Origin of the sequence: Rheinheimera hassiensis, assembly GCF_022436675.1 — a bacterium.
GTDB classification, from domain to species: Bacteria; Pseudomonadota; Gammaproteobacteria; order Enterobacterales; family Alteromonadaceae; genus Alishewanella; species Alishewanella hassiensis.
Map to the genome: position 1 here is coordinate 455071 of NZ_JAKUJZ010000002.1, position 57671 is coordinate 512741.

Here is a 57671-nt window from a genome sequence, read left to right on the forward strand (position 1 = left end):
GGCTCCCCAGACTGGACTCGAACCAGTGACCTACGGATTAACAGTCCGCCGCTCTAACCAACTGAGCTACTAGGGAACAGCATTCAACGGGGCGCAATACTAATGCCAGCTATACCCTCTGTCAACACTTTGCCACAGGGATTTTCGCCATCTTGTATCACTTGCATAATGTTTAAACAAAGCGCTGCTTTTAGCCGCAGTAATGGCGCAATACTTTAGTCATTAGCCGGCTGCTACCTGGCTACTGCCGTCCCAGTGTTGTCGGGAGCTGCCAGCACTTACCCACAGAAGCTGTGGATAAGTCTGTGAATTGTGCGGTGGTTTCGTCGGGGAAGGCTTGATTCTGTTGAGATACAAGCAGGTCAAGCAAGTTGCGATGAATTTTTTAATCTAATTAAAACAATGAGATAGATATTATTGTTGCAAACTGATGATCTGTCGGAAAATAAATAACTGGCATGAAATAAGCACGGCGGAATTGTGAACTATTTTACTATTTAGCAGATAATTCCAGCAAAATATGCCTGCGCTGGCAGCAAAAACAGGGAAATTAACATGGCTGTAGCGGCGGCTTTTCTCTACAATAGCGCTATGCCGGTTAACAGCAGTAATTATGACTACCTCTTCCCGTGTTAAACCTTCATTAATTCATGATGATATTAAGGCTACGCTGGTATCGATGACATTACCGATGCTGGTGGGAATGATCACCTTAATGACATTCAGCCTGGTCGATACGTTTTTTATCAGTATGCTCGGCACTGAGCAACTGGCGGCGATCAGTTTTACTTTCCCTATTTCTTTTGCCCTAATCAGCCTGGTAATTGGCCTTAGCATTGGCACTTCTGCCGTTATTGCCAAAGCATTGGGCGCCGGGCGGTTAACCGAAGCCCGCACCGATGGCCAGGTAGCTTTATGGTTATCCGGCATTTTGGTGGCGCTGTTGGCGATACCCGGTTATCTGTTTACCGATACTCTGTTTGGTTTGCTTGGCGCCAATGACACAATTTTGCTGTATATCCGCCAGTATATGGATGTCTGGTTTGCCGGCGCCGTGCTGCTGGCGTTGCCAATGGTAGGCAATGCTGTGTTGCGGGCCGCAGGCGATACCAAAACACCCAGCATTATTATGGCGTGCTCGGGGCTGGTTAATGCAGTGCTTGATCCGATGCTGATTTTTGGTTTTGGGCCAATACCGGCGCTTGGTATGCAGGGCGCGGCAATAGCCACGTTAATTTCCTGGGTATTTGGTTCGGTATTAATTATTTATTTGCTGGTTAAGCGCGACCTGATTAGCACCAACTGGATTCATGCCACCCAGTTAAATCAGGTGTGCCGCAAGATTTTGCGTATTGGCTTACCAGCCGCCGGTGCCAATATGTTAACGCCACTGGCAATGGCGGTGTTAACGGCAATATTAGCCAATTATGGCGCCTCGGCTGTGGCGGCATTTGGCGTTGGTGCCCGGATTGAAAGTATTGCCTGTCTGGTGGTGCTGGCACTGTCGATGACGTTACCGCCTTTTGTCAGCCAGAATTATGGTGCCGGTTTGTTAGGCCGGGTGCAGCAAGCTTATCGTTTGTGTGGCCGTTTTGTGCTGGTATGGCAGTTGGCTATTTACCTGTTGCTGGCTGTACTGGCGGTGCCTCTGGCCAGATTATTTAGCAGCGAACCTGAAGTAGTGCGTATTATCTGCCAGTTTCTCTGGATAGTGCCGCTGGCATACGGCCTGCAGGGCATTACCATTTTAACCAATTCCTCTTTTAATGCGTTACACCAGCCGGGCAGTGCACTGTTATTAAGTTTGATACGCTTATTTGTGTTTTATGTGCCGCTGGCCTGGCTTGGTGGCAAACTCTATGGTGTTACCGGCTTGTTTATTGGCTGCGTAGTCGCAAATATATTTACTGCCGCAGTGGCCTGGTACTGGTTTAACCGGGCTATACAGCGTTCACAGCAGGAGATCCCAACATGACACGTGCATTTGAACTGGTATCGCATTACCAACCAGCCGGAGACCAACCCGAAGCCATTAATAAACTGGTAGAAGGCTTAGAAGCCGGCCTGGCACATCAGACGCTGCTGGGGGTTACCGGCTCAGGTAAAACCTTTACCATGGCCAATGTTATCGCGCGGGTAGATCGGCCAACACTGATCATGGCGCATAATAAAACGCTGGCGGCGCAGCTTTATGGTGAGATGAAAGAGTTCTTCCCGAATAATGCCGTGGAGTACTTTGTGTCGTACTACGACTACTACCAGCCCGAAGCCTATGTGCCTTCAACCGATACCTTTATTGAAAAAGATGCCTCTATTAACGAGCACATCGAGCAAATGCGTTTATCGGCAACCAAAGCGCTGATGGAGCGGCGTGATGTTGTGATTATTGCTTCAGTTTCCGCTATATACGGCCTTGGCGATCCGGAATCCTATATGAAAATGCTGCTGCATTTAAAAGTAGGTGACATTGTCGATCAGCGCTTTATTTTACGCCGCCTGGCCGAGTTGCAATACAGCCGTAATGATATCGAGTTTCAGCGTGCTACGTATCGTGTACGCGGCGATGTGATTGATATTTTCCCGGCGGAGTCAGACGATATTGCCGTCAGGGTAGAGCTGTTTGACGAAGAGATTGAGCGCATTAGTATTTTTGACCCGTTAACCGGCTCGGTAGAAAAAGTGGTAACCCGCTATACCGTTTATCCGAAAACGCACTACGTTACGCCGCGCGAGAAAATACTGGCAGCGGTAGATGAAATTAAAGTTGAGTTAAAACAGCGACGCGATGAACTACTGGCCAATAATAAGCTGGTAGAAGAGCAGCGTTTAAGCCAGCGTACTTTATTTGATTTAGAGATGATGGTCGAACTGGGTTACTGCTCGGGCATCGAAAACTACTCGCGCTATTTATCCGGCCGCGCCAACGGCGAGCCGCCGCCAACCTTACTGGATTACTTTCCGGCCGATGGCCTGATGTTTATTGATGAGTCGCACGTTACAGTGTCGCAGATTGGCGCTATGTATAAAGGTGACCGCTCACGCAAAGAAAACCTGGTTAATTATGGCTTTCGTTTACCCTCTGCGCTGGATAACCGGCCGCTGAAGTTTGATGAATTTGAAGCCATAGCGCCGCAGCGGATTTATGTGTCGGCAACGCCGGCCGTGTATGAGCTGGAACAGTCGGCCGGTGAAGTGGTTGAGCAGGTAGTGCGTCCCACCGGTTTGGTTGATCCGCTGATCGAGATCCGTCCGGTGGCAACACAGGTAGATGATTTGCTGTCAGAAGCCTTTATCCGGGCCGATCGTAAAGAGCGGGTGCTGGTTACCACGCTAACGAAAAAAATGGCCGAGGATTTAACCGATTATCTGAATGAGCATGGCGTCAGAGTACGTTACCTGCACTCGGATATTGATACCGTAGAGCGGATGGAGATTATCCGCGATTTACGCTTAGGCGTATTCGATGTGCTGGTCGGTATTAACCTGCTACGCGAAGGCTTAGATATTCCGGAAGTATCGCTGGTGGCGATACTGGATGCTGATAAAGAAGGCTTTTTACGCTCAGAGCGCTCACTTATTCAAACTATCGGCCGTGCGGCGCGTAACCTCGAAGGCCGGGCCATACTATACGCCGATCGCATCACCGGCTCGATGCAACGGGCAATAGATGAAACAGACCGTCGCCGTGCCAAGCAGCAGCAATTTAACCTTGAGCATGGTATTTCACCTACTGCTATTAAGAAGAAAATTGCCGATGTCATGGACTTAGGCCAGGATGCCAGCCCGGCGCTACCGATGGTGGCAGAAAAAGTCAGAATGATTAAAGGCAAAACGTCGTATCAGGTAGAAGCTGAAATTAAGCAACTGGAGCAAAAAATGCTGCAGCATGCCCGTGATCTTGAATTTGAGCAGGCTGCCCAGCTTCGCGACAAGGTGCATATGTTAAAACAAGCACTGCTTGAAATTTAGCCAGCCCGGCGTTGCCGGGTATAATAATTACTGTTAGTCGCATGATTTTGATGTTAAATACAGCGTTTTGGTCATATTTGACTACGCTTTAACAGCACCTTTGTTTTATTACTGTTTCAGGATGATACCTATGCCGCACTTTCGGCCGCTTGTTTTTCTGTCAATATCTATTGTATTTCTGCTTAGCGCTTGTTCAAAACCTGAACCTGAATCAACCCCACAACTTATAAGGCCGGTAAAGTTACATCAGGTAAGTGCTGATGCTACCGGCGCAGTACGGCAATTTCCGGCGGTGGTTGAACCGACAGAGCGTGCCAGTTTAACTTTTCGTGTCAGTGGTAAACTGGTGCAGTTGATAGCCCGCCCCGGGCAAGCGGTGGATAAAGGCCAATTGCTGGCCAGGCTGGACGACACCGACTTTAAACTAAAACTGGATCAGGCCCGGGCTCGCTTTGAGTTATCACAAACCCAGTTTACCCGCTCTGAACAACTAATAAGCCAGAAACTGGTGTCACAAGCCGTATTTGATGAAGCCAAAGCCCAAATGCAGGTGGCGCAGGCAGATTTATCCACGGCAGAAACGGCCCTCAGTTATACCCGGCTGGAAGCACCTTTTGCCGGTAATATTTCCCGCTTACTGGTTGAGAACCACGAAAATGTTGCTGCGCAGCAGGCAATTATGGAGCTGCAGGTGCGTGATCAGGTAGATGTGGTGATCCAGGTGCCGGAAGATGTGATATCCAACGTGCGCAAAGATTTCGACTATCAGCCCGAGGTGGTGTTCGACTCACACCCGCTTTACCGCTACCGTGCCCGTATCCGTGAATGGGACACTCAGGCCGATCCGGCCACGAATAGCTTTAAAGTGGTGTTTAGCATGCCAACACCAACCGAATTTAACGTGCTGTCGGGTATGACGGCCAATGTTATTGCTGAGGTCAGTAAAATCAGCAATGTGTATATTGATGCTCTGTTTATTCCGGCTACGGCCATTTTTATGCCTGCCGACGATCCGCTGGCAACGCAGCAAAGCTATGTGTGGGTATACGATAATAACAGTGGTGTGGTTAGCAAGCGTGCCGTTACTGTCAGCAGTTTAACCAGTGCCGGTGCAGCGATTACGTCTGGCCTGGCTGCGGGTGAGCAGGTGGTGAGTGCTGGTGTGCAACAGTTAACTGAAGGCCAGCAAGTCAGGCCCTGGGTGCGTGAGCGGGGGCTGTAAGCATGGATCTGGCGCGCTATTTTATTCAGTACCGCACATCTTCCTGGCTGTTTGCTGCCATTTTATTGTTTGGCGGTATAGTGTCGTATCTGGGGCTCGGGCGGCTGGAAGACCCCCAGTTTACCTTAAAGCAGGCATTAATTATTACCCAGTACCCTGGTGCTTCACCGTTACAGGTAGAAGAAGAGGTTACCTATCCGCTGGAAAATGCCATTCAGCAGCTACCCTATGTAAATCATGTTACCTCGGTTTCTACCGCTGGCTTATCGCAGTTGATGGTAGAAATGAAAGACACCTACCGCGCCAAAGAGCTAAAACAAATCTGGGATGAGCTGCGCCATAAGGTCAATGATTTGCAGCCACAACTGCCACCGGGTGTGCAGGTGCCTCAGGTAAAAGATGATTTCGGTGATGTTTACGGTATTTTATATGCCATTACCGGTGACGGCTACGGCGATGATGAATTACGCGACTATGTTGACTTTTTGCGCCGCGAGTTGGTGCTGGTACCCAGTGTAGGCAAAGTAGCGGTAGGTGGTGTCCAGCAGGAGCAGGTTATTGTTGAAATTTCCCGCCCGCGCTTAACGGCGCTTGGCATAGCACCGCAGACCTTATCTGCCTTGTTGCAAAGCCAGAATATGGTGGCTAATGCAGGTTCAATTAAAGTCGGGCCGGATCGGCTGCGTATTTATCCTACCGGCGAGTTTCAGTCGGTGGCAGAGCTGGAAAGCCTGATTATCAGCAGCCCGGATTCAAGGGAGCTGATTTATTTAGGCGATGTGGCCCGTGTGTATCGTGAAAACGCTGAAGTACCCAGCCAGCTGATCCGTTTTGGCGGCCAGAATGCCCTGACGCTGGGCGTGTCGTTTTCGGGCGGGGTCAACGTAGTTGAGGCCGGAGAGCAAATTCAGCAACGCCTGACACAACTGGAATACAACAAGCCGGTAGGCATAGAGCTGCATACCATTTATAACCAGCCAGACGAAGTAGCTGGTTCGGTCAGCAGTTTTATTATTAATCTGGCAGAGGCTGTTGCCATTGTTATTGTGGTACTGCTGGTGTTTATGGGGCTGCGCAGCGGTATTTTAATTGGCCTGATTTTGCTGCTGACGGTGCTGGGCACCTTTATTTTTATGCGCCAGATGGATATTGAGTTGCAACGGGTTTCGCTGGGCGCTTTGGTTATTGCACTGGGTATGCTGGTTGATAATGCTATTGTTATTACCGAAGGTATTTTAATTGGTATGCAGCGGCGCTTAAAGCTGGCCGATGCCGCCAGTTTAATTGTGAAACAAACGCAGTGGCCGTTGCTGGGCGCCACCGTTATTGCCATTGCGGCCTTTGCGCCGATAGGGCTGTCCAGTGATGCCACCGGCGAATTTGCCGGCAGTTTGTTTTGGGTATTATTGGTGTCGTTATTATTAAGCTGGGTAACGGCAATTACCCTGACGCCGTTTTTCGCCAGTATGCTATTTAAAGACAAACTGCAGCAAAACAGCGAACCTGAAGAGCTGTATCAGGGATTTATTTTTACGCTGTACCGTAAGTTACTGCATATTGCTTTACGTTACCGGCTGGCAACCTATGCGTTGACGCTAAGCTTACTGGTGGTAGCGGTTATTGGTTTTGGCAAGGTAAAACAGGTGTTTTTTCCGCCGTCGAATACGCCTATTTTTCTGGTAGATTTATGGCAACCCGAAGGTACTGATATTCGCCATTCAGCACAAGATGCTGTGGCACTGATGAAGTATGTCAGCAGCCTTGAAGGCGTTAGCCATGTGACCAGCACCAGTGGCCGTGGTGCCGATCGCTTTATGCTGACCTATCAGCCGGAAAAGAGCTTTGCTGCCTACAGCCAGCTGATTGTCAGAGCAGAGGATCGTGAGCAGTTGCCGGCACTGATGCAACAAACCCGCAATTATATTACCGAGCAGTTACCCCGGCTACAGTACAAGTTACTGCGGCTTGAAGTGGGGCCCTCGACACCGGCGAAAATAGAAGCCCGCTTTAGCGGTGCTGATCCTGATGTGCTGCGCCAGTTGGCGGCACAAGCGCAAAGCATTCTGCTGGCAGATGGCCGCGCCGTTAGTGTGCGTGACAACTGGCGTGAGCGCACCAAAGTGATCCGGCCGCGCTTTAATGAAGCCATGGCGCGCCGTGCCGGCATCAGCAAGCAGGACATTGATGATGTGTTGCTAAGCAGTATGTCGGGTCGCACTGTCGGCATTTACCGTGATGGTACCCATTTGTTGCCGATAGTGGCCCGCTCTCCGCTGGCTGAGCGGGATAATCTCGACGCCTTGTACGACCTGCAGGTTTACAGCAATAAACTGCAGCGCTATGTGCCGATAACCCAAGTTGTTACCGGTTTTGAGCTGGTGTGGGAAGAAGCGAAAATTCAGCGCCGGGACCGTAAACGCACGGTCACGGTAATGGCCGATCATGACAACTTGTCTGACGATACTGCCTCAGCCTTGCTGGCGCGGGTAAAAGCCGACATTGAAGCGATTGACCTGCCAACCGGTTATTTCCTCAGTTGGGGCGGCGAATATGAAGCCCAGCAAAAAGCGCAAACAGCCTTGTTTAGCTCCTTGCCGCTAGGTTATCTGATGATGTTTATTATTACCGTACTGCTGTTTAATTCGTTGCGCAGTGCGCTGGTAATTTGGGCGTGTGTGCCACTGGCTATTATCGGCGTGAGTTTCGGTTTATTACTGCTGGGTGCACCTTTTGGTTTTATTGCGCTGCTGGGCTTTTTAAGTTTATCCGGCATGCTGATTAAAAACTGCATTGTGCTGCTAGAGCAGATAAAGCTGGAGCTGGAAGAAGGCAAAGCAGCGTTTAATGCGGTATTTGACAGCGCAGTAAGCCGGGTGCGGCCGGTATCTATGGCGGCTATTACCACTATTTTGGGCATGTTGCCGCTGTTGGGTGATGATTTTTTTGCCAGTCTGGCAGTAGTGATTATGTTTGGCCTGGGTTTTGCTACCATACTGACACTGCTATTTTTACCTGTGCTGTACTGCAGCGTATTTAAAATAAAAACGATACAGGAATAATATGAACAGGTTTTTACCCTTAGTACTTGCCGGCAGTGTGTTACTGCCAATTCAGTTACAGGCCACAGACTGGTTACCGCCGTTACCCGCCTGGAGTGGCGCAAGCGAAAGTTTAATAAAAGCCAAGAATGCCCCCTGGGTGACGCCCGCAGAACTTACCGGCCTGACAGACAGCCCTGACTATAACGCCACACTGGCTTACCTGCGTAAATTGGTTGACAGCTCAGAGCTGCTGGAGCTGGAGCAGTTTGGCGTAAGCGCGCAAGGGCGGCCCTTGTATCTGGTTAAAGCCAGTAAAGCATTGCATAAAATTGCACAAAACCCGGCCCGGCCTTTGCTGTTGATGCAAGCTGGTATTCATAGTGGTGAAATTGACGGCAAAGATGCCGGCTTAATGTTACTGCGCGACATTGCGCAGGGCGAGAAAGCCCATTTACTGGCTAATGCCGACCTGTTATTTATTCCGGTGTTGTCAGCTGATGGCCATGAGCGGCGCTCGCTATACAACCGGATGAACCAGCGTGGCCCGTTGCAGCAAGGCTGGCGCGCTACGGCACAAAACCTGAATTTAAACCGTGATTATGCCAAAGCTGATGCGCCGGAAATGCAGGCCTTGCTTGGGGTAATAAACCGCTTTCAGCCCGATTTATATATTGATGTTCATGTAACCGACGGTGAGGATTACCAGTACGACATTACCTATGGCTTTAACGAGCCTTTTGCTGCGGTAAGCCCGAACGGTGCGAGCTGGTTGGCCAGATTATATCGCCCGGCCGTTAACGCTGCGCTGGAGCAGGCCGGGCATATTCCCGGCCCGCTGGTGTTTGGTGTCGACAGTAAAGATTTCAGCAAAGGTATAAGCGGCTGGACTGCCAGCCCGCGCTATTCCAACGGCTATGGTGACGTACGGCATTTGCCCACCGTGCTGGTAGAAAACCACAGTTTAAAACCTTACCGTCAGCGGGTGTTGGGCACCTACGTATTGCTGGAGCAAAGCCTGAAACTGCTCAATGAACAAGGTAAGGCGCTTATTCTGGCCCGCCAGGCCGATTTACAGGCCAGGCCACGGAGCATGGCGCTAAGCTACACTGCCAGCGAGCAACCAGACTATGTCGATTTTAAAGGTATCAGCTATCAGCTAAAGCCATCTGCTATCAGCGGAGATAACTACGTTGCCTGGACAGGGCAGCCAAAACTGTATGAAAAACTGCCGGTTTACTGGGACAAAGTAGCCCAAAACGAAATAGTGATCCCCAAAGCCTATTGGCTACCACCGGAGCAGCATACGGTGATGCAGCGGCTAAAACTGCATGGTATTGAGGTGACGGTGCTGGATAAAGCGCAAAAAGTTACACTGCAACAGCTTAGTGTTACGGCGCACACCTTTGCTGCAAAGCCTTTTGAGGGCCGCTTTATGCTGCAGGACGCCAGTTTTAGCCGCAGCAATATCAGCCGCACGCTTGGTGCAGGTTGGGTAAAAGTAGACACCGACCAACAGTTAGGCCGCCTGGTGGTCGCTTTACTGGAGCCAACTGCACCGGATTCATTTTTTAGCTGGGGCTTTTTCCCCGGCATGTTTGAGCGCACCGAGTATTTTGAACCCTACGCTATAGAGCCATTGATTGAGCGGATGCTGGCGCAGCAACCCGAACTGCAGCAACAGTTTGAGCAGGCACTGGCTAAAGATGAAGCACTGAAAAATAACCCACGCGAGCGCTATAACTGGTTTTACCGGCAAATGCCGTTTTATGACAATCAATACCTGAAATATCCGGTACTGATACAACCCTGACAACACGCTACAGCACTGAAAGAGATAAATTATGACATTGCAAAAAACCTTTATTGTCTGGCTGACCGGCTTAGTTGTTGTCATCGCAGCTATTGTCATCGCACTTATCGCCGGACGGGATGCCAGTAAGTTAACACAACAACTTGATCAGGAGCGCCAGCAGCTTGGCCGCGAGATTGTGGCGTTGCTAACTCTGACCGATAACCTGATGCAAGCACAGGTGAAAAGTAGCATGCGTTTGCTTAATGAACGTATTGTCCAAAGTGGTCCCGTAAGTGTTGGTTCGCCTGTGGATGTCGCGGGGCGTAGAGTAAATGATTTGGTATTTAATGGCACAGGCCAGGCTAACCGTTTTGAACTGGTTGATGCTGTTACCGGTATTATGGGCGGTACGGCTACCTTGTTTAGCCGTGACAACACCGATTTTGTACGTATTTCTACAAACGTGATTACCAACAATAACAGAGCCATTGGTACCGTACTGGCGCCCGACGGCTTGGCCATTGCCGCCATCCGCCGTGGTGAGGCGTTTTATGGCGTGGTCGATATCCTGGGCAACCCTTTTGTTACCGGGTATGAGCCGGTAACCGATGGCAGCAACAATGTTATTGGTATTAGCTATGTGGGTTACCGTGCTGATTTAGAAGCGTTAAACCGCATAGTGATGCAAAGCCGCTTGTTGTCACAGGGCTTTGTGGCTATTGAAGATCGCAGCGGCAAGGTGCGGGTAAACTCTGACAATATCGCCGCTGATGCGGTACAACAAATTCTGGCCGGGCAAAACGACGGCTGGCAGCAACAAACGCTGGAGTTTGCTCCCTGGGGTTATAAAGTACACCTGGTGTATTCAGAAACCGAAAGAAACGGCCTGGTGTGGCAAACCTTGCGCTCGCTTATTGTGTTGGTGGTGGTGTTTGGCATTCTGCTGATTGCGATGGTGTTTTTCCTCACGCGCTACGTTGTTATTCAGCCACTGAATAAAGTTAATGCCTCATTAGCCAACATTGTGGAAGGAGAGGGGGATTTAACCGCCCGGCTGAACTTTGACCGCAATGATGAAATAGGCACTATGGCCAGTGGCTTTGATGCGTTGCTGGATAGAGTGCGGCGAACTATTGTTGATGTGCAGCAGGTGTCCGGCGGGCTGAAACACTCGGCAGTAACAATGGATCAGGCAGCAAAGCAGGTATTGCATAAAATTACCCAGCAAACCCATGACACCGCAGCTATTGCCAATGCGATAGAAGAAATGACCACTACCTCACATGCTGTGGCCACCGGCGCACTGGATGCAGAAACCGCCGCGCAGGAAGTTGCTACGCTGGCGCAGCAGGTGATGACTGTAATTGAAAATACCGTAACCAACTCACAGCAGCAAATGCATGCTGTGGCTGAATCTGAACAGGCAATAAACTCACTGACCAAAGCTAGTCAGGATATTGCCAAGGTGCTGGAAGTGATTAACAGTATTGCCGAGCAAACTAACTTGCTGGCACTTAATGCTGCCATTGAAGCGGCCAGAGCCGGCGAACAGGGTCGCGGTTTTAGTGTGGTAGCCGACGAAGTAAGGTCATTAGCCGGCAGAACACAGGCATCCACCGGTGAAATAAAACAGATGATCTCCGGCTTGGAAAGCGGTGTGGTGTCGGTTGCGCAAATCAACAGCCGCTATAAGCTGACTGTGGATGACAACGTTAAATTTGCCGAAGGTGCACGTAATGCACTGCATGCTGTGCAATCGGCAGTTGATCAGATAAAAAGCCAGAATGCCGGTATCGCCAGTGCCGCCGAGCAGCAAAGTACAGTGGCAGAAAATATTAACCAGAAAACACGACAAATTCGTCAGTTGGCACAAGACAGTGCACAGCAGTCTGAGCTGACACAACAAACCAGCGCAGCACTAATGCAACAATGCGAAACGCTGGTGACTATTTTGTCTGAGTACCGGGTGTAAATTTTACGTATACCGACAAAATCGGCGAATAAGCGGCAGATTTGCAATAATCTGCTAGGGTTAACTTTGTTGCTTAGAAACTAATTAGTTAACAATTTGCTTATGATTTTTTTTGTCAGACCTGCTGTTGTGAGTACCTGTTGATGGTGTGGTTGTTGTTTATGCATATTTGTGTCCTGGTGATCTGGGCTGCTGCATTACTGATCTTACCGTTGCTGATCCATCATTCACAAACGCAGTTGGCTGATGCTGCCGGTAAGGGCGATGCGGTAGACCGTCTATGGTTTACCCGTCTGGCCAGCCCGGTAGCGTTACTGGCTATAGTGTCAGGCACGGCTATTTTTGCCGTCAGCCGTAACTTTGACAGCTGGTTGCTGGTAAAGCTTACGCTGGTTACCGCTCTGGTAGTTTGCCATGTGCTGGCTGGCTTACTAATCCTGTATCGAAAGCGAGAACACGCCACAGCTATCGGCGCAAAATGTAGCATCCTGTTTGCCGCTATTCTGCTGTTGTTGCTGGGTATTATTGTGTTAGTGCTGGTTAAACCCAGCCAGGACAGCTTGTTATGGTTTCTATGACATATCAACCTGCAGGCTCAGGGGTTAGCGTCTTGCTGCAACATGTCATCGATATTGACACCAACGGCGTATTCATACACCAATCTGCCACCGAGATAGCCGGTTACGGTGATCAGCAAACCACTGAGTACCGACAAATAAAGCCCCTGTGGCAGAATTACGCTGGCCGGGTCCGGCAGGCGCAACAGCCAGTTCAGCGTGGCCAGCGACAGCAACATCACTGCCAGTATGGCATGGCACCAGGCGGTTATGAGCCGTCTGATCTGGCTTACCAGCAGTATGTCCATCAACCCGGCCAAACCGGCAATCCAGCCACCAATAGCTCCAACCCCTGCCAACCACAGGCTGGCTCTGGCCCAGAACAGATCACCACTGTACAAAAATGCCAGATCTGTGGCAATCAGCCCGATCAGGGCGGCTACCGGAAAATGAATAAGACCAGGGTGCAGAGGGTGGCCAAATATCATAATCTGGCTGGTAATGGGCTGCATCGACATAATACATCTCGGCTGAAGTTAAAGATTAATAAACAAAAGCGTTACCAACCCAGTCTAGCAGCTGTTTGTTCAACTGGCCTGTTGTTAAGCCTGACAGGCTGCTCTGGCGCCTTTTCCAGCTTGGATCCTAAAGGCCCGGCGGCTGCTGAAGTGGCGCTGTTATGGTGGGGGATGTTCGGTGTTGCCACGCTGATATTGCTGCTGGTGGCGGCACTGTGGTTTTACGCGATAAAACGCCGTAGCGATGATAGCCCGACGATTCGGCCAAATGCCTGGTTGTGCTGGGGCGGGCTGGCTTTACCGCTGATCAGTATTGGACTACTGCTGCTTATCGGTATTCCGGTTGGCCAGCGTATGTTGCCATTGGCCGATGCTAATGCGCTAAAGATTGAAGTAACCGGCCATCAGTGGTTTTGGCAGGTGCATTATCCCGGCCATGCTATTGAATTAACCGACGAGTTACACATTCCGGTTAATACGCCGGTGTACCTGCAGCTGACCAGCGCCGATGTGATCCATTCTTTTTGGGTGCCCAGGCTGGGGGTAAAGCTGGATATGCTGCCGGGGCGCACAAACGTACTGCGGCTGCAAGCCTCTGAGGCCGGCATTTACCGCGGCCAGTGCGCTGAATACTGTGGTTTGGGCCATGCGCATATGCAGTTTAGCGTTATTGCGCACGAGCAAGCGACATTTGCCGGCTGGTTAAAGGAGCATAGCGCTGATGACTGATATGAAAAAAGCGACAGCGTCAGCGGCCGATATTAATAAGCTGGCGCAGATCTGGGCTAACTTACCTGGTTGGGGCAGCCTGGCGGCGGTAAACCACAGCACCATTGGCTTGCGCTTTATGGTTACCGGCATGGTGTTTTTTCTGATCGGCGGTGTGCTGGCGATGTTGATCCGCACGCAGTTAGCGTTACCGGAACAAAGCATCCTTAGTGCTGATGTTTACGGCCAGCTGTTTAGCATGCATGGCAGTGTAATGATGTTTTTGTTTGCTATACCGGTACTGGAAGGTTTAGCCATATATCTGATCCCGAAAATGACCGGCAGCCGGGATTTACTGTTCCCGCGTCTCAGCGCACTGGGTTACTACTGCTACCTGTTTGGCGGCATTATCATTATGTTCAGCCTGGTGTTGGGCATTGCGCCGGCTTCCGGCTGGTTTATGTATACGCCCCTTAGCAGTAGCGAATTTTCGCCGGGGCCGGGCTCAGACTTCTGGTTACTGGGTATTACTTTTGTCGAAATTTCTGCCATGGCAGCCGGTATTGAACTGACAGTGTCTATTTTATGCAGCCGGGCCAAAGGCATGACACTAAGCCGGATGCCGTTGTTTTGCTGGTACATTTTAGTGATGGCGCTGATGATCGTATTTGGTTTTCCGCCGCTTATTCTTGCCAGTATTCTGCTTGAGCTGGAGCGTGCTGCCGGTATGCCGTTTTTTACTGTAGCGGCAGGTGGCGATCCGCTGTTGTGGCAACACTTATTCTGGCTGTTTGGCCACCCTGAGGTGTACATCATTTTTCTGCCTGCGGCCGGTATTGTCTCGACCCTGATCCCGGTATTCAGTGGCCGGCCGATAGTGGGTTATCGCTGGGTGGTAATTGGCATTATTTTAACCGGCTTTATCAGTTTTGGCCTGTGGGTGCACCATATGTTCACGGTGGGCATTCCGCAGCTGGCACAGGCATTTTTTTCTGTTGCCAGTATGCTGGTGGCGGTGCCTACTGCTATTCAGGTATTTGCCTGGCTGGCAACGCTGTGGTACGGCAAGGTGGTGTTTCGTTTGCCGATGCTGTGGATCTGTGGTTTTCTGCTGATTTTTGTTTGTGGCGGCCTGACCGGCGTTATGCTGGCACTGGTACCATTTAACTGGCAGGTACATGACACCCATTTTGTCGTGGCGCATATGCACTATGTGCTGGTGGGCGGCATGTTTTTCCCGTTGATTGCCGGTTTGTATTACTGGCTGCCATTGGTGTCTGGCCGTATGCCGTCTGAAAAGATTGGCCGCTGGGGGTTCTGGCTGACATTCACCGGTTTTAATCTGACATTTTTGCTGATGCATCTGACCGGCCTGCTGGGTATGCCGCGGCGGGTTTATACCTATGAAGCTGGCTTGGGCTGGGACTGGCTTAATCTGCTGTCGTCGGTCGGCAGCTTTATTATGGCAATTGGCGTGGCGATGGTGCTGCTGGATTTACTGCTGCATTTTTGGTTCGGTAAGCGCGCCAGTGCTAACCCCTGGCAGGCTGACACGCTGGAATGGGCGCTGGATATGCCACCGGCACAGTATAATTTTGCCAGTTTACCGCTAGTCACCAGCCGTCAGCCACTGTGGCACGACCCGACATTGCCGCAACGCATTGCCACCGGAGAAGGTGGTATGGCCAATAGCGCCAGCGGCCGGCGGGAAAACTGGGGCACGTCGGCCGTAAGCGCCCGCGTCGAGAGAACACTGCATCTGCCCGGCAACTCGTGGTGGCCGCTGTACAGTGCCCTGGCGCTGGCGGTTGTGTGTATCAGCTTGCTATGCCGCTGGTATCCACTGGCATTGCTTGCCGCCGCCGGTGCATTGGTATTACTGCTGTGCTGGAGCTGGGACAACGGTGCCAATCTGCAACCGACAGCATCGCCTGGCGATGCTGAGCTGGCTTTGCCGTTAGAGAGCCAAAGCACAGACGGGCCTGGCCGCTGGGGCATGGTAGTAACCTTACTGGCAAATGGCGCACTGTTTATGGCATTGCTGTTTGGCTGGTTTTATCTGTGGACAGCGGCACCACAATGGTCGGCGCCTGCGGATGGGCCACTACCGGTATCTCTGTTGTTGCTGTGCGGTGTGCTGGCAAGCGTTGCAGTGTGGCAGTTTAACCGGTTGAGTGTACAGTTGGCTGCCGGGCAAGACAGTCATTTACAAAGGCAGTTGTGGCTGTGTGTTTTAACCGGCAGCGCGCATTTTATATTGTTACTGAGCTTATTTATTATGGCGCCGCTGGCCTATACCAGCAGCGCACATGATGCGGTGATTATGGTTATTTTACTGTATTTGCTCGGCCATGCCGGCCTGGCTGTAATATTAACAATGTTACAGGCGCTAAGGGTGGCGCGCAGTTATGTTAGTAAGCAACGGCCTTACGAGCCTCAGGTGGTAAAACCCTTTTGGTTTTATTATCTGAGTGTTTATTGGCTTAGCATTGGGCTGTTTTTTATTTTACCGCTTGGCTGGGGGCCGCTGTTATGAGCTGGCGGCGCTGGTGTAAACCGGGCCACCCCGCCCAGTTGGTGCTGGGGCTTAGTCTCTGGGGGATCTGGTTTATTGCTATGTATGCCGGCTTATCGGTAGTGTGTCAGTTTGTAGCACCTGCGCCGCAAGATGGCGCTGCCAACTGGCTGAGCTATGCACTTTTCGGGTTAACATTGATTGTTCTGGCACTGTTATTGCTGCTGGCAAGGCGGGGCTGGCGCTATAGCCAGAGCGTGCAGCAAGACAGCCGCCCGCAACGTTTTATTGCTTATGTTAGCACCGTTTTATATTTAATGGCTGCGCTGGCGACACTGGCCGGTGCTTTACCTGTGCTGGTATTGCCACCATGTATTTAAGCCTGCGCTTACATAACTGGCGTTTAGTGTGGCTGTTGGCGCTTAGCAGCCTTAGCCTGCCGTTACAGGCTCACAGTGTGCTACAAAGTGACGGCGAATCATTCTGGGCTGCGCTGATTGCGATACTGCTGTTAGCAGTATTTTGGCTGCTATATCTGCTTGGTAGTGTAAAGCGCCGGCCACCGCTGTGGCAGGCATTGCTGTTTCACTTTGGTTGTATCTTGTGTGCTTTTGCCGTGACCGGGCCGCTGGATGACTGGGCAGAAATCAGCGCCAGCGCCCATATGGTGCAGCATATGCTGTTTATGGTGGTAATAGCACCGCTATGGGCGCTAAGCCAGCCGTTAGCTCAGTTTGCTGCTATCACCGGCAGTTGGGGCCGGCTAGCCTGGCAGCCTTTGCTAAGGCTGAGCCATTACCCGCTTAGCCTGGCTTATTTACATGCTGCAGTCGTCTGGTTTTGGCATACGCCGTATTTTTATGTGCTGGCGCTGGAGCAGCCGTGGTGGCATCTGGTTGAGCATATTTGCTTTATGTTCACTGCGGCGATGTTGTGGTGGGCGGTGTTACAGTGCAATGAGCGTAACCGCTCCTGGGCGTTGCTGGCGCTGTTGTTTACGCTGATGCATACCGGTTTTCTCGGTGCAATTCTGACCTTTGCCGACAGCTTACTGTATTACCCGACACACGAGCTCAGCGATCAGCAACTGGCCGGTTTGCTGATGTGGGTACCCGGCGCACTGCCTTATATTCTGGCTGCGGCCTGGCTGGGTTATCGCTGGCTGCGCAGTGTGGCGGCCAATAATGATGCTGGCTGATATTACTCAGCCAGCGGTACCACATCTACTGCTACGCTAAGCTGATGTTCGCCATTGCCGTGTAATATGCCTTTTAGCGGCACTACATCGGCGTAATCGCGCCCCCAGGCCAGTGTCAGGTGCTGCTCGTCGGCCAGAATATTATTTGTCGGGTCAAAGTCTATCCAGCCCAGCGTGGGCTCAAATACGGCAAACCAGGCGTGCGAGGCATCGGCGCCAACCAGGCGCGGTTGCCCCTCTGGTGGCCGGGTTTCCAGATAGCCGCTGACATAGCGCGCCGGTATACCGATACAGCGCAGGCAGCTGATAGCCAGTTGGGCAAAATCCTGACATACGCCTCTTTTATGCGCGAACACTTCAGATAAAGGCGTGACTACTGTGCTGAATTCCGGATCGTACTGAAACTCGGTAAATATCAGCTGGTTTAGTGCCTGTGCCAACTGCAGTATATTCTGCCCGGGTTGTATTAATGGCGTTATTAACGCTTTAGCAGCGGGCAGCAGCGGGATCATCCGGCTGGCATGCTGACACAATAAGGCGTCTAAGGTTGTTGCATCGGTATACTGGCGTAAATGGGCAAAGAGCCCGTTGCTGTCGGTGGCATCACGTATTTTTAAAATATTATGCCGAGGCACAACCTGCAGTGTGCTGCGGGACGTCACACTGAGTAGTTTATGTGGCGGCTGCACATGAATAAAGTGCTGGGTATTACCAAAGCTGTCGGTGCGTTGCTGTATTGATGAAGGCTCCGGGGTTACGCTTAAACTGCTGTGTTCTACCTGCTGATACGGCAGTTGGCGTGGTGTTAGCCAGGCCAGGTTATAGCTATTTGCCACGGTTTGGGCGTAACGATATTCGGTCTGGTGAATAAGCTGATATTTCATTAAAAACTCTGCCACTGGCTGCTTAAATCAGCATGATTAAAGTATGACAAGGTTACGCTGTCGGACAGCTGGCGCAGCGTTTGTTGCAATTGGTGCAACAGCAAATTCAGGCCGGGCAGGGCATGTTGCTGAGCGTCAAACAGCTGTTGCAGGTCAATTTGCTGTAGCAGCGCTACCAGTTCCATGGCCAGGCGCTGCTCGCGGCTTAGCGTTATACTGGCATCATTATGCAACGCTGGCAGCTTTTCGGTCTGGCGTAGTAAACGCGCACACTGATAGCTAACTGAACGTGGCGTGCTGTCGTCCAGCAGCAGCAAATCCATAATCGCCAACGGGTGCAATTCGGTGTGATAGCGTCGCCGGTAGGTCATTAATGTATCGGCCAGGCGCAGCAGGGCTTCCATCAGGGCGTCAGTCGGCGGGGTATTGGCAAACACCGCCTGCAGCAGGCTGCAGCTTTGCTGAGCCCGCTCTAAATGCTGCCCAAGATCCATAAAACGTAGCGTTTGGGTGCGGCTCATGGTTTCGTTGTTCAGGCCGTAAATGGCGGTTTGCAACAGTACTATTTCATCCAGGGTGCGTAATAAGGCTGCTGGTTGCTGCCACTGCGGCCGTGCGGGCCACTGGTAGATAGCGCTTTGCAGTTTATCCAACACATACCAGGTGTCTTCACCGAAGTATTCGCGTACCGATTGGGCGTTATACAGCAGGTTTTTCAGTATTGCCACCACGCCGGTGGCATTATCGGCACTGAACAGTTTATCCAGCGCCGGTTGCAAGCCTGGTAACGATTGTTCTGCGCCGTCATCCATGCTGCTGTTGGCGCGCAAGCAAAAACTCAACAGACAGCGCGCATCCTGCTGGCCGGTGTCGCTGGTATCGCTATTATTGAGCAGTGTCAACGCGGCCCGCAGTGCGCGGCAAATCAGGTTAAGCCGCTCATTATAACGGCCAAGCCAGAATAAATGGTCGGCCACCCGGCTGGGTAACAAACCAGATTGGCGCGACAGCGTCACCTGATGTTTAGCACTTTGCAGTAAGCTAACTGCCTGGGCTTTATTGGCCAGTACCCAAACGTCTTTGGCGGTAAAACCGGCGCTAAAACCTGCCCGGTCAGAACGTTGCAGCGTCTGGCTATTTGTACTTACCCGGCCGAGGGCACCCGGCATAACCGCGACGTCGGCATGATCATCCAGCAGGCTGAAAATACGCAGCACACCGGCCTGGGGGTGTAATTCGCCTTTTTTGTCGCAACAGGGTAATTGGCTTAGCGGCAGCAGTTGGCGGGCAGTATAGGCCGCGGGTTGCTGTGCTACCTGTTGCCACAATGTTGTCAGTTCTGTTGGTGTCAGGTCGGCCAGTTGCCATTGCTGGGCGCTTAACAGATGCTGCAGGCAATAGTCGTTACTGTTGGTTTGTACTTGTGTTAGCTGAGCGGTGTTACCGCACCACAGTGCCGGTACGGTGGGCAGCAGCAAGGGTTGTTGTAGTAAAAATTCGCAGCAGCGGGATAAAAACGGCAATAGCGCACCAGAGTCGAGCAGGGCACTGCCGGGCGGGTTAACACATAACAACTGGTTTTGCCGGATGCTTTGCAATAAGCCGGCACTGCCACTGCTGCCGGGTTCCAGCTCCAGCGGATCACAGCTGGTATCTGGCAGATAGCGCAGCAAGCTTTGCAGGGGCTGCAGGCCGCTAAGGGTTTTTAACCACAGCTTACTGTCTTTAAACATCAGATCAGCACCGTGCACCAGCGCGATATCAAGGTAGTTGGCTAAAAAGGCATGCTCAAAATAGGCTGCATCACGCTTATGGTGGGTAAGTAAGCCTGCCAGTTTGTGTTCATTGTCGCTTTGGCAGCCTTGTTGCAACAACTGTTGCAGTTGGCGGAAAAACCCCGCCAGCTGGCTTTTTTTAACGCTGGAGTTCAGCTCGGTTGTGGTGTTGTTAAACGCCAGCCGGTGCTCCAGCACATAGCCTAAACCGGCAGGCAACTGGGTGTTGTCGCTGTAGGCACAAAACTGGCCGTCGCTGTTACGGCCAATATCGGTGGCCAGCATAGGCAGCCAGGATGCGGTATTAATTAAGTTGGCGCAGGGTAGCAGGTAGTCTTTATTTAAAAAAATAACCTCCGGCGGAATAACCTGTTGCTGTAATAACTGCTGCGGGCCGTATAAATCCTGCAGAATTGCATTTAACAGCAGGTGGCGCTGTGCAATGCCAGCTTCAAGTTGCTGCCACTGGGTTTCACTAATCAGCCAAGGCATTAAATCCAGCTGGCGTTGTTGCTGGTGCCAGGGATCAAAGGTGGTGCCGTTTTCCCGCAACTGGTGCTGCAATTCGCTATACAGCTGTTGCAGGCGCTGTGCAGGTTGGCGCTGCCACCAATACAGCAACTGGCGCCATTGCGGCAAATCATGCCAGTGTTGCTGCTCGTGGATAGGCTGTGGCATAACGCTCACTGACATACTGCTCCTGTGCGGGTTAATCAGGCAGAAAGCTGGGCTCTGCTAAGATTTTCTGCCGGTGTGGCAATCACTTTGTGCAGGTTAATAATACCGGCCTGAATATGATCAATCAGCTGGTGCAACTGCTCTGTCGACAACTCAGTCAGCGGCTCTGTTTTAAGCAAGGCCTGTAACTGATGCACCTGTTGCAGAATGCTGATGCTGTGCGGCAAGCCTTTAGCCGACGCGGCAACACGGTTTAAACAATAGGCGATAGAGCGCGGAAAATCTGCATAAGTCAGCAGGTAATCAATGGCATCGACATCACCGCTTTGGTGCGCCAGATAATAATGGTAAGACTCTATACCGCCAAGGGCGTTAAGAATAGAGGTCCAGCGAAACTTAGGCCGTTTAATCTGCGTAGGTTGCAGCTGTTGTAGCACCATCACATCCATAATACGGGTCGTCATATCGGCGCGCTCTAAATGGCGGCCAATATTAAATAAGTCAAAGGCATCGCTGCGCAGCATTACGCCATCCAGCACGCCCACTACCATCTGGCAGCGGCGGCTGACTTCAGTCATCAGGTTATAGCGTTGTTGCCGCCCGCCCGGTTGCTGGCAGTGTTGCTGTAAAAATATGTCCAGCTTGTTCAGCTCTTCCCACATATCACGCGGAATAAGCTGCCGGATGGAGCGGGCGTTGTATTTAAGCTGGCTGCAGGTGTGTCGTATGGATACCGTACTGGCACTGTTACTGATCAAATGTGCCATAACTGCATATTCTATGCTGGCTTGCTCGGGCGTGGCATCTGGCGGTAACTGATAATTTGCCAGTGCGGTTTTACTGTCCAGCCCCATTACATCAAGCAATACCGGCCAGCTGAACTGGGTATCTTTGTGGCTGTCAATTAACAGATGGCTGGTGGCATTAACCAGCCGGGCTGTGTCGTCCAACCGTTCCAGATAACGGCCGAGCCAAAATATATTATCTACAGATTTCAGTAGCATAGTTTATACCTCATCGTTGATAATCCAGGTGTCTTTACTGCCGCCGCCTTGCGACGAATTTACCACCAGTGAGCCGCGCTTCAGAGCCACCCGGCTTAAACCACCGGTTGTGCAGTACAGCTCTTTACCCTGCAAAATAAACGGCCGCAAATCCAGGTGGCGTGGCTCCAGCGCACCGTCGCACAGCGTAGGGGCGGTAGACAGGTTCAGCGTAGGCTGGGCAATAAAATTGCGCGGGTTGGCTTTAATGGCCTCGGCCATTTGTTGCTGCTCTGCCAGAGTAGAGCGCGGGCCGATTAAAATGCCGTAACCGCCTGATTCATTAGCCGGTTTTACCACCAGTTTATCCAGGTTGGCCAGCACATAGCTTTTTTGCTTTGGGTCCAGGCATAAAAAGGTTTCAACATTATCGATCAGAGGTTTTTCGCCCAGATAATACTGAATAATCTGCGGTACATAGGCGTAAATCACTTTGTCATCTGCCACGCCGGAGCCTGGTGCATTGGCAATAGACACATTGCCTTTGGCCCAGGCTTTAATCAGGCCCGGAATGCCCAGCACCGAGTCGGGCCGAAATGCCTGCGGGTCGATAAAAACATCATCGACGCGGCGGTAAATAACATCAACCCGCTGTTTGCCGTGCAATTTTTTTAAATAGACAATGTCATCTTCAACAAATAAATCGGTATTTTCGGCCAGCTCTATACCGGTTTGCTGCGCCAGAAAGCTGTGTTCAAAATAGGCCGAATTATAAATGCCCGGAGTTAGCAGCACTATGCAGGGTACATCGCTGTGGCGTGGTGACAAAGACGCCAGCATGCGCCATAGCTGATGCGGGTAATCGTCTACCGGGTAAATGGTTGATTCAGCAAACAGCTCCGGAAATACCCGTTTCATTACGGTACGGTTTTCCAGCATGTAAGAAACACCAGAGGGCACCCGCAGGTTATCTTCCAGTACCAGAAAGCGGCCGTCTTCATCACGAACCAAATCAGTGCCGCAAATATTAGCCCACACGCCAAAAAGGGGCGAAATGCCCTGACATGGTGCAAGGTAATTGCGTGATTGCAGCACTAAATCTGCCGGTACCACGCCGTCTTTAAGAATACGTTGCTTGTTGTACAAGTCATCAATAAACAGGTTTAGGGCGGTTAAACGCTGCTTTAACCCGGCGCTGGTACTTTGCCATTCGGTGCTGGGGATAGTGCGTGGCATCACATCCAGCGGCCAGGCCCGGTCGATATTATTGCCATCGCTGTATAGCGTAAAACACACACCCATATCGCTAATGGTTTGATTTAACTGATCTTGTCGTTGGCACAGTTCAGTAGCGCCGTGTTTATCAATAAAGCGGGCAATCGCCGCTGCTACTGGTCTTACACTGCCGTCACTGCTAACCAGTTCATCAAAACAGTTTTCGGTTAACGGATAACCACCGCGGGTAAAGCTTTTTACACTCATCAGCAACTCCTTGCACCGCACAGCAGACAGAATGCTGTTCATAACGGATATAGAGCAAAGGTTGTGCCACTGCATGATCTAGATAAAAAGTGCAGATAAAAAAGCCCCGCCGGTTTGCACGGGCAGGGCTTGCTGTAGTAGGGGTTAAAAACCAATAGTTATGCAGTAAAGGATCAGGTTAATAATGAGCTTAGGCTGCTAAAACCCTGGCGTATGGTTTCAATTTTGTTGTCGGTGTGATCACGTTCAACATAGGCATGCTTTAAACCCGCCTGGCTGGCTTTGGCAAAAATAGGCTTAAAATCAATAACGCCTTTGCCTACATCAGCAAAGTCGCCGGCGTTGTCCATATCTTTCACATGCCACAGCGGGAAGCGGCCTGGGTGTTTGGCAATATAATCCAACGGGTTCAGCCCGGCTTTGATCACCCAGTATAGATCCAGCTCCATTTGCACTAAGTTGCTGTCGGTTTCATTAAGCAGCACATCGTAAGGCATGGTGCCGGACAACTGTATAAATTCAAATTCATGATTGTGATAGGCCAGCTGCATGCCCGCCGCTTTTATGCGTTCGCCCGCCTGGTTTAGAAAAACGGCCAGAGCTTTGTATTGATCCAACGTCTGACGTTGTGCCTCATGCAGGTAAGGCAAAACCAGGTACCGGTGGCCCATCACCAGAGCTTGCTCAATCACGCCATCCAGATTTTGTTGCAGCGCTTCCAACGGCTGATGGCATGACGGCGCACTCAGGCCTTCACTGTCGATAATATTTTTTAATTGTTTGGCAGTCTGGTCAAAATAACCGGCAAATTCTACCTGGGTATAACCCACACCCGCTACCAGCTTTAACGTATCAGCGACACTTTGTGCCATCAGATCGCGCAGTGTATAAAGCTGCAAACCCGGAACAATTTTTGTCTCAGCTGCAGCGCTGTGGGCCGGCAGTGACCAGGATGGCAAAGCTAAAGTGGCTACACCTAAAGCACTGTGTTTAAGAAAGTCGCGGCGTTTGACGTTTAACGCCTGCTGATTGTTGCTGACAGATAAAGGATTATGTCTCAACTGATGGCTCCTGCTTTGTGTCAGCCTGATACTGCCGGAGCAGGACCTGTGCTGGCGCGTTGAATAAGCTCAAAAGGTAAAATAACTTTAGGTGCTTTAGTTAAACGCCCTTCGAGTAAATCGATAAGTAAATTGACTGCTGTACTGCCAAACTCCTCTGCGGGCTGGGCTATGGTGGTTAGCGGTGGATCGGCAAAAGCGGCAAAAGAAATATCATCAAAACCCGCCACCGAAATATCTTGCGGCAGCTTTAAGCCGTGTTGTTTCACAGCTTGTATGGCGCCTATGGCCATTTCATCGTTTTCACAAAACAGGGCTGTGGGTGGGTTAGCTAATGCCAGTAATTCAGTAGCCGCCTGATGACCCGATTGCAACGTAAAATCTCCGGGGTACAACAGGCTTTCATCAAAGGCGACGCCGGCGGCGTCTAATGCATCACGATAGCCGGCTACCCTGTCACGGGTGAGCGGGCTGCGGGCAGGGCCTTTGATCATAGCAATGCGCCGATGGCCAAGTTGCAGTAAATGCTCTGTCATCGCGCAGGCTGCAGCTCTGTTATCCAGTAATACTGTAGGGCAGGCGATACGGTCGAGCACTTCGCAGGCATTTACCATGGGCAAGACGCTACCGGTTTTCATTTCCAGCTGAGCAAAAGGGTTATGAGCCCGCAGCTGAATAAGCCCGTCTGCTTGTGAGGTATGTACCATGCGGGCGTAACTTTGTTCCATGGCTTCATCCGCTAAGGTGTTACACAATAGCAAGGAATAACCCTTGTCGTGAGCGGCCTGTTGCATACCGCTGATCACCCTGGCAAAAAATACATTGGCAACGGTGGGCACCAGCACCACCAGATGATGGGTTTTGCCTGAGCGAAAGCGTACCGCCATCAGATTAGGTTTGTAGCCGACCTGTTTTACTGCAGCCAGCACTTTAGTGCGGGTTTTTAATGATACTAAATCGGGCTGCTGCAAAGCACGGGACACTGTGGCCACCGATACTCCGGCCAATTGTGCTACATCACGAATATTGGACATGGATAATGTTCATCTTATTAATGTGTGCCGGATCTTATCTTGATATTCAACAGTGTGCACCTATCCGTCTTGGCCTGCCTGGCAGGCTATTTTGATGTAACCGATATCATTTATAGGGCAATTTACACCAAAAGTGAAGACGGTGTCGGCAAAAAAATAGCGCGCTAATTTAGTGCTTTTGCTCTTTTTTGGTGGGAGCTTTTCCGGTGTTGCGCAAATAAAGTGCAATATTTTCGGCAAATAGCGGATTTTGTATTGACGAAGCAAAATGTAATCCGTTACATTTTGGGCGTGCTTTAATTTTGCACCCGGGGCTGATTCTGACCACAGCCTGCAAAAATCATCCAAGCCGCGTTAAGCAGAGGATAAGCGCCATGAAGCAGCAATTACCCCGCCGTGAACTGTTAAAACAACTGGCTACCGGTGCACTCGGCGCTTCGGTGTTGGGGCCAGGTTTGGTGTTAAGTAGTGCTGTGCAGGCTGTGCCCGTTAACAGCGCGCTTAAAGGTAATATCCGCCATTCTGTCAGCCGCTGGACTTACGGTGATGTATCGACAGAAGAGCTGTGTCTGCTGGTGAAATCGTTAGGCTTTACTGCGATAGATTTAGTCGGGCCACAAGATTGGCCAATATTAAAAAAACACGGCATCGATAGCTCTATGTGTAATGCCGCGGAGCTGAATCTGGAAGATGGCTGGTCAGATCCGAAGTTTCATCCACAGCTGATACAACGCTATTTAACTCATATAGATTTGGTGGCAGAGGCCGGCTATAAAAACCTGATCTGTTTTAGTGGCAATGCTCGTGGCATGGACCGAGAAATCGCGCTGCAAAACGCCGTACAGGGGTTAAAACAAATACTGCCACAGGCGGAAAAACGCGGGGTAGTGTTACAAATGGAGCTGTTTAACAGCAAAGTCGATCACCCGGATTATCTGGCTGATAGTTCAGCCTGGGCCATTGAGCTTTGCAAACGGCTGAACTCGAAAAATTTTAAGCTGTTGTACGACATTTACCATATGCAGATTATGGAAGGTGACATTATCCGCACCATTAAGGATAACCATCAGTATTTTGGTCACTATCACACCGCAGGCGTGCCGGGCCGCCATGAAATTGATGACTCGCAGGAACTGAACTATGCCGCTATAGCCAGGGCGATTCGTGATACTGGCTTTACCGGCTATCTGGCGCAGGAATTTGTACCAACACCAAAAACTAAAGAAGGCCGGGTGCAGTCATTGGCTCAGGCAATTCGTATTTGTGACGTTTAAATCGGGACAAAGCGGCCAGACCGCTTTGCCAAGCATAATGAAAACAGGGCATGTAGCCAAAGTCATCCGGATATGACTGGTACAAAACCCGCCCAACAGGGGACAACAAGATGACAGTTGCGCAAAATCACTACGATGCCATAGTGGTTGGTTCCGGCATCAGCGGTGGCTGGGCTGCTAAAGAGCTGACTGAAAAAGGTCTGAAAGTGTTATTGTTAGAACGTGGCCGTGATATTGAACATATCAAAGATTACACCAATGCCCATAAAGAAGCATGGGACTACCCGCACCGTGACAGACCTACAGAGAAAATGAAGGCAATGCATCCGGTGCTAAAGCGGGATTACCCGCTAAATGAAAGCACCTATGGTATGTGGGCCAGCGACCAGGATTCACCTTATGTGGAGAAAAAACGCTTTGACTGGTTTCGCGGTTATCATATGGGCGGCCGCTCGTTGTTGTGGGGGCGCCAGAGTTACCGTTTAAATGAAACGGACTTTGAAGCCAACTTACGCGAAGGCATAGCGGTAGACTGGCCAATTCGCTACGCCGATATTGCCCCCTGGTATGACTATGTAGAGCGTTTTGCCGGTATTTCCGGTAACCGTGATGGCTTGGATGTATTACCAGATGGCCAGTATCTGCCGGCGTTTGAACTTAACGTGGTAGAGCAATCAGTGGCAGCACGGTTAAAAAAAGCTTTTGGTGGCAGCCGTCATCTGATTTGTGGCCGCACAGCCAATATTTCCCAGCCAAAACCAGAACAAAACCGGGTCAATTGCCAATACCGCAATAAATGCTGGCTGGGTTGTCCTTTTGGTGCTTATTTCAGCACTCAGTCTTCCACCTTGCCTGTGGCAATGAAAACCGGCAATTTAACCGTGCGGCCGTTTTCTATTGTTACCCAGGTGTTGTACGACAAAGATAAAAAACGCGCCCGAGGTGTTGAGGTGCTCGACAGCGAAACCAACCAGACTTATGAATTTACCAGCAAAATCGTGTTTTTAAACGCGTCAGCGTTTAACTCAACCTGGGTGCTAATGAATTCCGCCACCGATATCTGGCAGGATGGTTTGGGCAGCAGCAGCGGTGAACTGGGCCACAATGTGATGGATCACCACTTAAACGCCGGTGCCTTTGGGGAAGTTGAAGGCTTTGACGACAAATACTATTTTGGCCGTCGCCCTACCGGTTTTTATATTCCGCGTTTTCGTAACTGGGGCGGCGATACACGCGACTATTTACGTGGTTTTGGTTATCAGGGCGCGGCAAGCCGGCAGGGCTGGCAGCGAAACGTTGCCGAGGTAGGCATTGGTGCCGACTTGAAAGAAGCGCTGGCAGAGCCCGGCCCCTGGACTATTGGCATGAGTGGCTTTGGCGAGATTTTACCGGATCACAGTAATAAAATTTCGTTAGACCGCACAGTTAAAGATAAATGGGGTTTACCCGTATTGGCGATGGACGCAGAGCTTAAAGCCAACGAAATTAAAATGCGTAAAGATATGATGCAGGATGGCATAGATATTCTTGAGGCGGGCGGGGCTAAAAACGTCAGAGGCTTTAACGGAGAATGTCATCCGGGTAAAGGTATTCATGAAATGGGCACCGCCCGTATGGGCCGCGATGCTAAAACCTCAGTGCTTAATGGCTTTAATCAGGTATGGGATGCGCCCAATGTTTTTATCACTGATGGCGCCTGTATGACGTCTGCCTCCTGTGTCAATCCGTCGTTAACCTATATGGCGCTAACGGCTCGTGCAGCGGCTTACGCCGTAGACGCACTGAAAAAAGGAGAGCTGTAATATGGACAGGCGTGATGTGTTAAAAATGATTGCAGTAGCTACCGGTATGGCGCTGGTAGGTGGTGATTTATGGGCTGCGGGGCACAAATCAGCCGATGCTGGGAAAGCACTGTTTAGTCAGGCTGATATTGCTTTTATGGATGAAGTGGCTGAAACCATATTGCCAAAAACCGCTACGCCGGGGGCGAAAGATGCAGCTTGCGGCGCCATGATGGCGGTGATGGTTGCAGATTGCTATGAGCTGAAATACCAGACGGTATTTTTTGATGGCTTAAAAACAATTAAAGCCTTAGCAAAACAACAGTTTGACAAAGACTTTATGCAACTGAGCGCCGCGCAAAAGCATCAGTTACTGTCAGAATTAGATCAACAGGCAAAGCAGAGCATAAACAACCCGTTACCGCATTATTTCACCCTGATCAAACAGCTGACGTTAATGGTGTTTTTTACCTCCAAAGTGGGCGCTACAGAAGTGCTGCGTTATGTTGCTATACCAGGCCGGTACGATGGCAATCTGCCGTATAAAAAAGGCGACCGTGCCTGGGCGACCTGAACCATTTTTGTTTGTGTTTAACAGGCGGCTGCGGCCGCCTTTTTTAAGGTATTAATAATGAATTATTTACTGATTGGCGCAGCGTTGTCTTTCACTACTGCTGCTATTGCAGATACGGATATCAGCAAACTTACTGATGCACAGCGCCATGCCTTGGCGGCGAAAACGGAGGTCTGGACGCCAGTGCCGTCTGTTGTTACCGCAGCCGAAGGTCAGGCGCCGTCAGATGCAATACAGCTATTGGATCAAAACTTATCACAGTGGCAGTCTGTTAACAGCGGCGCTAAAGCGCAGTGGACTATGGCAGACGGCGTATTAACAGTAAAGCCGGGTACAGGCGATATCCGCAGTAAAGCGTCATTTTGCGATGTTCAGCTGCATCTGGAGTGGCGTGCCGGCAATGATCGGATGGATAAAGAAGGCCAGTTGCGCAATAACAGCGGTATTTTTTTGCAGGAGATGTACGAAATTCAGATTTTAGATTCGTATCAGAATAAAACTTACCCAAATGGTCAGGCCGGTGCCGTATATAAACAGACCATACCGTTGGTTAATGCTACCAGACCAACAGGCGAGTGGCAGCATTACGATATTATTTACACCGCGCCGCGGTTTGATGGTGAAAAACGTGTATCGCCGGGCTATGTTACCGTGTTACATAACGGTGTGTTAGTGCAGAACCATACTGAAATTACTGGCACCACCGAATGGATAGGCCAGCCTCAGGTAAAAGCCCACGGCTGCCTGCCGCTGAAATTACAAGATCATGGTGACAAGGTTAGCTTTCGTAATATCTGGCTGAGAAAGCTCTGAGCTTAGCGGCGTATTAAATACCGCTACTGCTATAAAGCCTATAAAAAAGCCCCGCTGGTTTGCACCGCGGGGCTTTTTATAAACTGCTTAGTGCTTAGTGCTTAGTTTTTAGCAGCGGCAGCTTTCTTTTCTTTTTCTTTGGCGATAACAGTGTCCGCTACGTTAGTCGGGCACGGTGAGTAGTGCGAGAACTCCATAGAGAACTGACCACGGCCAGATGTCATAGTACGCAGAGTACTGATGTAACCGAACATTTCTGACAGTGGTACGTCAGCTTTGATACGTACGCCAGTTACACCTGCTTCCTGACCAGAGATCATGCCACGACGACGGTTTAAGTCACCGATAACATCACCTACGTGATCTTCTGGTGTAAACACGTCAACTTTCATGATTGGCTCAAGCAGTTGCGCGCCCGCTTTTGGAATTGACTGACGGAAAGCGCCTTTCGCTGCGATTTCGAACGCGATGGCTGATGAGTCAACCGCGTGGAAACCACCGTCGAATACTTCAACTTCTACGTCTAATACCGGGAAGCCCGCTAAAGTACCGGTAGACATCATAGAGGCAAAGCCTTTCTCGATGGCTGGCATAAATTCTTTTGGTACGCTACCACCAACTACGGTTGATTTGAACGTGAAGCCAGAGTTTTGCTCGCCCGGACGGATGCGGTAGTCGATTTTACCGTACTGACCTGAACCACCAGATTGCTTTTTGTGGGTGTAGCTGTCTTCGATTTCACGGGTAATCGTTTCACGGTAAGCAACCTGTGGCTGGCCTACAACTAATTCAACACCGTAAGTACGTTTTAAGATATCTACTTTGATATCTAAGTGTAATTCACCCATACCTTTAAGGATGGTTTCACCAGAGTCGATATCAGTTTCAACACGGAATGTTGGATCTTCAGCAACCATTTTACCGATAGCGATACCCATTTTTTCCACTGAACCTTTATCTTTTGGCGTAACAGAGATAGAAATTACCGGCTCTGGGAAAACCATTGGCTCAAGGGTACAAGGGTGCTTAGGATCACACAGTGTGTGGCCTGTTTGAGTGTTGTTTTTCATACCTACGATAGCGATGATGTCACCAGCTTGCGCAGTTGTAAGATCTGTACGGTCATTCGCATACATCTCAACCATACGGCCAACGCGTTCAGTTTTACCGGTGAAAGAGTTCAGGATGGTGTCACCCTTGTTCAGCACACCTGAGTAGATACGAACGAAAGTCAGGGCGCCGAAACGGTCATCCATGATTTTGAACGCTAAAGCGCGGAATGGTTCATCAGCAGAAACGATAGCGTGTTGACCGTTTTCGTTACCTTCTTCGTCAGTCAGAGGCTGTGGTACAACTTCAGTTGGGCTTGGCAGATAATCAACAACAGCATCTAAAACTAACTGCATACCTTTGTTTTTAAAGGCTGAACCACAGTAAGTTGGGAAGAAAGCCAGATCGCGAGTACCTTTACGGATACAACGCTTAACGTCTTCGATTGAAGGCTCTTCACCTTCCATGTAAGCCATTAACAAGTCATCGTCTTGCTCAACAGCAGTTTCGATTAACTGTTCACGATACATTGCAACATCATCAGCCATATCAGCTGGAACATCAGTGACGGTATAGTTTTCTGGTAAACCAGATTCATCCCAGATGTACGCTTTTTGTGTTAACAGGTCGACAACGCCGGTGAAAGTCTCTTCGCGACCGATTGGTAACACCATGATTAATGGCTTAGCACCTAAAACTTTCTTAACTTGTTCAGTAACGCGGATAAAATCAGCGCCGATACGGTCCAGTTTGTTTACGAAGATCAGACGTGATACTTCAGCGTCGTTAGCATAACGCCAGTTGGTTTCTGACTGAGGTTCAACACCACCTGAACCACAGAATACGCCGATACCGCCATCTAATACTTTCAGTGAACGGTATACTTCAACGGTAAAGTCAACGTGGCCCGGTGTATCGATAACGTTGAAACGGTAGCCTTTCCAGAAACAGCTTACGGCTGCTGACTGGATAGTGATACCGCGCTCGGCTTCTTGTTCCATAAAGTCAGTTGTTGATTCACCTTCGTGAACTTCACCTAACTTATGGATTTTACCGGTCAGTTTCAGGATACGCTCGGTAGTAGTGGTTTTGCCGGCATCGACGTGAGCGAAGATACCAATGTTTCTGTATAAGGATAAATCTGCTGACATAGTAGTCTCTATAAGCTAGGGGTTTGAAAATAGTGCGACAATATACAGGATTTTAAATCGATTTGCCCGAAAAAAAATTACAACAGCGGATGAATTTTTTGTCTCTGTAGCAAATTATTTGCAGATCCACAGGTGCACGGTGCGTGGAAACCCAATGTAGCATTAGTGCGAGTATTGTTTAGCTTATTTTGTGGCCGAAGTGCCTGCACGTTTTGGCTTACTACCTGATGTCCTATCTGTTTTTTGCCTTTTTGTATCTTTTCAATAGGGGATAACTGACTACACTAAGCCCCAAAGTACCGTGTCAAAGAGCGATGTGTGTCTGGCAAAATCAGGTTTAATTGAGGTGAATATGTTGGTAAGAATACTGTATCTGATAACAATGGCGTTATTCAGTTTGTCTGGGCAGGCTCAAAGCTACAACGATATAGCACTGCAGCGATTTGATACCGCAGATCAGGTGACGCTTGGCAGCCTGGATCCCGATAAACCGACATACCTGAAGATGTGGGCCACCTGGTGTAAACCCTGTATGGAGCAAATGCCGCACTTTGAGAAGTTGCAGCATAAGTTTGCCGATAAAGTGAATATTATCGCGGTAAATATCAACATTAATGAAGACAGTAATAAAATCGCTGAGGTGATTAAACGCTACGGTCTGACAATGCCGGTATGGTTGGATAACGAAGGTCAGCTTGGCGTGGCTTTAGGGCTGACAGGTACGCCATACAGTGTGCTGATCAACACCGACGGCAAAGTGGTGTATAGCACGCATGAGTCAGACGACAAGTTAGACCGCTTTATCAGCATGCTGGCAAAAGGGCAGAAATTGCAAAATGCCACCACAGATGTGATCAGCACCCAACAAAAGCAGGTATTGCTGCAACCCTGGCAACAGGGGGAGCACCTGCTGTTTTTTACAGCAACCTGGTGCGATTGGTATCTACTTGATTCCCGGCCAGAAATGGCCAGCAAATGTAAGCAGGCACAAATGGGGCTGAATGCCTTGCAGCAGCGGTTGCCAGAACAGCCCTGGCATGGTGTGGTCAATCATTTGTGGACCGATCAGCAGGCGCTACAGGACTTTACTACGCAGTATAATATGCAACTACCTTTTAGCATTGACACCGCTGGAGTGTTGTTTAATGCTTTTAATATCAGAAGTATTCCTACATTACTAAAGCTAAAAGATGGCAAAATACTCATCAGAATAACTGATTTTACTGATGAAGATATGGTTGTTCAGCAACTGTCTGGTCAATAGTATTTATGCTGTTTACATCAAGGCTACCCTGGCGCCGTCTTTTATCGGCGCTATTTATCTGTGCTATTTAATAGCGCGATGCAGAGCAATTAACATTTTCAGGAAGTGCCGCCTAAATGGGAAATAAAGTATCTGGCAACCATGCAGCAATAGGCATTTTTGACTCTGGTATTGGCGGTTTATCTGTAGCGCTGGCGATACGGCAACGGTTACCCAACGAACGCATTATTTATGTTGCCGATACCGGCCACGCGCCATACGGCGAAAAAACTGATGATTATATCTACCAGCGTATGCACAGCATTAGTCAGCATTTAGTCAACTGTGGTGTTAAAGCTATTGTTGTGGCCTGTAATACGGCAACCACTGCTGCCATTGCAAAGCTAAGAGCGCAGTATGCATTACCGGTAATTGGTGTAGAGCCAGGTGTAAAACCAGCGGTGCTGTCCAGCAAAACAGGCGTTGTCGGCGTATTAGCAACTCCCAGGACATTACTGACACCGTCTTTTGCTACATTGGCACAACGCTTTGCAACTCAGGCAACAGTGCTGCTGCAACCTTGCCCCGAGCTGGTGCCATTAATAGAGGCGTTGGATTTTAGTGGCGATAAAATGAGGGTATTGCTGAAAAGTTATATTCAACCGCTGTTAGATAAAGGCGCCGACACACTGGTGTTGGGCTGTACGCATTATAATTTTGTCGCAAATACAATCGCCGAAATAGCCGGGCCTGACGTCAGTATTATCCGCACTGAAATGGCGGTAGCTAAGGAGTTGCAGCGGCGGTTGACTGAGGCTGATTTAATAAACACTGATTTAATAAATAAGCGTACAGCCAAAGCGACAGAGACCTTTTATACCAGCGGCAATATCGATATTTTTAACACTCAGCTGCAGAGTTTGTGGGGTAGCGCAGATACGGTTCACCGACTGCAACACAAAGTACCGGATTGACCAGCCACTACGATTTTTTCCGATTAAGTATTGATTATGTTTAAGTATTGATTAGGTTAAAGTACAGCAATAAAGCCCCTGGTTGTGAGCATTTTACGTGACAATACACCATTCTCCTTACTGGCGTTTATCCAGCTTTTATTTTTTTAACTGTGTCGCTTTAGGGCTTCTGCTGCCATTTTGGGGCCTCTATATGCAGTCACTGGGTTATCAGGCAGCTGAAATTGGTTTTGTCAGTGCGTTGTTAATGGTTACCAATGTTTTCTCTCCACCACTTTGGGGTTGGTGGGCTGACAAAACTGGCAAACGTCTGAAATTAATCCGCTGGGGCGCGGCAGCAAGCGCTGTATGTTTTGCGTTATTGCTGCATGACCGTGGACTGATATGGATGGTGCTGTCTATCATTGCCTGTGGTGTTTGCTGGCAAGGTATCAATGCTCAGTTTGAAACGGTGACGTTAGATTCTCTGCCTGATAACAGTATTAACTACAGCCGGATCAGGCTTTGGGGGTCAGTTGGTTTTGTGTTTGCGGTGAGCGGGGGAGGCTGGTTATTTGACCAACTACCGCTTACGTTGTTACCTGTGCTGATTACGTGCGCATTAGCGTTAATGTGGGGCAGCACCCTGACAGTCAGAGAACCGGCTAAAACGATAAAAGTGCAGCAGCAAAGCCAAAGTATGTGGCAGCAGCTTCGCCAACCGGCATTGATAGCACTGTTGCTGGCGCTTACTCTGGTGTATTTTAGCCACGGCAGTTATTACAGTTTTTACAGCATTTATCTGGAGCAGTTGCGGTACGACAAAACCACTATGGGCTTGCTGTGGTCTATAGCTGTTTTGGCTGAATTAGTGGTATTTGCGCTGATGCCTGCGCTGCTAAAGCGATTCGCGGTTAGCGCTATTTTGCTCATCAGCCTGCTTGCCACTTCCTTGCGTTGGCTGGGTTTAGCTTATGGTGCAGACTGGCTTGCTGTTTTAGTGTTTTGTCAATTATTGCACGGTCTTAGCTTCAGTGCTGTGCATGCTTGCGCTATTGAATTGATATACCGTTACTTTGGCGATAGTTGTAAAGGTCGTGGCCAGGCGCTGTATTACGCGATTTGTGTCGGCACAGGGCAGGCAAGTGGTGCTCTTGTCAGTGGTTGGCTATGGGAGCGAAGCCCTGTTATTAGTTTTGTCGTAGCCGCCCTAGCTGCAAGCATTGCTGCTGTGTTAGTTATAGCGGCATTATATTTGCCAACCTTATCATTATCGCTTCGGCGCGGGGCCGGTACTCGCCCTGATTAATAACTGATGTGGCAGGATATGAACCAGTTTGTCAGGTTGTTTACCTTCAATTAAATCAATTAATAGGGTAGCGCAGAGTTTGCCTATTTCGGTTAAAGGCTGCGCAACGGTAGTTAAAGGTGGCGCGCAGTACTGCGACAATGCAATGCCATCAACGCCGATAACAGAGACATCCTCAGGTACCCTGTACCCCAGTTCCCGTAGTGCATGCAAAGCGCCGATAGCAATTTGATCACCAAAACAAAAAAAAGCGGTAGGTCGATCTTTTTGTTGCAGAATGGCTTTGACGCCGGCTACTCCGGATTCACAGGAGTAGTCGCCCTGGTACAGTAACTTCTCGTCAATACTCACCTTTGCCTGCGCCAGTGCTTTTCTGAAGCCTGTTTCGCGCTGGCGGCTGCTTAAAATATGCGACGTTCCTGTGATCACTGCTATACGACGATGACCAAAAGCTAACAGATGCTCAGCTGCATCTTTGCCTATTGCCACATTATCGACCCCCACTTTAGGGATACCTTCTAAATCGCAAAATTCTGACGCATTCACTATAGGAGGTAATTGCTCGTGCAGGGGCTGGGTTGGGTCTACATCAAATGGGATACGCTGTGAATTGGTAATAATGCCGTCTACTTGCCGCGTTTTAACCATTTCGGCAAAAGAGCGCTCCAACGCGGGGTCGTCCTGTGTATCTTTCAGGATGACAGAATAGCCTCTGGCCAGGGAAATTTGCTCAATAGTGCGCACTATAGGAGAAAAGTACGGGTTGGTAATGTCGGGCAACATAATGGCAATATTGCGTGACCGCCCCTGACGCAAACTGGCTGCCAGACGGTTGGGGATATACCCCATATCCTCGACTACTTTCATCACCAGATTACGGGTTTTCTCCGACACCCGATCAGGGTTATTCAATGTGCGGGACACTGTCGCCATGCTGACGCCGGCCTTTTTTGCAATGTCCCCCATCGCCAAATGCTTAAACTGATTTTGCGCCATATAGTAACAACCCCTTGGTCATATTAGCTGCGTTAATGATATGCAGCGCGACAGCCTTACGTAGAGCTTACTTAACCGGATGACCATTGTAACTCTATAATACTTTACTTGTTGGAAATCGTTTTCCTAAGTTACTGCTAAAGTAGCCTTAAAGTGACAAGATAACCTAGTTAATGCCTAAAAATCTCTCTTTTTCGATAAGTTTTAGCCAGGAAAATTTCACTCACTGCGATGTAGAGTTTCGGGTAAAACTAATTGAGTAGTTGTTCTCGCCGCACAGATTAGCTGTTTTAAATAACAAAAAACTATTTTTTTACTGAAAATAAAACCGGAGCATAATGCATTAGTGTGATGTTTTTAATAGTTTTTATATGAATTAAACTTGGATTTTTCAGGCTTGACACTTTGGAAGCAAGGCGTTATTTTCTAAATAATAAAAATATTGCTGGTTGCTGAAAGCCATCGAAAGATCGTCAAAATGTCCGTTAAGGATATTTTTTTAGCACCAAATGGAAATCGATTTCCATTGCGAAATAAATATAACTAAAGCAGTAGCGGGCGCGCAAATACGCAATTAACAGGGATAAGACAATGAAAAATAAAACACACTGGTTCCGGCGTAATGCGCTGTCTTTTGCTGTTGCCAGCACTTTACTTGGCGGCGTGGTACCTGCAGCTTTTGGGCAAATCGAAGGTGCTACTATCGCGGGTAAAGTGATCCAGCAACAAACAGAGCGTAAAGCGGGCGGCGTTACTGTTACAGCAACGGATCAGGAACGGGGTTACAGCAAAACAACGCAAACCCGCGATGATGGCTCATATATTTTTGTTGGCCTCAAACCGGGTATTTATCTGATTAAAGTCGGTGATAATGCTACCGAGCCGGTAGCGTTACGAATTGGGCAAAGAGCTACGGTTGATGTCACATTAGAAGCACCCAGCGCTGACAATATCGAACGTATAGCTGTCAGTGGCGTGCGTATTGAAAGTTTTTCCGGCGGTGAGGTAGGTACCAACATTACGCCTGAGATGATTGCCCGTCTGCCACAAAACAACAGAAACTTCTTATCTTTTGCCGATCTCGCGCCTGGTGTGCAACTTAATACGGATAGTCAGGGTAACGTTAGTATCCGCGGTGGTGCCCAGCATCAGCGGGCCGTTAACGTTTTTCTGGACGGTGTCAGTCAAAAAGACTATGTCCTCAAAGGTGGTGTTACAGGGCAAGACTCCAGCCGTGGCAATCCTTTCCCGCAAAATGCTATTGGTGAGTACAAAGTTATTACCCAGAACTACAAAGCCGAGTTTGATCAGGTTGGCAGTGTTGCGATTACTGCTGTCACCCGCTCTGGTACCAATGAGTTTGAAGGCGATTTGTTTGTTGATTATACCGATGAAGACTTGCGTCAGGCTGAGCCAAACGAGAAAGACGGCAAAGCTGAATCTTTGACCCGCCATGCAGGTATGTTGCTGGCAGGCCCTATCCTGAAAGATAAACTGCATTTTCTGGTGTCTTATGAGCGCAAAGAAATTCAGGAGCCTATTGATATTCCGGGTGGTGCCGGTGTTGACCTGGTGACTTTGCCAGCAGATCTGCAGGCATTACTGGGTCGGGAGACATCTGGTTTTGATGAAGATTTATTCTTCGGTAAACTGGACTGGGCTATCAACGACGACCATTCACTGGAAGCTTCAGTGAAATTACGGGACGAAAGCGACGTTGCTGATTTTGGTGGCGCCAATACCTTAAGTTATGGTGTAAACCGCGAAGTAAAAGACCACAGATACAATCTTAAACATATGTATTACATGGACCGTGGTCAAAATGAATTTCGTCTGACTTATGAAGATGCCAGTTGGAATCCGATGCCTTACACAGATGGCCCAGGGATTGTGCTGCAAACAGCCTCGCGTCAATCGATTTTAAATATGGGCGGTGGCCGCAACTTTCAGGATAAAGGCCAAAAAGGCTGGGCGGTGCAAAATGACTTCACCTTGCTGGATATTGAATGGCAAGGCAATCATGTAATTAAAGCGGGGGTTAAATACAAAGAAATTACCCTCAATACTCTGCAACAGCAACCTTATAACCCACAGTATTTCTACAATGTAGAAATAAATGGCGAGGGCACTTTTGCTATTGAACAGCCCTATATGGTGGAGTGGGGAGTACCTGCAACCGCTTCCGTAGGTGGCAGTGTAAAATCCAAAAATACCCAGCTGGGCTTTTTTATTCAGGACGACTGGGAGGTGACAGACCGACTCACGCTGAACCCCGGTATACGCTGGGACTATGAAGAAACACCCAGCTATAAAAATTATCAGACGCCAACAGAACTGGTAACGGCATTGCGCGGCTGGTCGAATCTGGATAATGCCAACTACAACATTGAAGACTATATAAGTACCGGCAACGAGCGCAGTTATTTTAAAGGCGCGTGGCAACCAAGGTTTGGCTTTAGCTATGTGGTAGATGATAGCCGCAGCCATACTATATTTGGTGGCTATGGCCGTTCTTATGACCGCCAGCAATTTGACTTTATTCAGTTGGAGCAAAGCAAAGGCTCTTTTGCTCAGGTCAGTTATCTGTTCAACGGTGACGCAGCTAATCTATGTAACCCAACAGCAACCAACTGTACCGACTGGGATCCGGCTTATTTAACCCAGCCTGGGCTGGATAGTTTGCTATCCAGCATTGATGTCAAAGGCGAGCGTTTTCTGCTGCACAATGACCTGAAAACCCCTTATTCTGACCAGTTCAGTGTCGGTTTGCGCAGCAATTGGGCAGAGTGGAACACTGAAATAAGCATCGCTCATACCGAATCGAAAGATGGCTTTAACTGGCTGCTGGGCAATAGAAGGCCTGATGGCCAGTTTCTGGAAGATGGTACCACCTGGGGCCAACCATGGGCGTTTGGCGTACCAGGTTGGGGCAATGTAATACTGTCAGCTAATGATGGTCAGACCCGCATTAACAACGTTTTTGTCAAAATTGATCGACCACACCGGGACAACTGGGGAGTTAACCTGGCTTACACTTTCAGCGATGCAGAGGAAAACCGGGTATTTAGTGAGGTTTTCGCACTGGACTATGAAAGTGTATCTGACTACGGCTGGAAAAAATCTGTCGGCGTGCCTGAGCACCGTGTGGTGGTGTCAGGTAGTTACGATTTGCCATGGGACATGTTTGTTGCTTTTAAATATACCTGGGCATCGAAAACAACCTATGAATATCTGGACTGCAGACTAGGTGGCACCGCTTGTTTCTTTGACCGTACAGATCCCGCCCAAAGCAAGTACCAGCGTTTTGACCTGTCATTAAGTAAAGAGTTTGGTAGCAGCTATCTGGTCAATGGCTCTAAGTTTCGTATTCGTTTTGATATCCAGAATCTGTTTAACCAGAACAACTACAGCAACTTCAATTTAAATCCGGATTCTGCAGAGTTTGCTATGCCCAATGCTTTTAGCGCAACGAATGGTGGCAAGCGTCAGTTGAAACTCTCTGCTGGTTGGAGCTTCTAGTATCTGGTTGATCATTGTGCCTGTTTTTCAGGCACAGTATTTGGGTTGTGATGGAGAATTTAATGTTGTTAGCAAAGTTATTAAATAAGCTGCTGTTAAGCTCGGCGGTATTGCTGGTCAGTGCCTGCTGCTGGGCCTCAGGCTTCACGGTAACAGGTTACGATCGGCATGTTGAACTGCAATGTACTGAGTTGTGTAAAGCTGATCAGACGTACCCGCTGCAAGTGTCGGTAAATGGAGGTAGCTGGCAGAGCCGGGGCCAGCTGCAGGGCGAGTCTTTGGTAGATTTTACCGGTGATTTAGGTCGTAATCTGCAACTGCGTTATCAGTTGTTATCAGCCAACAAAAAAGACGTGCTGGCAGTTGCTGCTGCCAACACCAGGGACTTCTCAGATGACGAGTTGCTAGAGATGGTGCAACGCTATACTTTTCGTTATTTCTGGGAACATGCCGACCCAACCACCGGTTGGGCAAAAGAGCGCATGCCCAATCCCAGAGACGGCGATATTGTTACCAGTGGTGGTACAGGCTTTGGTATAGCCGCACTTATCACTGCGACAGAGCGGGGTTGGGTCAGTCGTGAAGCTGTGGTCGATCGCATGCTGAAAATTACTGCGGCCTCTGAGCAGCTCGAGCGTTTTAAGGGTATGTGGGCACACTGGTACAACCCGGTTACGGGCAGCGTGCACAATTTCAGCGCCTACGATGATGGTGGTGACATTGTTGAATCTGCTTTTCTTGCCCAGGGATTATTGACAGCCCGGCAGTATTTCAACAAAAACAACGCCAAAGAAAAGCAACTGCGCCAGGAAATCAGCGCACTCTGGCAAAGTATGGAATGGAGCTGGTACACCAAAGGCGAAAATATTCTGTACTGGCACTGGTCGAAGAATCATGGCTGGGCAATGAATCACCCTATTAAAGGTTACAACGAAGCATTGATAGTGTATGTGTTGGCTGCGGCATCACCAACGCATCCGATCAGCGAGGCGCCGTATCACAAAGGTTGGGCGGCGGATACCGTTAAAACTTTTCGCAATGGCGAGGATTACTATGGCATTAGCCTGCCGTTGGGGGATAAAAGCCAAAAGGGCGGCCCGCTATTTTTTGCTCACTACTCCTTTATGGGGCTTGACCCCCGTGGTTTGCAGGACAGATATGCCAACTATTGGCAGCAAAACCGGCGCCATACGCTGATTAACCGAGCCTATAGCATGGATAACCCATTTGGCTGGCAAGGTTATAGTGAGGATTTATGGGGACTGACGGCCGGCGACCATGTACCCGAGGGCTACAGTGCTCATGCGCCGGGAATGTACAGTGACAGAGGTACCATTGTACCAACAGGGGCGTTGTCCTCTATGCCTTATACCCCTGAGTATTCAATGCAGGTGCTGAAGAATCTGTATTATAACCATGGCAAATATATGTTTGGCCCGGTTGGTTTTTATGATTCGATAAACCTCAGCGCCAGCACAGATCCCGCCAAACAAGTTCGGCAAAATTATCTGGCTATTGACCAGGGCCCTATCGTTGGCATGATTGAAAATTACCGTACCGCTCTGCTGTGGAACCACTTTATGCAAGACCCGGATGTACGTCGGGGCTTACACAAGCTTGGTTTTACTATCAATAGACAACCCATTCAACCGCTTACCGCCACGCCTTAGAGCAGTTAGGTTATAGGAAACAGACATGACATTTATAAAGTACTCAAAAATAGCTTGTGCCGTGGCGTTCGCCTGCACCCTTGGTGCCTGCAATCTTGCCGCTGTATCAGATACAACAACAGATGCCCGTCAAGCCCCGACTGTAAGTGCTGATAAGCAGAACCCGGCCATGGATCAGTTTATCAATGAGCTGATGGCTAAAATGACAATTGAAGAAAAAGTCGGCCAGCTGAATTTACTTAGCAGCGACTGGGATAAAACCGGGCCCTCTATGTCCGCGGATTACCAACAGCAGATTAAGGCAGGTAAAGTAGGCTCAGTATTTAATGCCTATACCGCTGATTTTACCCGTACATTACAAAAAGTTGCAGTAGAACAAACCCGTTTAGGCATTCCATTGTTATTTGGTTATGACGTTATCCATGGTCACCGCACTATATTCCCGATTTCGCTGGGCGAAGCGGCATCATGGGACCCTGCAGCGGTAAAAACCAGCGCCAGAATTGCGGCAGCTGAAGCTTCAGCAGAAGGCTTGCACTGGACCTTTGCCCCTATGTTAGATATCAGCCGCGACCCTCGCTGGGGCCGGATCTCTGAAGGGTCAGGTGAAGATGTATTTCTAAGCTCAGTGCTGGCTAAAGCCAGAGTACTGGGTTTTCAAGGCGATGATCTGTACGCCACCGACACTCTGCTAGCCTGTGCCAAGCATTACGCCGCTTATGGTCAGTCTCAGGCCGGGCGGGACTATCATTCCACTGATATGTCGGAGCGCGAGCTGTGGGAAACCTATCTGCCACCGTTTAAAGCCACTGTGGATGCCGGTGTTGGCAGTTTTATGACAGCGTTTAATGATTTAAATGGCGTACCGGCCACAGCCAACAACTACCTGATACAGGATATTCTGAAACAGCGCTGGGGTTTTGATGGCTTTGTAGTAACGGATTACACCTCAATCAATGAGCTGGTGCCTCATGGTTTGGCTGAAGACTTATCCCACGCCGCTCAGTTGGCTATCAATGCTGGCGTGGATATGGATATGCAGGGGTCGGTGTACAGTGATTATCTGCCTGAATTACTGAGTCAGGGTAAAGTTACTGAGCAGCAAATTGATCAGGCTGTGCGACGTATTTTGCAGATGAAGTATAAGCTGGGGTTATTTGAAGACCCGTACCGGTACTCAGATAATACGCGTCAGCAGCAACAAGTTTACAAGGCTGAGTATTTGGAAGCTGCCCGTGATGTGGCACGTAAGTCTTTTGTACTGTTAAAAAATGACAACAAGGTACTGCCGCTTAATGCCGGTCAGTCCATTGCGTTAATAGGCCCGCTGGCCGACTCTAAAACCGATATGATTGGTTCGTGGTCTGCAGCAGGCGACCGTTACACTAAACCTGTGACGCTACGCGAAGGCTTGCAGCAACGCTTAGGGGCTGATGCAAAAATCTATTATGCCAAGGGTGCAGGTTATGAATTCAATGATACCGACCAGTCTGGTTTTGCAAAAGCCATAGCGGCGGCGAAAAAAGCCGATGTTATTCTGCTGGCTATGGGGGAAAAGTGGGATATGACAGGTGAAGCGGCCAGCCGGGTTGAACTGGGTTTTCCCGGAACTCAGGAAGCGTTAATGCATGAGCTAAAAAAGCTGGGTAAGCCGATGGTGCTGGTGCTGATGAGCGGCCGCCCTATGACTATTAATTGGGCCAATGACAACCTTGATGGCATTTTGCATACCTGGTATGCCGGAACTCAGGGCGGGCATGCTATTGCTGATGTGTTGTATGGCGACTATAACCCTTCGGGCAAACTGCCGGTGACCTTTCCGCGCCATGTCGGTCAAATTCCTATTTACTACAATATGAAAAGTACTGGCCGTCCATATGAACCGGCGGGGCAGGAGCAAAAATACCGCTCACGCTATCTCGATTCGTCCAATTTACCGCTATATCCCTTTGGCTATGGCCTGAGTTATACCAGCTTTGCCTATTCTGCAGTAACTCTGAGTTCTGCGCAGCTAAGCCCTGAAGGTGAAATTACCGCCTCCGTTACCCTGACCAATACTGGCGATCGCGCTGGTGAAGAGGTAGTGCAGCTGTATATTCAGGACAAAACCGGCTCTGTCACCCGGCCTGTACGTGAACTAAAAGGCTTCGAAAAAGTGCAGCTGGGCGCAAAGGAAAGTAAAACTGTGCAGTTCAGTATCAAAGCAGCCGATTTGGCATTTTATGATCTGAACATGAATTACACGGCAGAAGCCGGTGAGTTTAATGTATTTATCGGTACGGATTCCACCACTATTAATCAGGCCAGTTTTAGGCTTGCTGACACTGTAAAACTGCACTCTGCATTGGTACTGAAACAATCTCAGAGCAGGGTAACCCGATGAACTTATCTGCTTTAGATATCGCTATTTTTATTTGTTATGTCGTGGGTATTACTGCACTGGCATATTGGGTATCAAGAGAAAAAGCGGGTCATCATAAAAATACCAACGATTACTTTCTGGCTGGCAATTCACTGCCGTGGTGGGCGATTGGCGCCTCTTTAATTGCCGCTAACATTTCTGCTGAACAAATCATTGGTATGACCGGTTCTGGTTACAAAATTGGTTTGGCCATTGCCTCTTACGAGTGGATGGCGGCATTGACGTTGATGGTGGTTGGCAAATACTTTTTACCGGTGTTTCTGCAAAAACAAATTTACACTATGCCGCAGTTTCTGGAGCAACGTTACGACCACCGGGTGCGTAAGATCATGGCGTTGTTTTGGCTAGGGGTTTATGTATTTGTTAATCTGACGGCTGTGTTATGGCTTGGTGCTTTAGCGCTGAATACCATTACCGGCGTCAGCATGCAATGGAGCATGCTGTTTCTGGCTTTGTTTTCTATTATCTATTCGCTGTATGGCGGCTTAAAGGCTGTCGCGTTAACCGACGTAGTCCAGGTTGTTCTGCTGGTGTTTGGCGGCCTGATGTTGTCCTGGATAGCAATGGATCTGATAGGGCAGGGTCAGGGCATATTGGCAGGCTTTGAGCGGATGACCGCTGAATTGCCGGAAAAGTTTGACATGATACTCTCTGCAGATAATCCCTACTATGCCGATTTGCCCGGCTTGTCTGTATTGATTGGCGGTATGTGGATCATGAATTTGTCTTACTGGGGCTTTAACCAATACATTATTCAGCGTGCATTAGCGGCAAAAAACCTACGCGAAGCACAAAAAGGCATTGCTTTTGCTGCTTTTCTGAAGTTACTGATGCCGGTCATTGTAGTACTGCCGGGTATAGCGGCAGTACTACTGCTCCCCAATCTGGCTAAAGCTGATCAAGCTTATCCTTCACTAATGACCATGATGCCAGAGGGCTTAAAAGGGTTGATTTTTGCAGCGTTGATTGCAGCTGTGGTGTCATCGTTAGCTTCTATGTGTAACAGCGTGGCAACTATTTTTACCATGGACTTATACGCAAATAAGTACAAAGACAAAAGTCAGCAGCATTATGTACGGATAGGTCGTACGGTCAGCGTAGTCGCGTTGCTACTGGCAATGCTAACCGCTAGGCCATTACTGGGGCAGTTTGAACAAGCCTTTCAATATATTCAGGAATTCACGGGTTTCTTTACACCCGGTATCGTGGTGTTATTTTTGCTTGGCATGTTCTGGAAAAAAACGACCGCAACCGCAGGTCTGGTTGCTGCGCTGGGGTCGGCGGTATTCAGTTTACTATTGAAATTGCTTTGGCCGGCTTTGCCGTTTATGGACAGAGTGGGATTAGTTTTTCTGTTGTGCCTGGCAGCTGCAGTGGTAGTGTCGCTATGGCAACGTCAGGGTGTACAAGCAGATGCAGTCGAGTTGTCTGATGTAAACTTTAAAACTGCTCCTGAATTCAACTGGTCTGCCGTAGCTGTGTTTTTAATTCTGGCAGCGTTGTATATCAGCTGGTGGTAACTGTAAAACACATATTCACCGGAAAATAACGAGGCTGGCACAGGTCATTTTTCGGTGAAGTATTTTTTAGCTGTGGGGTGTAGCCTTGGCAAAACAGCCAAGGCTGGTTAATTCAGTCTCAGACTAGGTATTTAATGGACACTTAATCAGCTTGTGATGCCCATAAGTCATACTCATCGGCTTCTTCAACCACGGCATCAATCACATCACCGGGTTTAACGCTGGTTAAGCCGTTTAAGTACACTGCGCCGTCAATTTCCGGTGCATCGGCGTAGCTGCGGCCAATAGCGCCTTCTTCGTCTACTTCATCAATCAGCACTTTAATGGTTTTACCAATCTTCGCCTGTAAGCGGGCACTGCTAATGGCTTGCTGGGTTTGCATAAAGCGGTGGTAACGGTCTTCCATTACTTCTTCTGCTACCGGATCTGGCAAGTCGTTGGCTTTGGCACCCTCTACCGGGCTGTATTTAAAGCAACCGACGCGATCTAACTGCGCTTCCTTTAACCAGTCGAGCAACATCTGGAAGTCTTCTTCAGTTTCACCGGGGAAGCCCACGATAAAAGTGGAGCGGATGGTTAGTTCCGGGCAGATATCGCGCCATTTTTTAATCCGCTCTAATACGCGGTCAGCCTGGCCGGGGCGTTTCATCAGCTTTAATATGCGCGGGCTGGCATGCTGAAACGGAATATCCAAATACGGCAGTATTTTACCCTGTGCCATCAGCGGGATAATGTCATCTACGTGCGGGTAGGGGTAAACATAGTGCAAGCGTACCCAGATACCCATCTCGCCAAGTGCTTCACACAGTGATTGCATTGAAGTTTTAACCGGCGATCCGTTCCAGAAGCCGGTGCGGTGTTTTACATCTACACCATAAGCGCTGGTGTCTTGTGAAATAATCAGTAGCTCTTTTACGCCGGCATTTTTTAACCGCTGCGCTTCGTCCAGCACTTCGCCAACCGGCCGGCTGACTAAATCACCGCGCATTGACGGAATAATGCAAAAAGTACAACGGTGGTTACAGCCTTCAGAGATTTTTAAATAGGCATAATGCTTCGGCGTTAGTTTAACGCCATGGTCTGGCACCAGCATGGTGAACGGGTCGTATTTAGGCTTAGGCACAAACTCATGCACCTGTTTTAATACATTCTCATAACTGTGCGGGCCGGTAATACCCAGTACATTAGGGTGTACCTGACGGATTTCATCTTCACGGGCGCCTAAACAGCCGGTGACAATCACTTTGCCGTTTTCCGCAAGCGCTTCACCGATGGTTGACAGTGACTCCTGCACCGCGCTGTCGATAAAGCCACAGGTGTTTACTATCACCAGCTCAGCGTCATCGTAAGTAGGCACGATGTTGTAACCCTCGGCTTTAAGCTGAGTAAGAATGCGCTCTGAGTCGACCAGATTTTTCGGACAGCCGAGACTGACAAAACCAATGGTATTGCCTTTACCGTTGCTGGCTTTTACCTGATCGTTCAAGCTTTTGGCAGCGGTATCCAAAGTTGTGGTTTGTGTCGGATCAAAGGTCTGTACTGTCATAGAGTCTCTTAAAGTTGGCTAAGCCGGAAAAAAGTCGGCGGATTATACCTGAATCCGGCTAAAGATACAGAGCAGGCTGTGCAAAAAGTAAACACCTCTGTGAAACTGTTTAGGCCATTAGCTTGACACTTTGTTCCCATTAGACAATATTCAACTAATAGCGTATTGATAACAGATATTAAACATTGATTTCTTGTTGTTGATGCTGGTGCAGCTTAAGTGGTATCAGCAGTACTGTCTTTAATCGTGTTGATGGAGAGGTTTGTGCCTTTATAGACGGCTTTTGCTTTTTTCGTGTTAACCGGTGTGAATGGTTTTAAATTTAATTGTTTCTCCTGTTTTTCGGGCATTGTTCGCAAAAATTTACTTAAAAAAACAGCATGTTGCTATGCGAAGTTGCAGTGACTATTAAAAGGTTGTTCATAACATTATGTCTAAGACTGACAAGAAGCATAAAACATTTCTGCATGACGGTATCGTACTTAAGTTTTTACCGCTCTTGCTCGCGGCTATCAGTGCTATCTGTATATTTGTAGTTGCTCAATCTACCTTGTACTTTTTTGTAGCATCAAGCGTTATGTTTATTATCGGTGGTGTTTTTAGCTGGATATTAAAATATAAAATTGACAGTCTCGGCAGCGCCATGATGCAACAAGCTGAGCAGCAAGCAAAACAAGCCTATAAGCAAGATGTACTGAATTACATCGATAGCTTAAATAGCATTAAAGACGATGTTGCTGGTGTTTGGGCCAGACAGATCGAGACCAGCCGGAACCATAGTGAGCAGTCTATTATCGAGTTAGCGGCACGTTTTCAATCTATCGTTGAAAATCTTGAAGAAACAGTTCGATTATCTGATTCTGGTCAACAAAGTAACGGTCAACCCCATGCAATTGCTGTGTTGCAAAGCAGTTCTGACAGACTATATGCCATGTTGGCATCGTTAAAGGACGCGATGAGCAATCGCGATACTCTGCTACAACAGGTTGGACAACTTGTTAGTTATATTGATGATTTAAAGAATATGGCTACTGCCGTTGCCAATATTGCTGATCAAACTAACTTACTGGCATTAAATGCAGCAATCGAAGCTGCCAGAGCAGGTGAAAGCGGCCGTGGTTTTTCTGTTGTTGCTGCAGAAGTCAGGGTCTTGTCAAATCGCTCCGGTGAAACCGGACGCCGTATCAGTGATACCGTTAATACTATTAGTACCGCTATAGCCGGTGCTTTTTCATCTGCAGAGCGCTTTGCCAGCCAGGATGTGTCCCGTGTCGCCAATGCCGAGAAGGATATCAATACAGTACTGGACGATTTCAGGTTGCTGACAGAGCACTTAAATGCCTCTGCCGATGAATTACGTAATGCAAGTATTAGTATTAAAACTGAAATATCTCAGTCTTTGGTACATTTACAGTTTCAGGACCGGGTAAGTCAGATCCTCAGTCATGTACGCGACAACATTATGTTGTTTCCAACTGCATTTGAACAAAGTGCAACCTTGTTTCAACAGCAAGAGAAGCTAATACCGGTTGACTGGACAGATTTACTGGAAGAGCTTAAACAGTCTTACGCTACTGAAGAAGAGCTGGCAAACCATGGCCAGTCGGCGGGCAACAAGGCAAATAGTGCTGATAGTTCAGATGATATCGTTTTTTTTTAAGGAGACTAATCGGTTATGGCAAAGACTATTATGATAGTGGACGACTCCGCCTCTTTGCGTCAGGTGGTTTCTATCGCACTAAAAGGGGCGGGCTATGATGTTATTGAAGGCTGTGATGGCAAAGATGCGCTAAGCAAGCTAACCGGGCAGAAAGTAAGCCTGATTGTTAGTGATGTGAATATGCCCAATATGGACGGCATTACTATGGTGCAGGAAATTAAGAAGCTACCCGCCTACAAATTTACCCCTATTATCATGCTTACCACTGAATCTTCCGATGGTAAAAAAGCTGCGGGGCAGGCTGCCGGTGCAAAAGCCTGGATGGTTAAACCTTTCAAACCAGAGCAATTGTTAATGGCCGTGTCGAAGCTGGTGCTGCCATAAGAGGACGCACAAAATGAACCGCAGTAAAGAGAATGCTGGCGCGATATTTTGTCCGCAAGGGGATTTAACAATTTACACCGCGCAACAGCAGAAAGAGCAGTTAATGCTGGCAATTAATCGGAATACTATCCAGATTAATTTATCTGAAGTCACGGACATGGACACTGCAGGTTTACAGCTTTTGATATTAGCTAAGCTGGAGTCACTTCGCCGTAACATTCCTTTAATCATTACTGGCCATACCAGAGCCGTGCTTGACGTTATTGAACTGTGTAATTTGTCAGGCTTTTTTGGTGACCCGGTATTTATTCCATCTGATAATGCTGACAAAGGGGCAATATCATGAATATGGAACAGGCATTTCAGACCTTCCTGGCAGAAAGTGCCGAATTACTACAAGATATGGAAGACAAGTTGCTGGGTTTAGAAAACTGCGAGGATGCTACTGAGTCAGTTAACTCTATTTTCCGGGCAGTTCACACTATTAAAGGCTCTGCCGGTTTATTCGGTTTGGATGATATTGTAGCCTTTACCCACGTGGTTGAGAGTGTGTTAGACGATGTGCGCTCAGGTAGCTTCGTGTTAGACGAGCAACTAATTAACTTGCTGCTGCAATGCAAAGACTATATCGGCAAGATGGTTGATTCTATAGAAGGTGAATCAGTATTAATGACTGCTGAAGATTTGCAGTTGCAGCAAGCTCTGACTAACACGTTATCCGGCTATCTGAATAAAGTCCACAGCACATCGCCTGCCACGATGTTAGTTGGCATAAACGAAACTGATGATTACCAAAGTGTGTCAGTGATTGAATCTGACATTACTATAGCTAATGAAAACTGGCACATTTCAGTGTACTTCGGTGTTGATGTCTTACGTAGTGGTATGGACCCCTTATCTTTTCTGCGTTATCTGGCAACATTAGGCACTATCGTACATATTGAAACCGTCACTGACGGCATGCCTTCGCCTGAGGATATGGACGCAGAGAGTTGTTACCTCGGTTATGAAATAAACTTTCACAGCAATGCTACTAAAAACCAGATAGAAGATGTATTTGAGTTTGTACGTGATGATTGCCAGCTAAAAATTCTACCGCCTTATGCCAAGGCCAGCGAATTTATTGCCATAATTGAGAGTATTCAGACGGATGAGTTGAAGCTTGGCGAAATTCTGTTGCGTTGTGGCACCTTAACCCAACGCGAGCTGGATGACCTATTGCACCTACAAACCTCAGTAAAACAGGGGGGGACGCATCGCCTTATAGGCGAAATAGTGGTCGCCGATGGTTTGGCCAGTTCTGAGGTGGTAACCGCTGCACTGCATAAGCAAGCTCAAGGTAAAAAAGCCAAAGAAAAACAAGCGCAAACTGTGCGGGTGGATGCAGAAAAACTGGACCATCTTATCAACCTGATTGGCGAGTTAGTTATTGCCGGTGCAGGGGTAGAGTCTGAAGCCCATTTAACCGGCATTGGCAGTTTAAAAGAGTCGGCACAAACCATGACACGGCTGGTTGAAGAGGTGCGTGAAAGCGCACTGCATTTGCGCATGGTGCAAATTGGTGAAACCTTTAACCGCTTTCAGCGGGTGGTACGCGATGTATCGAAAGAGCTGGGTAAAGATATCGATCTGCAGATTAATGGCGCAGAGACCGAACTGGATAAAACTGTGATTGAAAAAATCAGTGATCCTTTGATGCATCTGGTACGCAATTCTATTGACCACGGTATTGAGTCGCCAGCCCTCAGAGCTGAGCGACATAAGCCTGTAACCGGCAATGTAACGCTAAATGCTTACCATGAGTCTGGCACTATCGTGATTGAAGTCTCAGACGATGGTGGCGGCTTGAATAAGGATAAAATTTTGCAAAAAGCCCGCGCTAATGGTCTGGTTAGCCCGGATACTGAATTGTCGGCACATGAGATTTATCAGTTGATTTTTGAAGCCGGGTTTTCTACCGCAGACGCTGTTAGCAATATCTCTGGCCGTGGTGTTGGTATGGATGTAGTAAGGCGCAATATTGAAGCACTGCGTGGCACCGTTGAGATTGATAGTGAGTACACCGTAGGCACTACAATACGTATTCGGTTACCGCTGACCCTAGCCATTATTGACGGCTTTATGATGAAGGTTGGTGATGTTTTTTATGTGTTGCCGCTTGATATTGTCGAGGAGTGTATTGAACTCAATGCCTGCCACAGTGAGGGGCAAGAGGGCAGACACTATATTAATCTGCGTGGTGAAGTACTGCCGTTTATCCGCCTGGGTGACTATTTTTGCAAATCGCAACGCAAAGCAAAGCGTGAAAACATTGTCGTGATTAAGTATGGCAATTTAAAAGCCGGTTTTGTTGTCGATGAGCTGATGGGCGAGTTTCAGACTGTGATTAAACCGCTAGGGCCGTTGTTTGAGCGTGTGCCAGGTATTAGTGGTTCCACTATTTTAGGTAGTGGTGAAGTGGCGTTAATTTTAGATGCAGCATCGTTAATTCATTTGGTTATGCAACGTGATGGCAAGGCAATGTCAGTGGCTGCTCAGCAGTCTGCTTTACATTAGTTTATATATCAATTTAGCTAGGGCAAATAGTTACACAGGGAGTTTCATCAATGAAAAATTTAAGTGTTAAAGTTAAGCTGACATTGCTAATGGTTATAGCTGTACTGGCGTTAGTTATTATCAGCGCTGTTGGTATGATGGGGTTAAACTCAACAACAAACGCTATTAAAACGATAGGCGAATACCGCATGCCGGCTATGGTGGGATTAAACCAGATGAAAACCGGCCGCACCGCGGCACAGTCTATTATGCGCCGCACCGCCTTTTTTGAAGAAAATTACAAAGCCCATGCCGATTTCAGGCACATCATTGAACAGATAGATACCCGGCTGGCATTATATCAGCAAGGCTATACAGCTTATACGCAATTCCCCCGTAGCCCGCGTGATGAAGAGTTATATAGCCAGTTTATTGTACATCAGGATACCTATGCGAAAGAGGCCAATGATATACGCTCTATTATAGAACGCCTGGGGCGCAATAGTTCTGAAGCTGAGCAAAACGCTTTATTTGTCGAGTTTTATGAAGCCATGCGTATCGTTTTGCCTGCCTATGAGCAATCAGATGCTTTGCTGGATCAGTTATTAGAACTCAACCGCAACTTTGCTTTAGAGGCCGTTGCCTCAGGGGTTGCTGATGCTGACAATGCTAATAGCCGTATGATGATTGTTACAGCAACGGCTTTGGTACTTATGGTTGCTCTTGGGGTTTTTATCGCCCGCAGCACGCTACAGCAATTGGGGGGAGAGCCCAATTATGTTACTGATATCGTACAGCAGGTAGCGAATGGTGATATGACAACCGACATAAGACTGGCAAAAGGCGATACCAGCAGTATGCTGTATGCTTTTAAACAAATGGTCGATAAGTTATCGCAAATTATCAGTGAAGTACGCAGCGCCACAGATAATATTTCCTCAGCCTCTGAGCAGGTGTCCAGCACGGCACAGAGTGTTAGCCAGGCTACCAGTGAGCAGGCTGCCAGTGTGGAAGAAACCAGTGCTGCTGTAGAACAGATGTCGGCTTCGGTTAACCAGAACGCTGATAATGCCAAAGTAACTGACAATATGTCAGCTCAGGCATCGAAACAAGCCAATGAAGGTGGTATTGCTGTGAAGGACACGGTGCAGGCAATGAAGCAGATTGCGGCAAAAATCAGCATTATTGACGATATTGCTTATCAAACCAACTTATTGGCATTAAACGCGGCTATCGAAGCTGCCCGGGCAGGTGAACATGGCAAAGGTTTTGCGGTTGTTGCTGCAGAAGTGCGAAAGCTGGCTGAGCGCAGCCAGGTTGCAGCACAAGAGATAGGCCAGGTTGCCAGCAGCAGTGTTGATTTAGCCGAACGTGCCGGCAGTTTATTGGACCAAATGCTGCCAGCGATCAATAAAACCTCTGATCTGGTCCAGGAAATTGCCGCAGCTTCAAACGAGCAGTCTACCGGGTTATCACAAGTTAATGTTGCTATGACGCAAATGAGCCAAATCACGCAGCAAAATGCCTCAGCTTCAGAAGAACTGGCCGCCACTGCCGAGGAGATGAGCGGGCAGGCAGAGCAGCTACAACAATTGGTGGCGTTTTTTCGGGTTAGTGCTGACAGCGTCTCTGGTGTAAAGCGGCCTAACAATAAGGCGTCACCAAGCGCCAGAAAATCAACTCAGGCAAAGCCCGGCACCAATGAAGCTGAGTTTGTGCGCTTCTAGGGAGAATGGCTATGACTAATCTGGTAAAAGCAGAGCGTGCCCTGACAACACAAAAAGTCCGCGAGGAGGAGAGCCAGTATCTGACTTTTCTGCTGGGCAAAGAAATGTTTGCCATAGGTATTTTGAGTATTAAAGAAATCATTGAGTATGGTCAGGTAACCTCAGTGCCGATGATGCCAAGCTTTGTGCGAGGCGTAATAAACCTACGTGGCCAGGTTGTGCCGGTTATTGATCTTCAGGCTCGTTTTGGCCGGCCAAGTTCGTTGGTGGGCAAACGCAGTTGTGTGGTGATTATTGAAATTCGGTTATCACCAGAGCAAGAGCAGCATGTGATAGGTGTTCTTGTTGACTCGGTATCTGAAGTTCTGGCAATAGCACCGGCGCAAATTGAAAAGGCGCCACAGTTCGGTGCTAAATTACGGCCTGATTTTATCTCAGGAATGGGGAAAGTAGACGATAAGTTTGTCATTATTCTTAACGTTGAAAAAGTACTTTCGGTAGATGAGCTATCGGCACTGACGGAACGCGTAGAAGATAGTCGGCAGGATTAACTGTGCAGTCTTACTGGGATAGCCAAAAGGATTATTTGTGAGCGCTACAGAATTAAGCGATCGTGAATTTGCTCAGTTTCAAACCATGTTGTACGACATTGCAGGGATCAGCTTGTCCGGTGCGAAGAAACCGCTGGTTGCCGGGCGTTTAGCAAAACGCTTACGGGAGTATCAGCTAACTAGTTTTAGTCAGTATCTGGCGTTGCTTGCTAAAAAAGAATACCGGCACGAAATTCAGACGGCGATAGATTTACTGACCACCAATGAAACCTATTTTTTTCGTGAACCCAATCATTTTTCATTTTTAAAAACGCTGTTGCAGTCGCAAAGCCGGGGGCCAGGTAGTTTTCGGGTATGGAGTGCGGCGTCTTCATCAGGCCAGGAGCCCTACAGTATTGCCATGGTGTTGCAGGAATGCTTGGAAGGGCGCAACTGGGAAGTGCTGGCATCTGATATCAGCACCCGGGTATTAGATGCAGCCAGAACAGGTCAGTACCCCATTGCGCAGACCGATAATATTGCCCGGCATTATTTAACGGATTATTGCCTTAAAGGCATTGGCTCGCAGGCTGGAACCTTTATTGTTGACAGGTTGCTGCGCGACAAAGTGCAGTTTTTCCATTGTAATTTGAATGCAAAGCTACCAGACGTTGGCCTATTCGATATTATTTTTTTGCGCAACGTAATGATTTACTTTGATGCTGATACAAAACGCCAGGTGGTAAGCCGGCTACAAGCGGTGCTTAAACCCGGAGGTTTTTTATTTATTGGTCATAGCGAAAGCTTGCAGGGCATTAACAGTGAGCTGAAAATGATCGTGCCGGCTGTGTTTCAGAAGCCGAAAACGTGACAGCAATAATGAAGTGCGTCCCTGTTAAGGTGCTGATGCCGGGCGAATATCAATTTTCTGTGCAGCCGTTACGTATTCAAACTCTGCTGGGCTCTTGTGTAGCAATGATATTTTGGCATCCGAAAAAGCGTATTGGTGGCATGTGTCACTACGTACTGCCAAGCAGAAACTGCAACACTGGTAATGATGCCCGCTACGCCGATGAATTTATGCGTATTTTGCTAACAGAAATAGACAGGCACGGTACCAGCCCGCGCGAGTATCAGGTAAGGTTATTCGGGGCTGCCAATATGTTCAGACAACTCAAAACGACCTGCACGGATATTGAACCTGAATACAGCCAACATAGTGAGCTGTGTCAAAACTGCGCTAATGTGTCATGTCGCAACCGTATTGCCGCCATTAATGAGACACGTAAATACGGCTTCACGGTGGTTGAAGCCGACTTAGGCGGCACTGTGTACCGTTATGTCAACTTTATGGTTGAAACCGGCGAGACTGCGGTAAGAAAAGCACAACTGGTGGCATTGTTATGAGTGTCTTACCATGAAAAAAATTAACGTCATTATTGTTGATGACTCTGCAGTGGTGCGGCAGGTGTTAAGTGCCAAGTTAGCTGAAAACCCAAGAATAAATGTGCTTGATGTTGCCGCCGATCCGATTTATGCGTTGGACAAAATGCAAAAACAGTGGCCGGACGTCATAGTGCTGGACGTTGAAATGCCGCGGATGGATGGCATCAGTTTTTTACGTAAAATTATGGCCGAGCGGCCTACACCGGTGGTTATTTGCTCCACATTAACCGAAAAAGGCGCAGAAACCTCTTTGCAGGCACTGGCAGCCGGTGCCGTCAGTATTGTCACCAAACCTAAAATGGGTCTGAAAAAGTTTCTGGAAGACTCAAGTTCCGATATTGTCTCTGCGGTGATTGGCGCTTCACAAGCGCGTTTAAACAGACTTACTGCAGCGCCAGCAGAGCCATTGAGGGCGAAGCAAAAGCTTACTGCAGATGCTATGTTAACCGCATCTGGCAGCGCCATGACACAAACCACGGAACGGTTAGTGGCAATGGGTACCTCTACCGGTGGCACCCAAGCATTGGAAGCGGTGTTATCCCGACTCCCCCGGGTTTGCCCTGGCATTGTGATAGTACAACATATGCCGGAGAAATTTACTGCAGCCTTTGCCCAGCGTTTAAACGGTATTTGTGAAATTGAAGTACTTGAGGCCACGCACGGCATGCGGGTGATACCCGGACGGGCTTTAATTGCTCCGGGTGGCAAACATATGCTGCTAAAGCGTAGTGGCGCGCAATACTATGTGGATGTCATCGCCGGGCCTTTGGTTAACAGGCATATCCCGTCGGTAGATGTGTTGTTTCGCTCTGTAGCGAAGACAGCAGGGAAAAACGCGCTTGGCATCATCATGACAGGCATGGGCGACGATGGCGCTTTAGGTTTATTGGAAATGCGTCAGGCCAGCGCCTACACTATAGCTCAGGATGAAGCCTCTTGTGTGGTCTTTGGCATGCCGAAAGAGGCGATAAAACGTGATGCTGTTGAGCAGGTAATGCCGTTATCAGAGATAGCGAAAGCGATAATAAAGTGGTAATAAAACAACATAGAAGCCACTATGAGCTTGTTAGGAATATCAAAATCTTAAGCCGCAGCTGTTGTACAGCAACTATTGCAAATGGGATCCTGTTTACGCACTATTTATTGTCGCTATCCGGCATCCTCATATTTTTCGTGCGCGGTTTACGCGAAAAAAGTGCGAAGCAAACGCCAGCGTTAGTTTTTTCCGCAGCGAGAAACCCGGTGTTAGCCACAGTTGTTTAAGCAGTGTTCTGAACTGCTGTTCAAAGGTCACTGGCAGTGCTTTAACTGCCGGGTTGTTGAGTTGTAAGCTGTAAAACAAATAAGCCAGATTTAACAATAAGATATTGCGCCAGCGTGCGGGCATGGCTGGGTAAAAAGTGCCTTGCTGCAAGCCGGTGAAAAACTGCTGTAATTGCAGTTGCTGCTCTGGTTTAACATTAAACGATGCGCTTGAGCTGTGTTCACGGTAGCCGTAAAGCGGTAAACGTAAATGAAACAGCTGAAACGCTTGTTGGTACAAAGTGGGTATTGCCATAACGTCTTCGCAAAATGCGATGCCAGAGGGGAAATTAAAATCCGGTGCTATCGCTTTACGATATATTCTTAACCAGGGAAACCAGCGGTTCGATTGAAATACAGCAATAGCAATGTCACTAACCTTGTGCTTGCCAGCTTTGTGGCGCATGTAGTGTGGTTTGGCAGATGGTAGGGCAGATATATCGCTAAAACGTTTATAGCCTATTTCAATCAGATCAGGCTGATGCTGTGCAATAACGTTCAGTAACTGAGGTATGTAGCCGGGCAGGATCACATCATCAGCGTCAAGAAAGCCAATATAGCAACCTGTACTGTGGGCAATGCCCAGATTTCTGGCCACGCTCACGCCACTATTGGGCTGTACCAGTAGTAGGTAGTTGCCGGGCTTAGTCGATGTGGCAATATGCTGTTGCGCTAATTCAATGCTGTTATCTGTTGCGCCGTCACACACTAAAACTACCTGTACCGCATCTGTTAACTGTGTTTCAACCGACACTAATAATTGACCAAAATAATCTGCAGCGTTGTAAAACGGTACAACAAGAGACAACAAAACCTGCGATTGCATATATATCACCTGGTAACTTACCGCGAGGCCTCTAGTTTATCAGTAGTTAAA

42 protein-coding genes and 1 tRNA gene are annotated in these 57671 nt (G+C 48.7%); 31 read left to right on the forward strand and 12 right to left on the reverse strand.

Translation table 11 applies throughout. The features are described 5' to 3' along the window. Positions 1 to 2: 2 nt before the first annotated feature. Positions 3 to 76 (reverse strand) — tRNA-Asn (locus tag MJX74_RS05005). Positions 77 to 613: 537 nt separating this feature from the next. Here MJX74_RS05005 and MJX74_RS05010 point away from each other — a divergent pair. From MJX74_RS05010 to MJX74_RS05040, 7 genes are all read left to right on the forward strand, one after another. Continuing rightward, positions 614 to 1975 carry an MATE family efflux transporter gene (locus tag MJX74_RS05010; protein WP_240221399.1) on the forward strand — a complete coding sequence of 454 codons (1362 nt, stop codon included), beginning with the start codon at positions 614 to 616 and terminating at the stop codon, positions 1973 to 1975. Next, positions 1972 to 3969, forward strand: a complete 1998-nt coding sequence (uvrB, locus tag MJX74_RS05015; protein WP_240221401.1) for an excinuclease ABC subunit UvrB — start codon at positions 1972 to 1974, stop codon at positions 3967 to 3969. Before MJX74_RS05010 ends, uvrB begins: the two co-directional genes overlap by 4 nt. A gap of 130 nt (positions 3970 to 4099) precedes the next feature. Then, positions 4100 to 5191, forward strand: a complete 1092-nt coding sequence (locus MJX74_RS05020; protein ID WP_240221403.1) for an efflux RND transporter periplasmic adaptor subunit — start codon at positions 4100 to 4102, stop codon at positions 5189 to 5191. Positions 5192 to 5193: 2 nt separating this feature from the next. Continuing rightward, complete coding sequence (locus MJX74_RS05025) at positions 5194 to 8250, forward strand: efflux RND transporter permease subunit (protein ID WP_240221406.1); 3057 nt, start codon at positions 5194 to 5196, stop codon at positions 8248 to 8250. A gap of 1 nt (position 8251) precedes the next feature. Beyond that, positions 8252 to 10042: a M14 family metallopeptidase gene (locus tag MJX74_RS05030; protein WP_240221407.1), complete on the forward strand. Its 1791-nt coding sequence runs from the start codon at positions 8252 to 8254 to the stop codon at positions 10040 to 10042. 31 nt (positions 10043 to 10073) lie between these two features. Further along, positions 10074 to 11996 carry a methyl-accepting chemotaxis protein gene (locus tag MJX74_RS05035; protein WP_240221408.1) on the forward strand — a complete coding sequence of 641 codons (1923 nt, stop codon included), beginning with the start codon at positions 10074 to 10076 and terminating at the stop codon, positions 11994 to 11996. A 143-nt stretch (positions 11997 to 12139) separates the two neighbouring features. Continuing rightward, on the forward strand, positions 12140 to 12574 hold the full coding sequence (locus tag MJX74_RS05040; RefSeq protein WP_275692683.1) for a CopD family protein: 435 nt from the start codon (positions 12140 to 12142) through the stop codon (positions 12572 to 12574). Between the two features lie 17 nt (positions 12575 to 12591). On the opposite strand, the gene MJX74_RS05045 is transcribed toward MJX74_RS05040, so the two are convergent. Further along, positions 12592 to 13071: a DUF2231 domain-containing protein gene (locus MJX74_RS05045; protein WP_092793395.1), complete on the reverse strand. Its 480-nt coding sequence runs from the start codon at positions 13069 to 13071 to the stop codon at positions 12592 to 12594. Positions 13072 to 13152: 81 nt separating this feature from the next. On the opposite strand from MJX74_RS05045, the gene coxB reads away from it, so the two are divergent. Genes coxB through MJX74_RS05065 form a run of 4 tightly spaced genes read left to right on the forward strand, consistent with a single transcriptional unit; the run spans position 13153 to position 17492 of the window. Then, positions 13153 to 13800, forward strand: coding sequence for a cytochrome c oxidase subunit II (gene coxB, locus MJX74_RS05050; RefSeq protein ID WP_240221410.1), 648 nt, complete (start codon positions 13153 to 13155; stop codon positions 13798 to 13800). Beyond that, the gene (ctaD, locus tag MJX74_RS05055; protein ID WP_240221411.1) at positions 13793 to 16315 is read left to right on the forward strand and encodes a cytochrome c oxidase subunit I; all 2523 of its coding nucleotides are present in this window, start codon (positions 13793 to 13795) and stop codon (positions 16313 to 16315) included. The genes coxB and ctaD overlap by 8 nt, the downstream gene beginning before the upstream one ends. Continuing rightward, entirely contained in the window at positions 16312 to 16674 is a 363-nt protein-coding gene (locus MJX74_RS05060; RefSeq protein ID WP_240221412.1) for a hypothetical protein, read from the forward strand. The genes ctaD and MJX74_RS05060 overlap by 4 nt, the downstream gene beginning before the upstream one ends. Further along, positions 16665 to 17492 carry a cytochrome c oxidase assembly protein gene (locus MJX74_RS05065; protein ID WP_240221414.1) on the forward strand — a complete coding sequence of 276 codons (828 nt, stop codon included), beginning with the start codon at positions 16665 to 16667 and terminating at the stop codon, positions 17490 to 17492. Before MJX74_RS05060 ends, MJX74_RS05065 begins: the two co-directional genes overlap by 10 nt. Before the next feature lie 2 nt (positions 17493 to 17494). Here MJX74_RS05065 and MJX74_RS05070 read toward each other — a convergent pair whose 3' ends face one another. From MJX74_RS05070 to MJX74_RS05095, 6 genes are all read right to left on the reverse strand, one after another. After that, entirely contained in the window at positions 17495 to 18376 is an 882-nt protein-coding gene (locus tag MJX74_RS05070; RefSeq protein WP_240221416.1) for a transglutaminase family protein, read from the reverse strand. Further along, positions 18376 to 20844 (reverse strand): circularly permuted type 2 ATP-grasp protein, encoded by a 2469-nt coding sequence (locus MJX74_RS05075; RefSeq protein WP_240221418.1) that lies wholly within the window; start codon positions 20842 to 20844, stop codon positions 18376 to 18378. The genes MJX74_RS05070 and MJX74_RS05075 overlap by 1 nt, the downstream gene beginning before the upstream one ends. Positions 20845 to 20864: 20 nt before the next feature. Next, positions 20865 to 21833 (reverse strand): alpha-E domain-containing protein, encoded by a 969-nt coding sequence (locus MJX74_RS05080; protein WP_068230935.1) that lies wholly within the window; start codon positions 21831 to 21833, stop codon positions 20865 to 20867. 3 nt (positions 21834 to 21836) lie between these two features. Beyond that, positions 21837 to 23294 (reverse strand): circularly permuted type 2 ATP-grasp protein, encoded by a 1458-nt coding sequence (locus MJX74_RS05085; RefSeq protein ID WP_240221420.1) that lies wholly within the window; start codon positions 23292 to 23294, stop codon positions 21837 to 21839. Between the two features lie 173 nt (positions 23295 to 23467). Beyond that, complete coding sequence (locus MJX74_RS05090) at positions 23468 to 24355, reverse strand: sugar phosphate isomerase/epimerase family protein (RefSeq protein WP_240221422.1); 888 nt, start codon at positions 24353 to 24355, stop codon at positions 23468 to 23470. Positions 24356 to 24375: 20 nt separating this feature from the next. After that, positions 24376 to 25389: a LacI family DNA-binding transcriptional regulator gene (locus tag MJX74_RS05095; protein ID WP_240221423.1), complete on the reverse strand. Its 1014-nt coding sequence runs from the start codon at positions 25387 to 25389 to the stop codon at positions 24376 to 24378. A gap of 374 nt (positions 25390 to 25763) precedes the next feature. Between MJX74_RS05095 and MJX74_RS05100 the strand changes: the two genes are divergently transcribed. The 4 genes from MJX74_RS05100 (at position 25764) to MJX74_RS05115 (ending at position 29831) form a co-directional block, all read left to right on the forward strand. Further along, entirely contained in the window at positions 25764 to 26663 is a 900-nt protein-coding gene (locus MJX74_RS05100; RefSeq protein WP_240221424.1) for a hydroxypyruvate isomerase family protein, read from the forward strand. A gap of 110 nt (positions 26664 to 26773) precedes the next feature. Further along, a complete protein-coding gene (locus MJX74_RS05105; protein ID WP_240221425.1) occupies positions 26774 to 28465 on the forward strand; it encodes a GMC oxidoreductase in 1692 nt (563 codons plus the stop codon). 1 nt (position 28466) lies between these two features. Beyond that, positions 28467 to 29018, forward strand: a complete 552-nt coding sequence (locus MJX74_RS05110) for a gluconate 2-dehydrogenase subunit 3 family protein (protein WP_240221426.1) — start codon at positions 28467 to 28469, stop codon at positions 29016 to 29018. Between the two features lie 57 nt (positions 29019 to 29075). Continuing rightward, entirely contained in the window at positions 29076 to 29831 is a 756-nt protein-coding gene (locus MJX74_RS05115) for a 3-keto-disaccharide hydrolase (RefSeq protein ID WP_240221427.1), read from the forward strand. A gap of 101 nt (positions 29832 to 29932) precedes the next feature. Here MJX74_RS05115 and fusA read toward each other — a convergent pair whose 3' ends face one another. Next, on the reverse strand, positions 29933 to 32032 hold the full coding sequence (fusA, locus tag MJX74_RS05120; RefSeq protein WP_240221428.1) for an elongation factor G: 2100 nt from the start codon (positions 32030 to 32032) through the stop codon (positions 29933 to 29935). 352 nt (positions 32033 to 32384) lie between these two features. On the opposite strand from fusA, the gene MJX74_RS05125 reads away from it, so the two are divergent. The 3 genes from MJX74_RS05125 (at position 32385) to MJX74_RS05135 (ending at position 35537) form a co-directional block, all read left to right on the forward strand. Next, positions 32385 to 33296, forward strand: a complete 912-nt coding sequence (locus MJX74_RS05125; protein WP_240221429.1) for a TlpA family protein disulfide reductase — start codon at positions 32385 to 32387, stop codon at positions 33294 to 33296. Positions 33297 to 33412: 116 nt separating this feature from the next. Continuing rightward, a complete protein-coding gene (murI, locus tag MJX74_RS05130) occupies positions 33413 to 34249 on the forward strand; it encodes a glutamate racemase (RefSeq protein ID WP_240221430.1) in 837 nt (278 codons plus the stop codon). Positions 34250 to 34346: 97 nt separating this feature from the next. Continuing rightward, a complete protein-coding gene (locus MJX74_RS05135; protein WP_240221432.1) occupies positions 34347 to 35537 on the forward strand; it encodes an MFS transporter in 1191 nt (396 codons plus the stop codon). Here MJX74_RS05135 and MJX74_RS05140 read toward each other — a convergent pair. Then, entirely contained in the window at positions 35499 to 36533 is a 1035-nt protein-coding gene (locus MJX74_RS05140) for a LacI family DNA-binding transcriptional regulator (protein ID WP_240221433.1), read from the reverse strand. The genes MJX74_RS05135 and MJX74_RS05140 overlap by 39 nt on opposite strands. Before the next feature lie 591 nt (positions 36534 to 37124). Here MJX74_RS05140 and MJX74_RS05145 point away from each other — a divergent pair. The 4 genes from MJX74_RS05145 (at position 37125) to MJX74_RS05160 (ending at position 45664) form a co-directional block, all read left to right on the forward strand. Further along, a complete protein-coding gene (locus tag MJX74_RS05145; protein WP_240221434.1) occupies positions 37125 to 40052 on the forward strand; it encodes a TonB-dependent receptor in 2928 nt (975 codons plus the stop codon). A gap of 62 nt (positions 40053 to 40114) precedes the next feature. Further along, entirely contained in the window at positions 40115 to 41722 is a 1608-nt protein-coding gene (locus MJX74_RS05150) for a glucoamylase family protein (RefSeq protein ID WP_240221435.1), read from the forward strand. 25 nt (positions 41723 to 41747) lie between these two features. Beyond that, a complete protein-coding gene (gene bglX, locus MJX74_RS05155) occupies positions 41748 to 44105 on the forward strand; it encodes a beta-glucosidase BglX (protein WP_240221436.1) in 2358 nt (785 codons plus the stop codon). After that, positions 44102 to 45664: a sodium/sugar symporter gene (locus MJX74_RS05160; protein ID WP_240221437.1), complete on the forward strand. Its 1563-nt coding sequence runs from the start codon at positions 44102 to 44104 to the stop codon at positions 45662 to 45664. The genes bglX and MJX74_RS05160 overlap by 4 nt, the downstream gene beginning before the upstream one ends. A gap of 142 nt (positions 45665 to 45806) precedes the next feature. On the opposite strand, the gene rimO is transcribed toward MJX74_RS05160, so the two are convergent. Beyond that, positions 45807 to 47210: a 30S ribosomal protein S12 methylthiotransferase RimO gene (rimO, locus tag MJX74_RS05165; protein WP_240221438.1), complete on the reverse strand. Its 1404-nt coding sequence runs from the start codon at positions 47208 to 47210 to the stop codon at positions 45807 to 45809. A gap of 430 nt (positions 47211 to 47640) precedes the next feature. On the opposite strand from rimO, the gene MJX74_RS21730 reads away from it, so the two are divergent. The 9 genes from MJX74_RS21730 to MJX74_RS05210 are packed head-to-tail and all read left to right on the forward strand — an operon-like array spanning position 47641 to position 56528. Continuing rightward, a complete protein-coding gene (locus tag MJX74_RS21730; protein ID WP_275692665.1) occupies positions 47641 to 48870 on the forward strand; it encodes a methyl-accepting chemotaxis protein in 1230 nt (409 codons plus the stop codon). A 15-nt stretch (positions 48871 to 48885) separates the two neighbouring features. Beyond that, a complete protein-coding gene (locus MJX74_RS05175) occupies positions 48886 to 49254 on the forward strand; it encodes a response regulator (RefSeq protein ID WP_240221439.1) in 369 nt (122 codons plus the stop codon). Positions 49255 to 49267: 13 nt separating this feature from the next. Further along, on the forward strand, positions 49268 to 49600 hold the full coding sequence (locus MJX74_RS05180; protein ID WP_240221440.1) for an STAS domain-containing protein: 333 nt from the start codon (positions 49268 to 49270) through the stop codon (positions 49598 to 49600). Further along, entirely contained in the window at positions 49597 to 51810 is a 2214-nt protein-coding gene (locus tag MJX74_RS05185) for a chemotaxis protein CheA (RefSeq protein ID WP_240221441.1), read from the forward strand. Before MJX74_RS05180 ends, MJX74_RS05185 begins: the two co-directional genes overlap by 4 nt. A gap of 50 nt (positions 51811 to 51860) precedes the next feature. Next, on the forward strand, positions 51861 to 53516 hold the full coding sequence (locus MJX74_RS05190; RefSeq protein ID WP_240221443.1) for a methyl-accepting chemotaxis protein: 1656 nt from the start codon (positions 51861 to 51863) through the stop codon (positions 53514 to 53516). Between the two features lie 11 nt (positions 53517 to 53527). Continuing rightward, the gene (locus tag MJX74_RS05195) at positions 53528 to 54067 is read left to right on the forward strand and encodes a chemotaxis protein CheW (RefSeq protein WP_240221444.1); all 540 of its coding nucleotides are present in this window, start codon (positions 53528 to 53530) and stop codon (positions 54065 to 54067) included. A gap of 37 nt (positions 54068 to 54104) precedes the next feature. Further along, entirely contained in the window at positions 54105 to 54917 is an 813-nt protein-coding gene (locus MJX74_RS05200; protein ID WP_240221445.1) for a CheR family methyltransferase, read from the forward strand. 8 nt (positions 54918 to 54925) lie between these two features. Then, positions 54926 to 55453 carry a chemotaxis protein CheD gene (locus tag MJX74_RS05205; RefSeq protein ID WP_240221446.1) on the forward strand — a complete coding sequence of 176 codons (528 nt, stop codon included), beginning with the start codon at positions 54926 to 54928 and terminating at the stop codon, positions 55451 to 55453. A gap of 10 nt (positions 55454 to 55463) precedes the next feature. Next, on the forward strand, positions 55464 to 56528 hold the full coding sequence (locus MJX74_RS05210) for a protein-glutamate methylesterase/protein-glutamine glutaminase (RefSeq protein ID WP_240221447.1): 1065 nt from the start codon (positions 55464 to 55466) through the stop codon (positions 56526 to 56528). A gap of 126 nt (positions 56529 to 56654) precedes the next feature. Here the strand turns inward: MJX74_RS05210 and MJX74_RS05215 are convergent, their stop codons facing one another. Then, positions 56655 to 57620 (reverse strand): glycosyltransferase family 2 protein, encoded by a 966-nt coding sequence (locus MJX74_RS05215; protein ID WP_240221448.1) that lies wholly within the window; start codon positions 57618 to 57620, stop codon positions 56655 to 56657. Positions 57621 to 57671: the final 51 nt, after the last annotated feature.

Bases quoted from the DNA above. Each gene is read 5' to 3' on its own strand.
- MJX74_RS05030 (WP_240221407.1), top strand. From the start codon at position 8,252: ATGAACAGGTTTTTACCCTTAGTACTTGCCGGCAGTGTGTTACTGCCA.
- MJX74_RS05125 (WP_240221429.1), top strand. From the start codon at position 32,385: ATGTTGGTAAGAATACTGTATCTGATAACAATGGCGTTATTCAGTTTG.
- MJX74_RS05085 (WP_240221420.1), bottom strand. From the start codon at position 23,294: ATGAGTGTAAAAAGCTTTACCCGCGGTGGTTATCCGTTAACCGAAAAC.
- MJX74_RS05040 (WP_275692683.1), top strand. From the start codon at position 12,140: ATGGTGTGGTTGTTGTTTATGCATATTTGTGTCCTGGTGATCTGGGCT.
- MJX74_RS05160 (WP_240221437.1), top strand. From the start codon at position 44,102: ATGAACTTATCTGCTTTAGATATCGCTATTTTTATTTGTTATGTCGTG.
- MJX74_RS05115 (WP_240221427.1), top strand. From the start codon at position 29,076: ATGAATTATTTACTGATTGGCGCAGCGTTGTCTTTCACTACTGCTGCT.
- uvrB (WP_240221401.1), top strand. From the start codon at position 1,972: ATGACACGTGCATTTGAACTGGTATCGCATTACCAACCAGCCGGAGAC.
- MJX74_RS05080 (WP_068230935.1), bottom strand. From the start codon at position 21,833: ATGCTACTGAAATCTGTAGATAATATATTTTGGCTCGGCCGTTATCTG.
- MJX74_RS05060 (WP_240221412.1), top strand. From the start codon at position 16,312: ATGAGCTGGCGGCGCTGGTGTAAACCGGGCCACCCCGCCCAGTTGGTG.
- rimO (WP_240221438.1), bottom strand. From the start codon at position 47,210: ATGACAGTACAGACCTTTGATCCGACACAAACCACAACTTTGGATACC.
- MJX74_RS05035 (WP_240221408.1), top strand. From the start codon at position 10,074: ATGACATTGCAAAAAACCTTTATTGTCTGGCTGACCGGCTTAGTTGTT.
- MJX74_RS05070 (WP_240221416.1), bottom strand. From the start codon at position 18,376: ATGAAATATCAGCTTATTCACCAGACCGAATATCGTTACGCCCAAACC.
- fusA (WP_240221428.1), bottom strand. From the start codon at position 32,032: ATGTCAGCAGATTTATCCTTATACAGAAACATTGGTATCTTCGCTCAC.
- MJX74_RS05195 (WP_240221444.1), top strand. From the start codon at position 53,528: ATGACTAATCTGGTAAAAGCAGAGCGTGCCCTGACAACACAAAAAGTC.
- MJX74_RS05010 (WP_240221399.1), top strand. From the start codon at position 614: ATGACTACCTCTTCCCGTGTTAAACCTTCATTAATTCATGATGATATT.
- MJX74_RS05190 (WP_240221443.1), top strand. From the start codon at position 51,861: ATGAAAAATTTAAGTGTTAAAGTTAAGCTGACATTGCTAATGGTTATA.
- MJX74_RS05175 (WP_240221439.1), top strand. From the start codon at position 48,886: ATGGCAAAGACTATTATGATAGTGGACGACTCCGCCTCTTTGCGTCAG.
- MJX74_RS05045 (WP_092793395.1), bottom strand. From the start codon at position 13,071: ATGTCGATGCAGCCCATTACCAGCCAGATTATGATATTTGGCCACCCT.
- MJX74_RS05150 (WP_240221435.1), top strand. From the start codon at position 40,115: ATGTTGTTAGCAAAGTTATTAAATAAGCTGCTGTTAAGCTCGGCGGTA.
- MJX74_RS05210 (WP_240221447.1), top strand. From the start codon at position 55,464: ATGAAAAAAATTAACGTCATTATTGTTGATGACTCTGCAGTGGTGCGG.
- MJX74_RS05100 (WP_240221424.1), top strand. From the start codon at position 25,764: ATGAAGCAGCAATTACCCCGCCGTGAACTGTTAAAACAACTGGCTACC.
- MJX74_RS05180 (WP_240221440.1), top strand. From the start codon at position 49,268: ATGAACCGCAGTAAAGAGAATGCTGGCGCGATATTTTGTCCGCAAGGG.
- MJX74_RS05095 (WP_240221423.1), bottom strand. From the start codon at position 25,389: ATGTCCAATATTCGTGATGTAGCACAATTGGCCGGAGTATCGGTGGCC.
- murI (WP_240221430.1), top strand. From the start codon at position 33,413: ATGGGAAATAAAGTATCTGGCAACCATGCAGCAATAGGCATTTTTGAC.
- MJX74_RS05025 (WP_240221406.1), top strand. From the start codon at position 5,194: ATGGATCTGGCGCGCTATTTTATTCAGTACCGCACATCTTCCTGGCTG.
- MJX74_RS05110 (WP_240221426.1), top strand. From the start codon at position 28,467: ATGGACAGGCGTGATGTGTTAAAAATGATTGCAGTAGCTACCGGTATG.
- MJX74_RS05105 (WP_240221425.1), top strand. From the start codon at position 26,774: ATGACAGTTGCGCAAAATCACTACGATGCCATAGTGGTTGGTTCCGGC.
- MJX74_RS05140 (WP_240221433.1), bottom strand. From the start codon at position 36,533: ATGGCGCAAAATCAGTTTAAGCATTTGGCGATGGGGGACATTGCAAAA.
- MJX74_RS05215 (WP_240221448.1), bottom strand. From the start codon at position 57,620: ATGCAATCGCAGGTTTTGTTGTCTCTTGTTGTACCGTTTTACAACGCT.
- MJX74_RS05020 (WP_240221403.1), top strand. From the start codon at position 4,100: ATGCCGCACTTTCGGCCGCTTGTTTTTCTGTCAATATCTATTGTATTT.
- MJX74_RS05075 (WP_240221418.1), bottom strand. From the start codon at position 20,844: ATGTCAGTGAGCGTTATGCCACAGCCTATCCACGAGCAGCAACACTGG.
- MJX74_RS05145 (WP_240221434.1), top strand. From the start codon at position 37,125: ATGAAAAATAAAACACACTGGTTCCGGCGTAATGCGCTGTCTTTTGCT.
- MJX74_RS05185 (WP_240221441.1), top strand. From the start codon at position 49,597: ATGAATATGGAACAGGCATTTCAGACCTTCCTGGCAGAAAGTGCCGAA.
- MJX74_RS05065 (WP_240221414.1), top strand. From the start codon at position 16,665: ATGTATTTAAGCCTGCGCTTACATAACTGGCGTTTAGTGTGGCTGTTG.
- MJX74_RS21730 (WP_275692665.1), top strand. From the start codon at position 47,641: ATGTCTAAGACTGACAAGAAGCATAAAACATTTCTGCATGACGGTATC.
- ctaD (WP_240221411.1), top strand. From the start codon at position 13,793: ATGACTGATATGAAAAAAGCGACAGCGTCAGCGGCCGATATTAATAAG.
- MJX74_RS05205 (WP_240221446.1), top strand. From the start codon at position 54,926: ATGAAGTGCGTCCCTGTTAAGGTGCTGATGCCGGGCGAATATCAATTT.
- bglX (WP_240221436.1), top strand. From the start codon at position 41,748: ATGACATTTATAAAGTACTCAAAAATAGCTTGTGCCGTGGCGTTCGCC.